This window comes from Streptomyces sp. NPDC048002, from assembly GCF_040653275.1.
Classification (GTDB): domain Bacteria; phylum Actinomycetota; class Actinomycetes; order Streptomycetales; family Streptomycetaceae; genus Streptomyces.
Genome location: NZ_JBEZNL010000003.1, coordinates 283,830 through 341,183, shown reverse-complemented (window position 1 = coordinate 341,183; position 57,354 = coordinate 283,830). Strand labels below are relative to the sequence as shown.

49 protein-coding genes, 1 tRNA gene and 1 pseudogene (2 of these 51 running past the window's edge) are annotated in these 57,354 nt (G+C 71.1%); 19 read left to right on the top strand and 32 right to left on the bottom strand.

The genetic code is table 11. The features are described 5' to 3' along the window. From tmk to bldG, 8 genes are all read right to left on the bottom strand, one after another. Positions 1–1,366: the 5' end (the start) of a dTMP kinase gene (gene tmk / locus AB0E07_RS07310; RefSeq protein ID WP_362247343.1), read on the bottom strand. It extends 2,033 nt beyond the left edge of the window; only the first 1,366 of its 3,399 coding nucleotides appear in the window; the start codon lies at positions 1,364–1,366; its stop codon lies beyond the left edge, outside the window. A gap of 364 nt (positions 1,367–1,730) precedes the next feature. Further along, a complete protein-coding gene (gene topA, locus AB0E07_RS07305; RefSeq protein WP_362247342.1) occupies positions 1,731–4,553 on the bottom strand; it encodes a type I DNA topoisomerase in 2,823 nt (940 codons plus the stop codon). A gap of 245 nt (positions 4,554–4,798) precedes the next feature. Beyond that, positions 4,799–4,996 (bottom strand): hypothetical protein, encoded by a 198-nt coding sequence (locus AB0E07_RS07300; protein ID WP_362247341.1) that lies wholly within the window; start codon positions 4,994–4,996, stop codon positions 4,799–4,801. Between the two features lie 518 nt (positions 4,997–5,514). Beyond that, entirely contained in the window at positions 5,515–7,041 is a 1,527-nt protein-coding gene (locus tag AB0E07_RS07295) for a methyltransferase (protein ID WP_362247340.1), read from the bottom strand. Positions 7,042–7,112: 71 nt separating this feature from the next. Then, on the bottom strand, positions 7,113–7,721 hold the full coding sequence (locus AB0E07_RS07290) for a small secreted protein (RefSeq protein ID WP_362247339.1): 609 nt from the start codon (positions 7,719–7,721) through the stop codon (positions 7,113–7,115). Between the two features lie 228 nt (positions 7,722–7,949). Then, positions 7,950–10,355, bottom strand: a complete 2,406-nt coding sequence (locus AB0E07_RS07285) for a sodium-translocating pyrophosphatase (protein ID WP_362247338.1) — start codon at positions 10,353–10,355, stop codon at positions 7,950–7,952. Positions 10,356–10,673: 318 nt separating this feature from the next. Beyond that, positions 10,674–11,105 (bottom strand): ATP-binding protein, encoded by a 432-nt coding sequence (locus AB0E07_RS07280; protein WP_362247337.1) that lies wholly within the window; start codon positions 11,103–11,105, stop codon positions 10,674–10,676. Between the two features lie 109 nt (positions 11,106–11,214). Then, positions 11,215–11,556, bottom strand: a complete 342-nt coding sequence (gene bldG / locus AB0E07_RS07275) for an anti-sigma factor antagonist BldG (protein ID WP_003975386.1) — start codon at positions 11,554–11,556, stop codon at positions 11,215–11,217. Between the two features lie 83 nt (positions 11,557–11,639). Here bldG and AB0E07_RS07270 point away from each other — a divergent pair, with 83 nt between their 5' ends. Continuing rightward, positions 11,640–14,345, top strand: coding sequence for a DEAD/DEAH box helicase (locus AB0E07_RS07270; protein WP_362247336.1), 2,706 nt, complete (start codon positions 11,640–11,642; stop codon positions 14,343–14,345). Here the strand turns inward: AB0E07_RS07270 and AB0E07_RS07265 are convergent. The 7 genes and pseudogenes from AB0E07_RS07265 to ssd all read right to left on the bottom strand — a co-directional run. After that, positions 14,323–14,664: pseudogene (locus AB0E07_RS07265) on the bottom strand (Rv3654c family TadE-like protein); the annotation flags it as partial. The gene AB0E07_RS07270 and the pseudogene AB0E07_RS07265 sit on opposite strands and share 23 nt — an antisense overlap. Before the next feature lie 80 nt (positions 14,665–14,744). After that, positions 14,745–15,068, bottom strand: coding sequence for a TadE family type IV pilus minor pilin (locus tag AB0E07_RS07260; protein ID WP_362247335.1), 324 nt, complete (start codon positions 15,066–15,068; stop codon positions 14,745–14,747). A 25-nt stretch (positions 15,069–15,093) separates the two neighbouring features. Then, the gene (locus AB0E07_RS07255; protein WP_362247395.1) at positions 15,094–15,279 is read right to left on the bottom strand and encodes a DUF4244 domain-containing protein; all 186 of its coding nucleotides are present in this window, start codon (positions 15,277–15,279) and stop codon (positions 15,094–15,096) included. Positions 15,280–15,371: 92 nt separating this feature from the next. Further along, positions 15,372–16,157, bottom strand: a complete 786-nt coding sequence (locus tag AB0E07_RS07250) for a type II secretion system F family protein (protein WP_362247334.1) — start codon at positions 16,155–16,157, stop codon at positions 15,372–15,374. Between the two features lie 52 nt (positions 16,158–16,209). Then, positions 16,210–17,094, bottom strand: coding sequence for a type II secretion system F family protein (locus AB0E07_RS07245; RefSeq protein WP_362247333.1), 885 nt, complete (start codon positions 17,092–17,094; stop codon positions 16,210–16,212). After that, a complete protein-coding gene (locus tag AB0E07_RS07240; protein WP_362247332.1) occupies positions 17,087–18,553 on the bottom strand; it encodes a TadA family conjugal transfer-associated ATPase in 1,467 nt (488 codons plus the stop codon). Before AB0E07_RS07240 ends, AB0E07_RS07245 begins: the two co-directional genes overlap by 8 nt. 101 nt (positions 18,554–18,654) lie before the next feature. Next, positions 18,655–19,758, bottom strand: a complete 1,104-nt coding sequence (gene ssd / locus AB0E07_RS07235) for a septum site-determining protein Ssd (RefSeq protein WP_362247331.1) — start codon at positions 19,756–19,758, stop codon at positions 18,655–18,657. Between the two features lie 578 nt (positions 19,759–20,336). On the opposite strand from ssd, the gene AB0E07_RS07230 reads away from it, so the two are divergent. Continuing rightward, positions 20,337–21,170 (top strand): HAD family hydrolase, encoded by an 834-nt coding sequence (locus tag AB0E07_RS07230; protein WP_362247330.1) that lies wholly within the window; start codon positions 20,337–20,339, stop codon positions 21,168–21,170. Between the two features lie 393 nt (positions 21,171–21,563). Here the strand turns inward: AB0E07_RS07230 and AB0E07_RS07225 are convergent, their stop codons facing one another. Beyond that, positions 21,564–22,388, bottom strand: coding sequence for an oxidoreductase (locus tag AB0E07_RS07225; RefSeq protein WP_362247329.1), 825 nt, complete (start codon positions 22,386–22,388; stop codon positions 21,564–21,566). A gap of 101 nt (positions 22,389–22,489) precedes the next feature. Between AB0E07_RS07225 and AB0E07_RS07220 the strand changes: the two genes are divergently transcribed. After that, positions 22,490–23,470: an ATP-binding protein gene (locus tag AB0E07_RS07220; RefSeq protein WP_362247328.1), complete on the top strand. Its 981-nt coding sequence runs from the start codon at positions 22,490–22,492 to the stop codon at positions 23,468–23,470. A gap of 7 nt (positions 23,471–23,477) precedes the next feature. On the opposite strand, the gene AB0E07_RS07215 is transcribed toward AB0E07_RS07220, so the two are convergent. Further along, entirely contained in the window at positions 23,478–24,752 is a 1,275-nt protein-coding gene (locus tag AB0E07_RS07215) for a hypothetical protein (RefSeq protein ID WP_362247327.1), read from the bottom strand. A 356-nt stretch (positions 24,753–25,108) separates the two neighbouring features. On the opposite strand from AB0E07_RS07215, the gene AB0E07_RS07210 reads away from it, so the two are divergent. The 6 genes from AB0E07_RS07210 (at position 25,109) to AB0E07_RS07185 (ending at position 33,198) form a co-directional block, all read left to right on the top strand. Beyond that, a complete protein-coding gene (locus AB0E07_RS07210) occupies positions 25,109–27,517 on the top strand; it encodes a SulP family inorganic anion transporter (protein ID WP_362247326.1) in 2,409 nt (802 codons plus the stop codon). A 296-nt stretch (positions 27,518–27,813) separates the two neighbouring features. Beyond that, a complete protein-coding gene (acs, locus tag AB0E07_RS07205; RefSeq protein ID WP_362247325.1) occupies positions 27,814–29,769 on the top strand; it encodes an acetate--CoA ligase in 1,956 nt (651 codons plus the stop codon). Between the two features lie 208 nt (positions 29,770–29,977). Further along, a complete protein-coding gene (gene nhaA, locus AB0E07_RS07200; protein ID WP_362247324.1) occupies positions 29,978–31,399 on the top strand; it encodes a Na+/H+ antiporter NhaA in 1,422 nt (473 codons plus the stop codon). 59 nt (positions 31,400–31,458) lie between these two features. Further along, positions 31,459–31,950, top strand: a complete 492-nt coding sequence (locus AB0E07_RS07195) for a phage holin family protein (RefSeq protein ID WP_362247323.1) — start codon at positions 31,459–31,461, stop codon at positions 31,948–31,950. After that, entirely contained in the window at positions 31,947–32,888 is a 942-nt protein-coding gene (locus AB0E07_RS07190) for an alpha/beta hydrolase (RefSeq protein ID WP_362247322.1), read from the top strand. Before AB0E07_RS07195 ends, AB0E07_RS07190 begins: the two co-directional genes overlap by 4 nt. A 127-nt stretch (positions 32,889–33,015) precedes the next feature. Beyond that, positions 33,016–33,198 carry a hypothetical protein gene (locus AB0E07_RS07185; protein ID WP_362247321.1) on the top strand — a complete coding sequence of 61 codons (183 nt, stop codon included), beginning with the start codon at positions 33,016–33,018 and terminating at the stop codon, positions 33,196–33,198. 27 nt (positions 33,199–33,225) lie between these two features. On the opposite strand, the gene AB0E07_RS07180 is transcribed toward AB0E07_RS07185, so the two are convergent. From AB0E07_RS07180 to nth, 3 genes are all read right to left on the bottom strand, one after another. Next, positions 33,226–34,425 carry a MarP family serine protease gene (locus tag AB0E07_RS07180; protein WP_362247320.1) on the bottom strand — a complete coding sequence of 400 codons (1,200 nt, stop codon included), beginning with the start codon at positions 34,423–34,425 and terminating at the stop codon, positions 33,226–33,228. Positions 34,426–34,491: 66 nt separating this feature from the next. Then, positions 34,492–35,187 carry a CoA pyrophosphatase gene (locus AB0E07_RS07175; RefSeq protein ID WP_362247319.1) on the bottom strand — a complete coding sequence of 232 codons (696 nt, stop codon included), beginning with the start codon at positions 35,185–35,187 and terminating at the stop codon, positions 34,492–34,494. A 118-nt stretch (positions 35,188–35,305) separates the two neighbouring features. Continuing rightward, a complete protein-coding gene (nth, locus tag AB0E07_RS07170; protein WP_362247394.1) occupies positions 35,306–36,226 on the bottom strand; it encodes an endonuclease III in 921 nt (306 codons plus the stop codon). 402 nt (positions 36,227–36,628) lie between these two features. Between nth and AB0E07_RS07165 the strand changes: the two genes are divergently transcribed. Both AB0E07_RS07165 and AB0E07_RS07160 read left to right on the top strand, forming a co-directional pair. Next, positions 36,629–37,303: a Crp/Fnr family transcriptional regulator gene (locus AB0E07_RS07165; RefSeq protein ID WP_069764566.1), complete on the top strand. Its 675-nt coding sequence runs from the start codon at positions 36,629–36,631 to the stop codon at positions 37,301–37,303. Positions 37,304–37,428: 125 nt separating this feature from the next. Further along, positions 37,429–38,244 (top strand): nucleotidyltransferase domain-containing protein, encoded by an 816-nt coding sequence (locus AB0E07_RS07160; RefSeq protein WP_362247318.1) that lies wholly within the window; start codon positions 37,429–37,431, stop codon positions 38,242–38,244. Positions 38,245–38,293: 49 nt separating this feature from the next. Here AB0E07_RS07160 and AB0E07_RS07155 read toward each other — a convergent pair whose 3' ends face one another. The 4 genes from AB0E07_RS07155 to AB0E07_RS07140 form a co-directional block, all read right to left on the bottom strand. Next, entirely contained in the window at positions 38,294–39,124 is an 831-nt protein-coding gene (locus AB0E07_RS07155; protein WP_362247317.1) for an MBL fold metallo-hydrolase, read from the bottom strand. After that, a complete protein-coding gene (locus AB0E07_RS07150; protein WP_362247316.1) occupies positions 39,121–40,002 on the bottom strand; it encodes an NUDIX hydrolase in 882 nt (293 codons plus the stop codon). Before AB0E07_RS07150 ends, AB0E07_RS07155 begins: the two co-directional genes overlap by 4 nt. Before the next feature lie 336 nt (positions 40,003–40,338). Then, on the bottom strand, positions 40,339–40,806 hold the full coding sequence (locus AB0E07_RS07145; protein WP_362247315.1) for a RidA family protein: 468 nt from the start codon (positions 40,804–40,806) through the stop codon (positions 40,339–40,341). Next, positions 40,803–40,961, bottom strand: coding sequence for a DUF4177 domain-containing protein (locus AB0E07_RS07140; protein ID WP_020129281.1), 159 nt, complete (start codon positions 40,959–40,961; stop codon positions 40,803–40,805). Before AB0E07_RS07140 ends, AB0E07_RS07145 begins: the two co-directional genes overlap by 4 nt. Before the next feature lie 95 nt (positions 40,962–41,056). Here AB0E07_RS07140 and AB0E07_RS07135 point away from each other — a divergent pair, with 95 nt between their 5' ends. Next, positions 41,057–42,034 (top strand): ArsA-related P-loop ATPase, encoded by a 978-nt coding sequence (locus AB0E07_RS07135; protein ID WP_362247314.1) that lies wholly within the window; start codon positions 41,057–41,059, stop codon positions 42,032–42,034. After that, positions 42,031–43,446, top strand: a complete 1,416-nt coding sequence (locus AB0E07_RS07130; protein ID WP_362247313.1) for an ArsA family ATPase — start codon at positions 42,031–42,033, stop codon at positions 43,444–43,446. Before AB0E07_RS07135 ends, AB0E07_RS07130 begins: the two co-directional genes overlap by 4 nt. A 32-nt stretch (positions 43,447–43,478) precedes the next feature. Here the strand turns inward: AB0E07_RS07130 and wblA are convergent, their stop codons facing one another. Further along, positions 43,479–43,817, bottom strand: coding sequence for a transcriptional regulator WblA (gene wblA, locus AB0E07_RS07125; RefSeq protein WP_063608098.1), 339 nt, complete (start codon positions 43,815–43,817; stop codon positions 43,479–43,481). A gap of 407 nt (positions 43,818–44,224) precedes the next feature. Between wblA and AB0E07_RS07120 the strand changes: the two genes are divergently transcribed. From AB0E07_RS07120 to AB0E07_RS07110, 3 genes are all read left to right on the top strand, one after another. Beyond that, positions 44,225–46,480, top strand: a complete 2,256-nt coding sequence (locus AB0E07_RS07120) for a transglycosylase domain-containing protein (RefSeq protein WP_362247312.1) — start codon at positions 44,225–44,227, stop codon at positions 46,478–46,480. Positions 46,481–46,742: 262 nt separating this feature from the next. After that, positions 46,743–47,249, top strand: coding sequence for a hypothetical protein (locus tag AB0E07_RS07115; RefSeq protein ID WP_362247311.1), 507 nt, complete (start codon positions 46,743–46,745; stop codon positions 47,247–47,249). A 157-nt stretch (positions 47,250–47,406) separates the two neighbouring features. Next, on the top strand, positions 47,407–47,706 hold the full coding sequence (locus tag AB0E07_RS07110) for a LuxR C-terminal-related transcriptional regulator (protein ID WP_362247310.1): 300 nt from the start codon (positions 47,407–47,409) through the stop codon (positions 47,704–47,706). Here the strand turns inward: AB0E07_RS07110 and AB0E07_RS07105 are convergent. From AB0E07_RS07105 to AB0E07_RS07090, 4 genes are all read right to left on the bottom strand, one after another. Continuing rightward, entirely contained in the window at positions 47,697–48,410 is a 714-nt protein-coding gene (locus AB0E07_RS07105) for a hypothetical protein (RefSeq protein WP_362247309.1), read from the bottom strand. The genes AB0E07_RS07110 and AB0E07_RS07105 overlap by 10 nt on opposite strands. 40 nt (positions 48,411–48,450) lie before the next feature. Continuing rightward, positions 48,451–48,945, bottom strand: coding sequence for a hypothetical protein (locus AB0E07_RS07100; protein WP_362247308.1), 495 nt, complete (start codon positions 48,943–48,945; stop codon positions 48,451–48,453). Between the two features lie 8 nt (positions 48,946–48,953). Then, positions 48,954–51,194 (bottom strand): glycoside hydrolase domain-containing protein, encoded by a 2,241-nt coding sequence (locus tag AB0E07_RS07095; protein WP_362247307.1) that lies wholly within the window; start codon positions 51,192–51,194, stop codon positions 48,954–48,956. 725 nt (positions 51,195–51,919) lie between these two features. Then, positions 51,920–52,384: a GatB/YqeY domain-containing protein gene (locus tag AB0E07_RS07090; protein WP_362247306.1), complete on the bottom strand. Its 465-nt coding sequence runs from the start codon at positions 52,382–52,384 to the stop codon at positions 51,920–51,922. A 109-nt stretch (positions 52,385–52,493) separates the two neighbouring features. Here AB0E07_RS07090 and AB0E07_RS07085 point away from each other — a divergent pair, with 109 nt between their 5' ends. The 3 genes from AB0E07_RS07085 to AB0E07_RS07075 all read left to right on the top strand — a co-directional run bounded on the left by AB0E07_RS07085 (position 52,494) and on the right by AB0E07_RS07075 (position 54,443). Continuing rightward, a complete protein-coding gene (locus AB0E07_RS07085) occupies positions 52,494–53,423 on the top strand; it encodes a metallophosphoesterase (protein ID WP_362247305.1) in 930 nt (309 codons plus the stop codon). A gap of 129 nt (positions 53,424–53,552) precedes the next feature. Further along, positions 53,553–54,335, top strand: a complete 783-nt coding sequence (locus tag AB0E07_RS07080; protein ID WP_362247304.1) for a Pr6Pr family membrane protein — start codon at positions 53,553–53,555, stop codon at positions 54,333–54,335. A gap of 34 nt (positions 54,336–54,369) precedes the next feature. Then, positions 54,370–54,443: transfer RNA gene (locus AB0E07_RS07075), tRNA-Pro, on the top strand. A gap of 112 nt (positions 54,444–54,555) precedes the next feature. Here AB0E07_RS07075 and AB0E07_RS07070 read toward each other — a convergent pair. The 3 genes in view from AB0E07_RS07070 to AB0E07_RS07060 are tightly spaced (at most 2 nt apart) and all read right to left on the bottom strand, a layout consistent with a single transcriptional unit that may run on beyond the window. Continuing rightward, positions 54,556–55,473, bottom strand: coding sequence for a hypothetical protein (locus AB0E07_RS07070; RefSeq protein WP_362247303.1), 918 nt, complete (start codon positions 55,471–55,473; stop codon positions 54,556–54,558). Between the two features lie 2 nt (positions 55,474–55,475). Further along, the gene (locus AB0E07_RS07065; RefSeq protein ID WP_362247302.1) at positions 55,476–57,239 is read right to left on the bottom strand and encodes a sulfite reductase subunit alpha; all 1,764 of its coding nucleotides are present in this window, start codon (positions 57,237–57,239) and stop codon (positions 55,476–55,478) included. Then, positions 57,236–57,354, bottom strand: partial view of a glutamate synthase-related protein gene (locus AB0E07_RS07060; protein WP_362247301.1) — the end only. The gene runs 5,608 nt beyond the window's last position; only the last 119 of its 5,727 coding nucleotides appear in the window; the start codon falls outside the window, past its right edge; the stop codon is at positions 57,236–57,238. The genes AB0E07_RS07065 and AB0E07_RS07060 overlap by 4 nt, the downstream gene beginning before the upstream one ends.

Genomic DNA, 57,354 nt, shown 5'->3' with positions numbered 1-57,354 from the left:
CGCCGTGCGCGAAGACGAACCGGCCGCTCTCCAGCCGGTGCGGGCCGATCGCGGCGGCCACCAGGGGCGCGACGACCGCGCCGAGCGCCACGAACACCCGTACGACGGCGTGCAGGTGCTCGGTGGTGCGGGGGCGCCGGAATTCCTCGGTCTCCTGGTCGAGCAGGGTGTGGCCGGTGTTGGCCGCCACACCCGCGGCCACGCCGGCCAGCGCCGCGACCAGCAGGACGGTGGTGACGTCCGGGACGAGCCCGGCGGCCAGCAGCGCCAGGCCGGTGAGCGCGATGGCGAGCGCCAGCAGGCGCCGCCGCGACAGGGACACCAGCACCTTGGGCGCCGTACGGACACCGACCACGACTCCGCCGGTCAGCGCGAGCACCAGCAGGCCGTAGAGCACCGGGCCGCCGCCGAGGTCCTTGGCGTGCAGCACCGACACGGCGACCGCGGCCGACACCGCGCCCGCGACGGACGCGCAGGCCGGGACCAGCAGCGGGATCGCGCCGGTGCGGCCCTTGTCCACGCCGGTGCCCGTCTTGGGCCGGCGCAGCCCCTCCAGCGGCGAACGCGCGCGTGGGGTGCGGGTGCCGGGCAGCTCCAGGAAGGTCACCACGGACAGGGAGGCCGCGAACAGCCCGGCCGCGACGTACGACGGGAGCGCGGCCTGGTGCTGGCCGAACCAGTCGATCCCGGCGCCCAGCAGGTTGTTGAAGAGGGCGGCGGTGACGAGCACGGCGCCCGCGAGCGGCACCGCGAGGAATCCGGTGCGCAGCGACAGGCGACGCAGCGCGTCCATGTGGTCCGGCAACGGCCGTACGGTGGCGCCCTCCAGGGGCGGGGCGGGCAGCAGCGCGGGCGCCGCGCTCTCCCGGCACACGGCCCAGAAGCGCTCGGCGACCCCGGTGACGAAGACCGTCACCAGCAGCAGGGCGAGCGCGTTGTCCGGCGTCCAGTCGATCCACAGGGGCGCGACGATGAGCAGGGCGGCGCGCAGTCCGTCCGCGCCGACCATGGTCCAGCGCCGGTCGAGCGGCCCCTCCTGCGAGGTCAGCGCGGTGAGGGGGCCCAGCAGGACGGCGCCGAAGAGCAGGGTCGCGAAGATCCGCACCCCGAAGACGGTCGCCACTGCGAACGCCGCCCCGCGGTAGCCGTCACCGAACGACCCCTCGGCGACGGCCGCCTGAAGGGCGAGCAGGACCAGCACCAGCAGGGCGAGAACGTCGCCGACACCGCCCACCAGCTGTGCGCTCCACAACCGCCGCAACTGCGGTCGGCGCAGCAGGGCGCGGACGGCACGTTCGCGGGAGTCCGCCGCCAGGGCTTCGTCGGGGGCCGTGTGGGGGGCCGTTGGCTGCTCGGCACGCGTCATGCATTCAGCCTATCGGCAGCCACCGACAGCTCGTGGGGGGCGCCCGAACGTACGCCCGCCCCGACACCAAAGAGTGATGCCGGGGCGTTCGTTTCGCGAAGCGAAGGCGCCGGAGCGGATCCGAAACCGGTCCGGATCCGAAACCGGCCCGGATCCGAAACCGGCCCGGAACCGAGCCGCCGCCGAACCCCCGCCGAGCCGGTCCGGGGCCGGGCCGAGCCGGTCCGGGGCCGGGCCGAGCCGGTCCGGAGCCGAGCCGAGCCGGTCCGGAGCCGAGCCGGTCCGGAGCCGGGCCGAGCCGGTCCGGAGCCGAGCCGGTCCGGTCCGGAGCCGAGCCGGTCCGGTCCGGAGCCGAGCCGGAGGCTCAGTCCTCCGTGGCCGGCTTGGCCGCCGTCGCCTTCTTCGCGGCCGTCTTCTTGGCCGTCGCGGTCGTCTTCTTCGCCGCGGTCTTCTTGGCGGCCGTCGCCTTCTTGGCCGGGGCCTTCTTGGCGGCGGTCTTCTTCGCCGGGGCCTTCTTCGCCGTCTTCTTGGCGGGCCCCTTGGCGCGCTTCTCGGCGAGCAGCTCGTAGCCGCGCTCGGGGGTGATGTCCTCGACGCTGTCGCCGGAGCGCAGGGTCGCGTTGGTCTCCCCGTCGGTGACGTACGGTCCGAAGCGGCCGTCCTTCACCACGACCGGACGCTCGCTGACCGGGTCGGTGCCCAGCTCCTTCAGCGGCGGCTTGGCCGCGGCCCGGCCCCGCTGCTTGGGCTGGGAGTAGATCTCCAGCGCCTCTTCGAGGGTGATCGTGAAGAGCTGCTCCTCGGCCTGGAGCGACCGGGAGTCCGTGCCCTTCTTCAGGTACGGCCCGTAGCGGCCGTTCTGCGCGGTGATCTCCACGCCCTCGGCGTCGGCGCCGACGACCCGGGGCAGCGACATCAGCTTGAGGGCGTCGTCGAGGGTCACCGTGTCCAGCGCCATCGACTTGAACAGCGAGGCCGTCCGCGGCTTCACGGCGTTCTTGCCGGTCTTCGGCGTGCCCTCGGGCAGGATCTCGGTCACGTACGGGCCGTAACGGCCGTCCTTGGCGACGATCTGGTTGCCGCTCACCGGGTCGGTGCCCAGCTCGAAGTCGCCGCTGGGCTTGGCGAGGAGTTCCTCGGCCAGCTCCACGGAGAGCTCGTCGGGCGCCAGGTCGTCGGGGATGTCGGCCCGCTGGTGCTGCTCGGTGTCCTTCTCGCCGCGCTCGATGTACGGGCCGTAGCGGCCGACACGGAGCACGATGTCGTTGCCGACCGGGAACGAGGAGACCTCGCGCGCGTCAATCGCGCCCAGGTCGGTCACCAGCTCCTTGAGGCCGCCGAGGTGGTCCCCGTCGCCGTTGCCGGCGTCGGCCGCGCCACCCGCGCCCGTGCCCTCCCCGAAGTAGAAGCGCTTCAGCCACGGCACGGACTGGGCCTCACCGCGGGCGATGCGGTCGAGGTCGTCCTCCATCTTGGCGGTGAAGTCGTAGTCGACGAGCCGCCCGAAGTGCTTCTCCAGCAGGTTGACCACGGCGAAGGAGAGGAAGGACGGCACCAGGGCCGTGCCCTTCTTGAACACGTAGCCGCGGTCGAGGATCGTGCCGATGATCGACGCGTACGTCGACGGGCGGCCGATCTCGCGCTCTTCCAGCTCCTTGACCAGGCTGGCCTCGGTGTAGCGGGCCGGCGGCTTGGTCGCGTGGCCGTCGACGGTGATCTCCTCGGCCGAGAGGGCGTCGCCCTCGGCGACCTGCGGCAGCCTGCGCTCGCGGTCGTCCAGCTCGGCGTTCGGGTCGTCCGCGCCCTCGACGTAGGCCTTCAGGAAGCCGTGGAATGTGATCGTCTTGCCGGAGGCGCTGAACTCGACGTCCCGGCCGTCGGCGGCGGTGCCGGCGATCTTCACGGTGACGCTGTTGCCGGTCGCATCCTTCATCTGGGAGGCGACGGTCCGCTTCCAGATCAGCTCGTAGAGCTTGAACTGGTCACCGGTCAGACCGGTCTCGGCGGGCGTGCGGAAACGATCACCCGAAGGACGGATCGCCTCGTGCGCCTCCTGCGCGTTCTTGACCTTCCCGGCGTAGGTGCGCGGGGCGGAGGGCAGGTAGTCGGCCCCGTAGAGCTGCGTGACCTGCGCACGAGCCGCGGCAACGGCCGTGTCGCTCAGGGTCGTGGAGTCCGTACGCATGTAGGTGATGAAGCCGTTCTCGTACAGCTTCTGCGCCACCTGCATGGTGGCCTTCGCGCCGAAGCCGAGCTTGCGGCTGGCCTCCTGCTGGAGGGTCGTCGTACGGAAGGGCGCGTAGGGCGAGCGGCGGTAGGGCTTGGACTCGACCGAGCGGACCGCGAACCGGGTCTGCTCCAGGGCGGCGGCCAGGGCGCGGGCGTTCGCCTCGTCGAGGTGGAGGGTGTTGGCGCCCTTGAGCTGACCGAGCGAGTCGAAGTCGCGGCCCTGGGCGACACGCCGGCCGTCGACGGTCTGAAGGCGCGCGACCAGCGAGGACGGGTCGGAGGAGTCCCCCGCACGACCGGTCGCGAAGGTGCCCGTCAGGTCCCAGTACTCGGCCGAACGGAACGCGATGCGCTCGCGCTCCCGCTCCACCACGAGCCGGGTGGCGACGGACTGGACACGGCCGGCCGACAGGCGCGGCATGACCTTCTTCCACAGGACCGGCGAGACCTCGTAGCCGTAGAGGCGGTCGAGGATGCGGCGGGTCTCCTGGGCGTCGACGAGCTTCTGGTTCAGCTCGCGCGGGTTGGCCACGGCGGCCTGGATCGCGGCCTTGGTGATCTCGTGGAAGACCATCCGCTTGACCGGGACCTTGGGCTTGAGGACCTCCTGGAGATGCCAGGCGATGGCCTCGCCCTCGCGGTCCTCATCGGTGGCGAGGAAGAGCTCGTCCGACTCCTTCAGGAGGTCCTTGAGCTTCTTGACCTGGGCCTTCTTGTCCGCGTTGACCACATAGATCGGCTCGAAGTCATGTTCTACGTCCACACCGAGGCGGCGGACCTCGCCGGTGTACTTCTCGGGCACCTCCGCGGCACCGCTGGGGAGGTCGCGAATGTGCCCGACGCTCGCCTCGACCACGTATCCGGGGCCGAGATAGCCCTTGATCGTCTTAGCCTTGGCAGGCGACTCGACGATGACGAGTCGGCGGCCGCCCTTCGCGGTCTCGCTGGTCGGGGACAACTTCGCTCTTCTCTCCGGTCGACGCTGGGGCCTCCCCAGGCCTTGCTCCCGGGGTCGGGTCATGGTGACGCTGCGGAGTGTGACGGTACATCCCGCCCCCGTGTCAAACGGGAAAAGCCCGCAACGGCCACTCGAACGGTAACCCGACTACCGCCATTCCTGCCGCCCGGAGTGCCCACCGGCCTTTTCGAGCCTTTCCGGAGGAGCCCCTACCGATTAACGGAGTCCCAGCTCCGAAGCGGTTCTCACAGACGGGTGAAGCACCATGCGGCGAGGACGAGCGCGATCATTCCGGCGAGGCTCGTGACGGTCGCCGATGCGACGGGGTTCACACCGTGGACCACCGGTTCGCGGTGCCGCACCCGGGCCGCCGTCCACACCAGGAGCCCTGCTCCGAACAGGGCGAACACCAGCCCCGCGAAGATCGCCGGTCCGCTCTCCATGGTGGTTGTGCCCCTTTTCTCCGCCCCCTGCGTGCCCCAGCCCCGCGAGGCTGACACGCGCGGGCGGCGTCCGGGCGAACCCGAGGTGAACGTACGGCCGACGCCGCCGTGCGCTCCGCCCGGCCGCCCGGAGCGGTCCGCGCGCGCCGTTCCCGGCGCGCGCCGGGGCGGCCCGGCACGGCTCGTTTCCGGTCGACTTCCGCTCCGCTTCCGGGGGCGGCCGCTTCTGGGCGGCCCCGGTCGTGTCCCGGAGCCATTTCCTGCCGCACAGCATGATCGCGTTCTCGGGGGACTTCTCGAAGCCCATTTCTCCGAGTGTCCGAACGTTCCGCCGGCGCGACCGCCGCCGTATCCGGCACTCCGTCCAGGGCTCAGTCCGGCACTCCGTCCGGCACTCCGTCCAGGGCTCAGTCCGGCGCTCCGTCCGGTGCAATCGGAGAAGGGCGCCGTATACGACGCCCTTCTCCCGTCCGACCCGATACCGACCCGGTATCGAGCCGCTTCGGGCCCGCCCGGGGTCAGGCCGGGTCCAGGAACCCCTGCTCCACCAGCAGCCGGATCTGCGCGGGCGTGCGGTCACGGAGCAACACGGGGTCCTCGCCCACCAGTTGGGCGATGGCGTCGAGGATGCGGCCGGCGCTGAGCGAGCCGTCGCACACGCCCGCGAACCCGGCGCCGACGGTGTCCACCTTGGTGGCCCGGCGCATCCCGCGGTTCTGGCGCAGCACGACGTGCTCGGGGTCCTCGGCGCCCGGCAGCCCGACCTGTTCCTGGACGATCTCGGCGGCGAGCCGGAAATGGCCTTCGAGGAGGGCCGCGTCGTCATTGGCGCGCAGGTAGTCGAGGCGGGCGAAGTGCGCCCGGACCGTGTCGCCGAGGGGCTGTTCGACCGGGTGCGGCCACTCCTCCACGGTGATCGAGGGCACGGCGGCGCCCGTCCTGCGCAGCGTGATCCAGCCGAAGCCCACGGCCTTCACCTTGCGCGCCTCGAACTCGTCCAGCCAGGCGTCGTAACGAGCCTGGTACGCGGCCGGGTCGCCGCGATGGTCCCCGGCGTCCCGCAGCCACAGCTCGGCGTACTGGTTGATGTCCTGCACCTCGCGCTGGACGATCCAGGCGTCGCAGCCGCGCGGCACCCACGACCTCAGCCGGTCCTGCCAGTCCTCCCCCGCGACGTGCTGCCAGTTGGCGAGGAACTGCGCGTACCCGCCCTCGTTCAGCCGCTCCCCCGCACCCTGAACGAGCGACCGGCACAGATCGTCCCCGCCCATCCCGCCGTCCCGGTACGTCAGCCGGGCGCCGGGCGAGATCACGAACGGCGGGTTGGAGACGATCAGGTCGTACTTCTCGTCGTCCCGGACCGGCCCGAACAGCGAGCCCTCGCGCAGGTCCGCGGCGGGCGCGCCGGACAGCGCGAGGGTCAGCGCGGTGATGTGCAGGGCGCGCGGGTTGAGGTCGGTGGCCGTCACGCGCGTGGCGTGCTGGGCGGCGTGCAGGGCCTGGATGCCGGACCCGGTGCCGAGGTCCAGGGCGGCCGAGACGGGCGTACGGACGGTGATGCCGGCCAGGGTCGTGGAGGCGCCTCCGACGCCGAGGACGACGCCCTCCTCGTCGCTGCCGATGCCTCCGGCGCCGCCGACCGCGCAGCCGAGGTCGGAGACGATGAACCAGTCCTCGCCCCCGGGTCCGCCGTACGGCCGTACGTCCACGGTCGCGGCGACCTCGTCGTCCCCGGCGGCCACCAGCCAGCCGGCCTCCAGGGCCTCGTCGACCGGGAGAACGCCGGCCACGCGCGCGTGCGGCACCGGCTGCTGGAGCAGGAAGAGCCGTACGAGCGTCTCCAGCGGCGTGTCCCCGCGCGTCGCCCGGAGGGCGGGCACGGTCTCGCTGCGGGCGAGCGCCGCGTACGCCGGGGCGCCGAGGAGGTCGAGCAGACCGTCGGCGGTGAAGGAGGCCCCGAGCAGGGCCTCGCGCAGCCGTGCGGCGACTTCGGGTCGGCCCGATGAGGGCAGGGCGGGCAGAGCGGGCAGCCTGGAGGTACTCACGCCCCCCATTGTGACCCGCGCCGCCCGCTCGCCGCGGCTGCTCGGCGTCAGCTCGCGGCGGCTGCTCGGCGTCAGCTCGCGGCGGAGGTCGCCCCGCTGCTCGACTTGCAGCTGGACTGGGCGGCCATGGCCTGGCCGACCTCGCCCTCCTCCAGCGTCTTGAGCGCGTTGCTGCCGCTGGTGCTCAGCTTGTTCAGCTCGGTGGCGATGTCCTTCAGGCCCGCGGCGAACTTCGCCTGGTCCTTCGTGTCGAGCTCGTCGACCTGCTTCTTCAGCGAGGTGTAGGACGCGGAGATGCCGTTGAGCTCCTTGACGGCGTCCTGCTGCTTCTTCGCGCCGTTCTCGACGTCGGGCGCGCCCGCCTTGTTCACGGCCGCACCGATCGCCTTGTAGGCGTCGGACATGTCCTGGAATGCCTGCGAGTCGGTCTTCTGGACCGCCTCCGGCGTGCTGTTGTCGGAGGTCTCCTTCTGGATCGCGGCGTTGGCCGCCTCGATCTTCTTCGCCTGCGGCTGCACCGCGTCGCAGACCTGCTTGGCCCAGGCATCCAGCTTGTCGTTGCCGTCGTCGCTGCTGCATCCCGACAGCGCCAGTACCAGTACCGCACCGCCGGACAGTGCGGCCGCGAGCTTCTTGTTCACCGGATTGGTCCCTTCACATGGCTCTCGGCCCCGGAACATACACGGCGGATGGCGTACAACCGCATTCCGGACGCCCGAAAGAGACCTGTTTGTCACCTTTCGCGCCAGGCGAGAGAAGGCTCACGGCCAGGGCGTGAACGGACACGGAACGGGCGGACGGCGCGCCAACACGCGCCGTCCGCCCGTCCGTTGAGCCGGAACCTGCCGGGTTCCCGCCGGGTTCCCGCCGGATTCCCGTCAGGTTCTCGCCGGGTTCCCGTCAGGGGGCTACGAAACCACCGCCGGATCCGGCGACTTGGCCGCCCGCTCGGCGTTGCCGTCGTCGCCCATCGCGATCCCGCGCCGCTTGGAGAGGTACACCGAGATCGCGATCACCAGGAACGCGAGCACCGCGATCAGCACCCTGGCCGCGATGTTCTTGTCGTCGCCGTAGGAGAAGTCGATCACCGCGGGCGCGATCAGCAGCGCCACCAGGTTCATCACCTTCAGCAGCGGGTTGATCGCGGGGCCCGCCGTGTCCTTGAAGGGGTCGCCCACCGTGTCGCCGATCACCGTGGCGGCGTGGGCCTCGCTGCCCTTGCCGCCGTAGTGACCGTCCTCGACGAGTTTCTTGGCGTTGTCCCAGGCGCCGCCGGAGTTGGCGAGGAACACCGCCATCAGCGTGCCCGCGCCGATCGCGCCGGCGAGGAAGGCGCCGAGGGGTCCGACACCGAGCGTGAACCCGATGAAGATCGGCGCCATCACGGCCAGCAGTCCGGGGGTCGCGAGTTCCCGGAGCGCGTCCCTGGTGCAGATGTCGACGACCTTGCCGTACTCCGGTTTCTCGGTGTAGTCCATGATCCCGGGCTTCTCGCGGAACTGCCGCCGCACCTCGTAGACCACCGAACCGGCCGACCGGGAGACGGCGTTGACGGCGAGTCCGGAGAAGAGGAAGACGACCGCCGCGCCGGCGATGAGACCGACGAGGTTGTTGGGCTGCGAGATGTCCATCATCAGGCTCAGCGGGGCGCCGTCGCCGGAGAGCTTCTCGCCCACGTCCGCCGCGCCGGTGGTGATGGCGTCGCGGTACGAGCCGAAGAGCGCCGCCGCCGCGAGGACCGCGGTGGCGATGGCGATGCCCTTGGTGATGGCCTTGGTGGTGTTGCCGACGGCGTCCAGGTTGGTGAGCACCTGGGCGCCGGCGCCCTCCACGTCGCCGGACATCTCGGCGATGCCCTGGGCGTTGTCGGAGACCGGCCCGAAGGTGTCCATCGCGACGATCACGCCGACCGTGGTGAGCAGACCGGTGCCGGCCAGCGCCACCGCGAACAGCGCGAGCATGATCGAGGTGCCGCCGAGCAGGAAGGCCCCGTAGACGCCGAGGCCGATCAGCAGGGCGGTGTAGACGGCCGACTCCAGGCCGACCGAGACACCGGCGAGGACGACGGTGGCCGGGCCGGTGAGCGAGCTCTTGCCGATGTCCTTGACGGGCCGGCGGGTGGTCTCGGTGAAGTAGCCGGTCAGCTGCTGGATCACGGCGGCGAGCAGGATGCCGATCGCCACGGCGACGAGCGCGAGGATCCGCGGGTCGCCGCTCTTGCCCTGGACGGCGGCGTCGGTGACACCTTCCAGGTCGGCGTAGGACGACGGCAGGTAGACGTAGACCGCCACGGCCACCAGCACCAGTGAGATCACCGCGGAGACGAAGAAGCCGCGGTTGATCGCCGTCATGCCGCTGCGGTCGCTGCGGCGCGGGGCCACGGCGAAGATGCCGATCATGGCCGTGACAACGCCGATCGCGGGCACCAGCAGCGGGAAGGCGAGGCCCGCGTCGCCGAAGGCGGCCGTACCGAGGATGAGCGCGGCCACCAGGGTCACCGCGTACGACTCGAAGAGGTCGGCCGCCATGCCCGCGCAGTCGCCGACGTTGTCGCCCACATTGTCGGCGATGGTCGCGGCATTGCGCGGATCGTCCTCCGGAATGCCCTGCTCGACCTTGCCGACCAGGTCGGCGCCGACGTCGGCGGCCTTGGTGAAGATGCCGCCCCCGACACGCATGAACATGGCGATGAGGGCGGCGCCGAGGCCGAACCCCTCCAGCACCTTCGGCGCGTCGGCCGCGTACACCAGCACCACGCAGGAAGCGCCCAGCAGACCGAGCCCCACCGTGAACATGCCGACGACGCCGCCCGTGCGGAAAGCGATCTTCATTGCTTTGTGCGAGACGGCGGTGAGGTCCTTTTCCGGCTCACCCTCGGCCGGAGTGGCTTCCCTGGCCGCCGCGGCGACCCGCACATTGCTGCGCACGGCGAGCCACATGCCGATATACCCGGTGGCCGCCGAGAACGCCGCGCCGATCAAGAAGAACACCGATCGGCCGATCCGCTGATTCCAGTCGTCCGCGGGCAGCAGCAGGAGCAGGAAGAACACGACCACCGCGAATACGCCGAGTGTGCGCAACTGCCGGGCCAGATAGGCGTTCGCGCCTTCCTGGACCGCCGCGGCGATCTCCTTCATGCTGTCGGTGCCCTCGCCCGCGGCGAGCACCTGACGCACCAGCACGCCCGCGACCACCAGTGCGGCCAGCGCGATCACGCCGATGACCACGACCATGGCGCGGTTGCCGTCGGTCAGGACCGCGGCTGCGAGGGTTGTGGAGTGATCCAACTGATGAGGGGTAGAAAGCCCCGCCATTCGTCCTCCTTGACGCTTGGGCTGAGCTCAAGATGTGGACGGATTGTAGGTACCGGAACCTGATCAAAACAGTGCGCGGTTAACAGAATTGGTCTTCGTGAGCTCTTGAGCAAATGATCGCCCACGACCGCGGAGCCCGAAAGTTGTAATGACCCAAAAGCATTCACCGCGGGAATCCGCACGGCAGGGAGCTGATCCATTGCCGGACGCCCGGTCGTGAAGGAATTCACGAAATACCGAAGGGCCCTGCCTGAGGCAGGGCCCTTCGGGTGAATCATGTCTTGCGGAAGCCGCCCTCGCGCCACTGGCGCGAGGGGTTCAGGCGAGTTCGGCGACCGCCGGAGTCGTCGGCCAGGTCATACGGATCAGGCCGCCGTGCGCGCCGGCGGAGACCTCCACGTCGTCGACGAGGCCGCTGATGACCGCGAGGCCCATCTCGTCCTCCTCGGCCTCCGCGTCCTCGCCCGCGACGCCCGGCGCCCGGTCACCCGGGGCGGAACGCGGCGCCTCGTCGCCGACCTCGATGGAGAACTGCTTCTCCTCCTCGATCAGCACCACCTTCACCGGTGCCGTGACCCCACCGAGCTGGTGGAGTCCTACGGCACGGCTGCACGCCTCACCGACCGCGAGGCGCACCTCGTCGAGGACGGCCTCGTCCACTCCGGCCCTGCGCGCCACCGCTGCCGCCACCAGTCGGGCGGTCCTGACGTGCTCGGGCAGCGCGCTGAAGCGGAGTTCAACGGTGGCCATGCATCCCCCTCGGAACTACGGGCGTGCTGTCCGGAGGACCGGGCGGCCGAAGCCCCGGTCCCCCTTCTTGAACTTCTTCCGCCCCGGGGACGGCGCCCCGGGACCGGAGTCAGTCGGTGGCCGCCACCGCTTCCTCGACCGAGGTGTGGATCGGGAACACCTTGGTGAGGCCGGTGATGCGGAAGATCTTCAAAATGCGCTCCTGGTTGCAGACCAGGCGCAGCGAGCCCTCATGGGCACGCACCCGCTTCAGGCCGCCGACCAGCACGCCGAGCCCGGTGGAGTCGAGGAAGTCCACGCCCTCCATGTCGACGACGAGGTGGAAACTCCCGTCGTTCACCAGCTCGACCAGCTGCTCGCGCAACTTGGGCGCGGTATATACGTCGATTTCTCCACCGACCTCGACGACCGTACGATCGCCGACGGTACGGGTCGACAGGGACAGGTCCACGGATCCTCCAGCACCTTGCTATCGAGCGGTCGCCCCTTGGGGACACCTCGGCTTGCAGCCCCCAGGACGGTTCGCCAGCCGCGATGGCATTCAATCACTTACCGGCAGGCGTGCACGACGCCTTGGTCCCATTGTCCGTCACGCCAGTGACACACTCGGTGCCGATGGCCAAGAATCATCGATCCGACAGATCCCTGACGGGCCCCGTTTCCCGGGCGAACCCGGGCACGGTGCTGGACCGGCTCGCCTCGGGGACGAACCGGGCTTCGCGCATCACTCATACGGAGCATGTGCCCCCGCGTGCGGGTCGTCATGCCGTCTGGCCGGACCGGATCCGCTCCGAGGTGATCGCCGCCGTGCAGGCCGCCGGCGTCGACCACCCCTGGGCCCACCAGGCACGCGCCGCCGAGCACGCCCTGGACGGCGAGTCGGTGGTCGTCGCCACCGGCACCGCCTCGGGCAAGTCGCTGGCCTACCTGGTGCCGGTCCTCTCGGCCCTGCTGGACGGCTCCGAGGCCCCCAACGGCCGCGGTGCCACCGCGCTGTACCTGGCCCCGACGAAGGCGCTCGCGGCGGACCAGCGCCGTTCCGTGAAGGAACTTTCACAACCGTTGGGCAATTCCGTTCGATCGGCCGTGTACGACGGCGACACGCCCTTCGAGGAACGCGAATGGATCCGCCAGTACGCCAACTACGTCCTCACCAACCCGGACATGCTGCACCGCGGCATCCTGCCCTCCCACCCTCGCTGGTCCTCCTTCCTGAAGTCGCTGAAGTACGTCGTCATCGACGAGTGCCACACCTACCGGGGCGTCTTCGGCTCGCACGTCGCACAAGTCCTGCGCCGACTACGCCGTCTGTGTAACCGGTACGGCGCCTCCCCGGTCTTCCTGCTCGCCTCGGCGACCGCTGCGGAGCCCTCGGTGGCCGCCCGCCGCCTCACCGGCCTGCCCGTGGTGGAGGTCGCCGACGACGCCTCACCACGCGGGGAACTGGTGTTCGCCCTCTGGGAGCCCCCGCTCACCGAGATGCAGGGCGAGAAGGGCGCCCCGGTCCGCCGCACCGCCACCGCCGAGACGGCCGACCTCCTGACCGACCTCGCCGTACAGGGCGTGCGCACGGTCGCGTTCGTCCGCTCCCGGCGCGGCGCCGAGCTGATCTCGGTGATCGCGCAGGAGCGCCTCGGCGAGGTCGACCGCTCGCTCGCCCGCCGGGTGGCCGCCTACCGCGGCGGCTACCTCCCCGAGGAGCGCCGCGCCCTCGAACAGGCGCTGCACTCCGGAGAACTCCTGGGGCTCGCCGCGACCACCGCCCTGGAACTCGGCATCGACGTCTCCGGACTGGACGCCGTCCTCATCGCCGGCTACCCGGGCACCCGCGCCTCGCTCTGGCAACAGGCCGGCCGGGCCGGGCGCTCCGGCCAGGGCGCCCTGGCGGTGCTGGTGGCCCGGGACGACCCGCTGGACACCTTCCTCGTCCACCACCCCGAGGCCCTCTTCGACCAGCCCGTGGAGTCCACGGTCCTGGACCCCGACAACCCCTACGTCCTCGCCCCGCACTTGTGCGCGGCGGCGGCTGAACTCCCACTGGTGGAAGAGGACTTGCAGCTCTTCGGACCCGCCTGCGAGGAACTGCTCCCGCAGTTGGAGGCCGCGAAGCTGCTGCGCCGCCGCACGAAGGCCTGGCACTGGACGCGCCGGGAACGGGCCGCCGACCTCACCGACATCCGCGGCGGGGGCGGGCGCCCGGTCCAGATCGTCGAGTCCGGCACGGGCAGACTGCTCGGCACGGTCGACGCGGGCGCCGCCCACACCACGGTCCACGAGGGCGCCGTCCACCTGCACCAGGGGCGGACCTACCTGGTGCGCTCCCTGGACCTGGAGGACTCGGTCGCCCTGGTCCAGGAGGCGGCACCCTCGTACTCCACGGTCGCCCGCGACACCACCTCGATCTCCGTCCTGGAGACGGACACCGAGATCCCCTGGGGCGACGGGCGCCTCTGCTACGGCTCCGTCGAGGTCACCAACCAGGTCGTCTCCTACCTGCGCCGACGGGTGATCACCGGCGAGGTCCTGGGCGAGACGAAGCTCGACCTCCCGCCCCGCACCCTGCGCACCCGCGCGGTGTGGTGGACGGTCACCGAGGACCAGCTCGACGCGGCCCGGATCACCCCGGAGATCCTCGGCGGCGCCCTGCACGCCGCCGAGCACGCCTCGATCGGCCTGCTGCCCCTCTTCGCGACCTGCGACCGCTGGGACATCGGCGGCGTCTCCGTCCCCCTGCACCCGGACACCCTCCTGCCGACCGTCTTCGTGTACGACGGGCACCCCGGGGGCGCGGGTTTCGCCGAGCGCGCCTTCCACACCGCCCGCTCCTGGCTGTCCGCCACCCGTGAGGCCATCGCCTCCTGCGAGTGCGAGGCCGGCTGCCCCTCCTGCATCCAGTCCCCCAAGTGCGGCAACGGCAACGATCCGCTGCACAAGCGGGGTGCGGTACGACTGCTCACGGAACTGCTGCGCGGCGCCCCGGAGAAGCCTCCGGAGGCACAGCGGGGTGAGCAGTCCGAGATGCCTCCGGAGACGCAGCCCGGGGAACAGTCCGAGGTGCCTCCCGAGACACAGCCTGAGGAACAGTCCCAGATGCCTCCCGAGACACAACCCGGGGAACAGTCCCAGATGCCCCCCGAGACACAACCCGGGGAACAGTCCCCGAGGCAGGGGGAGACGCGGCCCGAGGAACAGTCCCAGGGGCAGGGGGAGACGCGGCCGGAGGGCCCGCCCTCGCCCTGACCTCGGCCTCGAACGGGCCCCGGCCCGCCGCCGCGGTCACGTCCGAGACGTCGCCCACCAACGCGCACCGCACCAGCCGGGTCCCCTGGGCCCGGGCCACCCCGTCCGCCCGTGCACAGGCGGCCCGGGGGCCCTCCGCCCAGTGGTCGGCCGCCGCGAGCGCGGCCAGATCGGCACCGCCGGCCGCCCGGTGCCGGGTGACCACGGCCTGCCCGAGGGCGAGCACCACTCCGAAGACCACGCAGAGTACGGCGACCGCCCCGACGGTCCAGACAGTGGCGGAACCCCGGTCGGCAGTCCGGCGTTCGGCCCCACCGATGCCGGTGCCGGTGGGGGCGATGCCGGTGCCGGTGCCGATGCCGGCCCTGGCCCGACAGCGGGCGCCGCGAGCACGGGCGCTCATGAGACCGCCACCTCCTCCGCCAGGGCCACCGCCTGCTCCCGTACCTCGAAGGGCAGTCCGCCCAGCAGCGCCGGCTTGGCCACGACCACCACCCGGACGCGGTCCCCGGCCCGGCTGAAGGTCACCTCGGCGCCCGCCGGGGCGGCCTCGCGGGTCACCGCGACGACCTCCCCGGCCGGGTCCTGGCGAGCCGCCGCGCGGGCCCCCGTGCGGGCCGCGTCCACGCACTGGATCTGGGCGGCGATCACGAGAAGCCCCCAGACCAGCGCCATCGCGAACATCACCAGGATCGGCAGCGCCACGGCGGACTCCGCCGTCACGAATCCCCGGTCGGCGCGGCGCCGCTCACATCCGCGCACCGAGCGCCCGCTTCACCACGGCCTGCAACTCCGCGCTGACCTGCCCGCTGGTCACGACCTTGTAGAGCACCACGGCGAAGGCCACGGCCGCGATGATCCCCATCGCGTACTCGGAGGTGACCATCCCCGAGTCCCGCCGCCCCGCCCCACGAGCGCGCAACCGCGCCCACATCAACTGAACTGCCGTCACTGCCTTGTTCATCGCAAACCCCCGTGAGGTTCGGTTCCGTCGACTTCCTGCGCTTGATCAGTGCCGCACGTCCGTCATCCACCACCCCCTCCCAGCGCCCCTTCGGCCAGTCCGATGACCACGGGCAGCACGCCCACCGCGATGAACGCGGGCAGGAAGCACAGCCCCACCGGCGCGGTCACCAGGACCGCCGCCCTGCGTGCCCTGGCCGTGGCGGCACGCGCCCAGGTGGCGCGGGCGTCCGCGGCGAGCCGCGCGACCGGTCCGGCGGCCGGAAGTCCGGACACATCCGCCCGCTCCAGCAGCCGGGCGAGATCCCCGGCGCCGGGCAGCCCGGCCAACCTCTGCCAGGCGTCAGCCGGTTCACCGCCGAGCCGCACCTCCGCCGCACCCCGTGCCAGCCCCTCCCCCACGGGGCCGCCCAGCGCCTCGCCCACCGCCTGCGCGGCGATCACCGGACCGGCCCCGGCGGCGATACAGGCGGCCAGGAGATCCGCGGCCAGGGGAAGTTGCCGGGCCGCCTCGGCGGCGTCGCCCTCCGCGCCGGCGGAGACCAAGTGCCGAGCACGCCACCGGTCCACGGCGACCGCACCGACCAGGCCCACCACCACCCCGGCGACTCCGCCGACCAGCACCCACCCGGCGCATCCCACCGCCCCCACGGGCAGCCAACGCCGCACCAGGCCCCGAACGTCCGCCCGCGCCCCCACCGGCGCCGCCTCCACCGCGGCCAGCAGTTGGCCCAGCCTCCGCCGGACCGCCCGCTCGCGCCGCGCGGCCCCCACCCCACGCACCAGCCACATCAGCCCCAGCGCCATCCCCACAACTACCCCCAGCCTGTGGACAACTTCCGCGCTCACCGCACCGCCCTCCATAGATCCGCCCGCCCCGCACGGGCCCCGGCCGTCCGCCTCACACCGCCTCGGCACCCCGCACGATCCGCAGCGCCCACCACACCCCCACCCCCTCCAGCACCCCTCCCGCGAACAGGCACCCCAGTCCGGCGCCGCTGTGGAGCAGCACCCGCAGCGGATCGGCCCCCATGACCGCACCGAGGAGCAGCCCCAGGACCGGCAGTCCGGCGAGCATCAGGGCCGTGGATCTCGCTCCCGCCAACTGCGCCCGGAGGTCGGCACGTTGATCTCGTTCGGCGCGCAGGGCCGCCTCCAGCCGGTCCAGGCCGGCCGCGAGCCCGGCGCCCTGGTCCACGGCCACCCGCCAGCACGCGGCGAGCCCCCGCAACCCGTCGGCGCCGGGCTGCCGGGCGGCGGCCGCGAGAGCGCCGGGCACGTCCCCGCCGAACCGGGCGGCCGCCAGCACCGCCGCCTGCGCCTCCCCGAGCCCGCCGGAGTCCAGCGCGGCCGGCAACAGCGCCTCACCGGGCTGCCGTCCCGCGCGCACCTCCCCGGCGAGCGCCGCGCACAGGGCGATCACCGCGTCCCCCCGCCGTTCCCGCGCCCGCCGAGCCAGCGCCGCGAGCCGCACCCGCCGCAGTAACGGCACGGCGGCCGCCCCCGCCACCAGCGGCAGCACCGAGGCCCCGAGCACGGCCAGCGCCCCGCCCGCGACCAACGCCCACCACTCGACCCGCAACCGCCCCCGAACGCGCCCCAGTCCGCCCAGCAACGCCCCCGGAACAGACGGCCCGCCCCCAGCCCCGCCCCCAGCCCCAGCCCCAGCCAGCAACGCCCGCGCCCGCCGAGCCCCGGCGTTCCGCCCGCCCCACCACCACAGAACAGCCCCGGCACACACCCCGGCCGCCCCCATGAAGGGCCCGCTCATCGCCACCTCACCCATGCCGACCACCCCGCGCCTCTCCTCGCTCCGCTCCCCCGCCGAACCCCGCACCCCGCCCCTCGGGCACGACCGGCACGTCCCCCTGTCCTCCGCCCTCCGCCAACCCCCCACCCGGATCCCGGGCCGGTAGCCCCCCACCCAGATCCCGGGCCGGTAGCCCCTCGCTCGGCTCCCGGGCCGGTCTCCACCCGCCCGTATCCCGAACCTCCGGCCCCCCGCCCAAGTCCCGCAGCAGCCCCCGCAGCCGCCCCCACCCCCGTTCCGCAACGAACGCCCCCGTCCCCCAGCGCAGTGCCGGCACCGTCCGCACCAGCCCCGACGTGTCGCGCTCCAGCACGTGCACCTCGGCGATCCGCCGCCTGCCGTCCCGCCCCCGGGCGAGATGCAGCACCACCGACAGTGCTGCCGCCACCTGGCTGTGCAGCGCCGCCCGGTCGAGCCCCGCGGCCGTCCCCAGCGCCTCCAGCCGCGCCGGGACGTCCGCCGCCGCGTTGGCGTGGACCGTGCCCGAGCCGCCTTCGTGGCCCGTGTTCAGAGCGGCCAGCAGATGGACCACCTCCGGCCCGCGGACCTCGCCCACGACCAGCCGGTCCGGCCGCATCCGCAGGGCCTGCCGGACCAGGTCCTGGAGCGTGACCAGGCCCGCGCCCTCCTGATTGGCCGGTCTGCTCTCCAGACGTACGACGTGCGGATGGTCGGGCCGCAGCTCCGCGGAGTCCTCGGCCAGCACGATCCGTTCACCGGGCCCGACCAGCCCGAGCAGGGCACTGAGCAGCGTGGTCTTCCCGCTGCCGGTGCCGCCGCTGATGAGGAACGACAGCCGCGCCTCGACCAGCGCCCTGAGAACCCGGTCCCCGCCAGGCGGCACGGTGCCCGCCGCCATCAGTTCATCGAGCGTGAACGCGCGCGGGCGGACCACGCGCAGGGACAGGCACGTACAGCCGACGGCCACCGGTGGCAGCACGGCGTGCAGCCGCGTCCCGTCGGGCAGGCGGGCGTCGGCCCAGGGTCGCGCGTCGTCCAGGCGCCGCCCGGCGACGGCCGCCAGCCGCTGCGCGAGCCGCCGTACTGCGGACGCGTCGGGGAAGCGGACGGCGGTCAGTTCGAGGCCGCCGCCGCGGTCCACCCAGACCCGGTCGGGGGCGGAGACCAGCACATCGGTCACCGAGGGATCGGCGAGCAGGGGTTCCAGCGGGCCGCTGCCGACCAGTTCGGACCGCAACCGCTCGGCGGCGCCGAGGACTTCGGCGTCCCCGAGCACCCGCCCCTGCTGGCGCAGGGCCTGCGCCACGCGCGCGGGCGTCGGCTCGGCGCCGCTCTCGGCGAGCCTGCGCCGCACCCCGTCCAGCAGAGCCGGCGTCAGGTCGGATGATCCGGCCTCAGGGCGACCCGCCCCCTCGAAGGTCTCCAGCCGGGAAAAAGCACCCCTGCCGTCCCCGCCCATACGAGCCCCACCCATGCGAGCCCCTCCCATGCCAGACCAGCCCACGCCAACCCCGCCCCTGCCAGCCCCGCTCACGCCAACCCCGCCCCTGCCGGCCCCCCTCGCACCAGCCGCACTCACACCGGCCCCGCTTCGATCAGCGCCCGCTCCCAGAACTCCCGGCAGAAGCGGGCCAGTGGGCCGCGTCCCGTCGCCGCGGGCGGCGACTTGCCCTCGTGGGGGCGGCGCAGTCCGGACTCGACCGGTACCTCGCCCGCGAGCGGCAGCCCGAGGAGCCGGGCCACCTCGCGGTCGTCGAGCCCCGGCGCGTAGGGCCCGCGCACCGCCGCGCGCAGATCCCCCAGGACCATGCCCACCGCGGAGGCCACGCGCCCGGCGGCCGCGACGGCACGCAGTTCCGCGGGGACCACGAGCAGGCCGAGGTCGAGCTGGGCGAGCACTTCCGCGACGCCGTCGTCGATCCGGCGCGGCAGGTCGACGACGACGGCGCCGCCCCGGCGCCGTGCGGCGGCCAGGACCGCCCGTACGGCCTGCGGGGGCACGGCGACGCAGTCCCCGCGGTCCCAGCTGAGCACCCGCAGCGAGTGCAGCCGGGGCAGCGACTCCTCCAGAGCACCCCCGCCGACCCGGCCGCGGGAGGCGGCGAAGGCCGGCCAGCGCAGCCCGTCCGCGGTCTCGCCGCCGAGAAGTACGTCGAGTCCGCCGCCCAGCGGATCGGCGTCCACGAGCAGGGTGCGCAGTCCCTCCCGCGCTGCGGTGACGGCGAGGGCGCAGGCGAGCGTGGACGCCCCCGCGCCGCCCCGCCCGCCGATGACGCCGACCGTGAGCGCGGGGCGGCCCACGCCCTCGGCCACGTCGGCGATCCGGTCGACCAGCCACTGCTCACCGTCGGGGAGCATCAGGACGTGGTCGGCGCCGATCTCCACGGCCCGGCGCCAGACCCCCGAGTCGTCCTGGTCCCGCCCGACCAGCACAACCCCTCGTCTGCGGGCGGCGCCCCGCACCCGGCGGGCGGCGTCGTCGCCGACCAGGACCAGCGGCGCGGCCTCCCAGCTGCCGCGCGGCTCGGGGACCCCGTGATGGACCTCCGGGGTGGCGCCCGCCGCCGCGCACAGGCGCAGCAGGTCGTCCAGCAGACCGGCGTCCTCGGTGACGATCAGCGGTGCGCCCGGCCGGCCCGAGGCTGCGGGCGGTGGTTCCTGTGTGACGGCTGCGGCCACGGTCTCCCCCTTGCGGTCTCACGCGCAGCCCCTGCGGCCCCGCGATTCCCAAACGCGTGAAGAACCGGCGTCCGGGTCTCCCTGTGAACGGCCGATACGAACCGGCCGAAGACGCCCGACTAACCGGAACCGGCCATGAAGTCGGCACCTGCGGGACGCGTCGGAATCACGGTGCTGCGATGTCGGAAATCGTGTGGATCTTGGTCGAAAACTGTGGACAACTCGGCGCCTGTGAATATCGCCGTCACCCATACCGGTGAGCGTTGTACCAACCTCCGTACGACTTCCGCAGAGCAGCGCGATGACTACACACAGTGAGGGATCGCGGGCATAACGAAGAGGCGGCCGAAGCCGCCTCGAACCGGCGTCAAAGCCGTTGAATGAGGGAGGAAATGCGTCCGGACATGCGACGACCCCCGCCGGGGGGGAGAGCGGGGGTCGTCCCCACGGCCGACTCGGGGGGGGAGGAGCCGGACCGGGTTAGCACGGTCGCGAACGATCCGTGACTTCCATGGTGTACCCGAGAGCCCTCTCAGGCAAACCCACGCGCCCCACCTTACGCCGAATGGGCTGCGCCTATGCTCAGGGTCGTGGAAAACCACTCCTTGCCCCGCACAGCGGCCTTCTTTGACCTGGACAAGACGGTCATTGCGAAGTCGAGCACGCTCACCTTCAGCAAGTCCTTCTACCAAGGCGGCCTGATCAACCGCAGGGCCGCCCTGCGGACCGCGTACGCCCAGTTCGTCTTCCGGGTGGGCGGTATGGACCATGACCAGATGGAGCGCACGCGCGAGTACCTCTCCGCGCTCGTCCGCGGCTGGAACGTCCAGCAGGTCAAGGAGATCGTCGCCGAGACCCTGCACGACCTGATCGACCCGATCATCTACGACGAGGCCGCGTCCCTCATCGAGGAGCACCACGTCGCCGGCCGCGATGTGGTGATCGTGTCCACGTCGGGCGCCGAGGTGGTCGAGCCCATCGGGGAGATGCTCGGCGCCGACCGCGTGGTGGCCACCCGCATGGTCGTGGGCGACGACGGCTGCTTCACCGGGGAGGTGGAGTACTACGCCTACGGTCCGACCAAGGCCGAGGCCATCAAGGAGCTGGCCGTGTCCGAGGGGTACGACCTCGCCCGCTGCTACGCCTACAGCGACTCGGCCACCGATGTGCCGATGCTGGAGTCCGTCGGTCATCCGCACGCCGTCAACCCGGACCGCGCGCTGCGTCGCGAGGCGCTCGCGCGCGGGTGGCCGATTCTCGATTTCCACCGCCCGGTACGGCTCAAGCAGCGGCTGCCCGCGCTCTCCGTGCCCAACCGTCCGGCCCTGGTCGCGGCGGCGGCCATAGGGGCCGCGGCGGCGACCGCCGGCCTGGTCTGGTACGCCAGCCGACGCCGCACGGCAACCGTCTGACCTGCACTGACACCCCCTTTGGGGGAGGTTCGTCAGATCAGCGACCGATTGACTCCTCTTTGGCGGCAAAGCGCCGCAAAAGTAAAGAACCGCGGCCAGGGGTTCCGCTTGCTCCGGAGCTGGAGTAGAAAGGAGTCAACGGCCCGCGAGACCAAGGACATCCGAGAGGATCACCTTCAAAACGCAATTGGCCCCACGGACCGAGCATGAACATCGGGCACCCACGCGACGTCGACCCGTCGATTACGGGCCAGCCGCACCAGGTGACGGGCAAAGTCCCCGACCTGATGGGCAACATACCGAGGACGCTTGGTAACCGGGTGAACATGCCAGCGGCGGTACGAGTTCTCGTACCGCCGCAACCCTGTGTACGGGCCCCTCGCGCCGCGCGCCTTATGCCGCGCCGCGCTGAAGCGCCTCGCAGACCGCCGTCGACTCGCGCGCGCCCATCTCGACCGCCCTGCCGCAGTGGGCGATCCATGCCGCCATGCCCTCGGGGGTGCCGGAGACGTAGCCGTCGAGCGCCCCGAGGTAGGCCGCGCGTCCCAGTTCGGCGTAGCCGACCTCGGAGGGGCACACCGACTTCGGGTCGAGGCCGCTGCCGATCAGCACGATCCGCTCGGCGGCGCGCGCGACCAGACCGTTGCGGGAGGCGAAGGGGCGCAGGGCCAGCAGTTCGCCGTGCACCACGGCGGCGGTCACCAGCGCGGGGGCCGACCCGCCCGCGATGATCAGCTGGGACAGCCCCTCCAGACGTCCGTTGACCTCCGCCGCGCCGGGCAGGGGCAGCTCGACGAGCGGCTCGTCGACCGGCTCGCCCGCCTGCCGCGGCCGTCCGACCTCCGGACCGTTGGTCGCGGCAGCCACCAGGTGCAGCCGGGCCAGGACCCGCAGCGGGGACTGCCGCCAGATGGAGAGCAGCTGCCCCGCCTCGGCGGTCAGCCGCAGCGCGGCACCGACGGTCCGCGCCTCGTCGTCACCGCTGAAGTCGGTGCGCCGGCGCACCTCCTCCAGGGCCCAGTCGGCGCCGGACAGCGCCGCCGAGCCACGGGCGCCGCGCAGCGCCGCCTCGGAGGTGACGGCGTTGCTGCGGCGGCGCATGATCCGGTGCCCGTAGACCCGGTCCACGGCCTTGCGCACGGACTCCACGGAATCGGCCACACCGGGCAGCGCGCCCAGGGCGGCGAGCGGATCGGCGGTCGCGCCTGTCGTACTCATGAGTACGACCCTACGCACCTCGGGGTCGCACCCCACGATCGAGTGGCGTTCTTCACGCCGGACCGCCACCCGGGGCCATCGCCTGACTACTCTTGGTGAACATGAAAATTGCTTTCGTCGGGAAGGGCGGCAGCGGCAAGACGACGCTGTCCTCCCTCTTCGTTCGGCATCTCGCGGCCACCGGGGCGCCGGTGGTGGCCATCGACGCCGACATCAACCAGCATCTTGGGGCCGCGCTCGGTCTCGACGAGTCCGAGGCGGCCGCCCTGCCCGCGATGGGCGACCGGCTGCCGCTGATCAAGGACTATCTGCGCGGCGCGAACCCGCGGATCGCCTCCGCCGAGACGATGATCAAGACCACCCCGCCCGGTGCGGGCTCCCGGCTGTTGCGGGTGCGGGAGGACAACCCGGTCTTCGAGGCGTGCGCCCGCCCGGTGGAACTCGACGGCGGCACCGTCCGTTTGATGGTCACCGGCCCCTTCACCGACGCCGACCTGGGGGTCGCCTGCTACCACTCCAAGACGGGGGCGGTGGAGCTGTGCCTGAACCACCTGGTGGACGGGCGCGACGAGTTCGTCGTGGTGGACATGACGGCGGGCTCGGACTCCTTCGCCTCCGGCATGTTCACCCGCTTCGACATGACGTTCCTCGTCGCCGAGCCGACCCGCAAGGGTGTCTCGGTCTACCGCCAGTACAAGGAGTACGCCCGTGACTTCGGCGTCGCGCTGAAGGTCGTCGGCAACAAGGTGCACGGCCCGGAGGACCTCGACTTCCTGCGCGCGGAGGCCGGGGACGACCTGCTCGTCACGGTCGGGCACTCGGACTGGGTGCGCTCCATGGAGAAGGGCCGACCGCCCCGGTTCGAGCTCCTGGAGGAGGCCAACCACCTCGCCCTGCACCGGCTCCGGGAGACCGCCGAAGCCGCGTACGGGAGCCGCGACTGGGCTCGCTACACCCAGCAGATGGTGCACTTCCATCTGAAGAACGCGCGGTCCTGGGGGAACGAGCGGACGGGGGCCGACCTGGCTGCCCAGGTCGACCCCGCCTTCGTGCTCGGCGAGAGCGTCGCCGCCTCCGTGTGATCGGGTGCTACCGCCCGGCCGCCGGCGCCCCGGGAACGCCCTTGGGCGCCTGCGCGGGACGGTCCGCCAGGAAGGACGCCCAGCCCTGCTTGGGGGCTTCGCCCACGGTCAGCGTGGTGAGCCGGTCCAGGGTCCTCGGGTCCTGGGCGTCCAGCCAGTCGGCCAGTTGACGGAAGGAGACGCAGCGCACCTCGGACTTGGTGCACACACCCTCGATGACCTCCTCGACGGCCCGCATGTAGGTGCCGCCGTTCCAGGACTCGAAGTGGTTGCCGATGATCAGGGGCGCGCGGTTGCCGTCGTAGGCGCGCTGGAAGCCCGCGAGCAGGCCGTCGCGCATCTGGTTGCCCCAGAACTCGTACTTGGCCGGGTCGCCCTGGCTGGTGGTGCCGGACTGGTTGACCATGAAGTTGTAGTCCATGGTCAGCTGCTCGAAGGTGCGTCCGGGGAACGGCACGAGCTGCATGGACAGGTCCCACAGGCCGGCCTTCTTCTTCGGCCAGACCTGGTTGTTGACGCCGCTGGTGTCGTAGCGGAAGCCCAGTTCACGGGCCGCCTGCATGAAGTTGTCGCGCCCCTCCAGACAGGGCGTGCGGGCGCCGATGAGTTCCTTGTCGTAGTCGAAGGGCAGCGGCGAGGCCTTCGACAGACCGGTGTTGGTCTTCCACGACTTCACGAACTGCTTCGCCTGGGCGATCTCGTCCTTCCAGTCAGCGACCGACCACTCGCCGACCCCGCGGCCCTTGCCGCAGAAGTGGCCGTTGAAGTGCGTGCCGACCTCGTTGCCCTCCAGCCACGCGCCGCGCAGCTGTTCCACGGTGTCGGCGATGCCCTGGTCGTCGTTGAAGCCGATGTCGGAGCTGCCCGGCGAGTGCTGCGGCGGCCGGTACAGGTCCCGCTTGTGCTCGGGAAGCATGTACACGCCGCTGAGGAAGTACGTCATGGTCGCGTTGTTCGCCTTGGCGACCTTGCGGAAGTGGGAGAACAGCTTCTGCCCGTCCTCGCCGGCGCCGTCCCAGGAGAACACCACGAACTGCGGCGGCTTCTGACCCGGCTTCAGCCGCTCGGGCTTGGTCAGGTGCGGCTGGGCTCCGGTGTACGCGGTCGAGCCGTCGCCGATCAGCCGGACGGCGCTCTTGGGCGGCGCCTGGACCGGCTTCGCCTTCTGGGGACCGGCGGAACCCTCGTCGGCGCCGTCGCTGCCGATTCCGCAACCGGCGAGTGACGCGGCACAGACCGCGGCGACCACGGCGCCCGCGGCGATCCTCTGGCTGGCGGCCATATTCCGCCCACCTACTTCCTTCTCTCGGGCCACGCTGATGGGGGCGTTATGAGGTGATCTGCCGGGAAAGCACCGACAGGGCCGCCAAGGTCGCACGAGACCGAGAAGGAATTAGTACGACAAGCCGAAGAAAAGGCCACTTCACTCTTCTGGGTGAGCTATAAGCCCAATTGCCCGTAATGTCTATGCTCGACCTTTACTCTGAATTACGATCCGTTTACCGAGAGTCGATCACCGAGCGTTGATTCATCCCGCCGCTGCACGCCGTGACCCACGGCCGCCGACCAGACCCCTCGCCATCCCGACGAGGGACCACCAGATCCGCGACCGCGCTGCCCCGGAGGAGACGGGAACCCATGTCAGCCTGCGTCCCCACCCGCCCCACCGACCCCACCCCCACCGAGACGGGCCACCAGTCCCACAGCCCGCCGCCCGTGCGGCCCCGCCGCTTCCGTATCGCCGGCGCCGATGTGTCGGCGTCGATCGCGGTCTTCCTGATCGCCCTGCCGCTGTCCCTCGGCATCGCGCTCGCCACGGGCGCCCCCCTTCAGGCCGGGCTCGTGGCCGCCGCCGTCGGGGGACTCGTGGTCGGCCGGCTCGGCGGCTCCCCGCTCCAGGTGAGCGGCCCGGCCGCCGGTCTCACCGTCGTCACCGCCGAACTCATCCAGCGCTACGGATGGCGGACGACCTGCGCCATCACCGTGCTCGCCGGGGTCGCCCAGATCGCCCTGGGCTGCCTGCGCGTGGCGCGCACCGCGCTGGCCGTCAGCCCCGCCATCGTGCACGGCATGCTCGCCGGCATCGGCGTCACCATCGCCGTGGCCCAGCTGCACATCGTCCTCGGCGGCACCCCGCAGAGTTCCGTCCCCGACAATCTGCGCGCCCTGCCCGCCCAACTGGCCGAGGTGCGCCCCGCCTCGCTCACGGTGAGCGTCCTCACCCTCGCCCTGCTGCTGGTCTGGCCGCGCGTCCCGGGTCGCGCCGGGCACCTGCTGCGCAAGATCCCGGCCGCCCTGGTCGCCGTCACGGGCGCGACCGCGGCCGCCGCCCTCGCCGGGCTGCGGCTGCCCAAGGTCGACCTGCCCTCCTGGAGCAGCCACGCCCTGGCCGGGCTGCCCGAGGGGCCGGTGCTCGGCATCCTGGCCGCCGTGCTGACCACCACCCTGGTGTGCAGCGTGCAGTCGCTCCTCGGCGCGGTCGCGGCCGACAAACTGGTCGCCACCCGCCCCGGACTGCCCGTGCGTGTCGGCCGCTCCAACCTGGACCGCGAACTGCTCGGGCAGGGCGCCGCCAACATCGTCTCCGGCGGCCTCGGCGGACTGCCCGTGGCGGGGGTGGCGGTACGGACCTCGGCGAATGTGCACGCGGGTGCCGTGAGCCGGAACTCCACGATGCTGCACGGCGTTCTCGTCGTAGTGGCCGCGCTCCTCCTGGTCCCCCTGCTGGAGCTGATCCCGCTCGCCTCGCTCGCCGCCCTGGTGATGGCCGTCGGCATCCAGATGGTGTCCCTCCACCACATCCGCACGGTCACCCGCCACCGGGAGGTCGCGGTCTACGCCGTCACCACCGCCGGCGTCGTCTTCTTCGGCGTCCTGGAGGGGGTGATCCTCGGGATCGCCGTCGCGGTCGGCGTCTCCCTGCACCGCCTCGCCCGCACCCGGATCACCCACGACGAGCAGGAAGGAGTCCATCACGTCCATGTGAGAGGCCAGTTGACGTTCCTCGCGGTGCCGCGGCTCAGCCGGGCCCTGCACCTCGTCCCCCAAGGCGCGCCCGTCGTGGTCGAGTTGGACGGCTCCTTCATGGATCACGCGGCGTACGAGTCGCTCCAGGACTGGCAGAACTCGCACACCGCGCGCGGAGGTTCGGTCGAGCTGACCGGCCGGCGGGCGGGCGTGCGGATCGCCGGGCCCGAGGCGCTCGCCACCGGACACGCCGACCCCGGGACCGGGGACGCGGCGGCCACCGGCTGCCGCTGCCGCCCCTGGACGCCCTGGCGCAACCACCAGTGCGAGCAACCCCTGATCGCGTCCGCGGCCGAGAACCGGCCGGACGGCACCGCCGCGACGGATCCGGCCGGATCCGCCCACCTGCCGAGCGGACACGAACTGGCCCGCGGCATCAGCGCGTTCCAGCGCCACACCGCGCCCCTGGTGCGGGGCGAGCTGGCCCGGCTGGCGCGGGAGGGGCAGCAGCCCTCCCAGCTCTTCCTCACCTGCGCCGACTCCCGCCTGGTCACCTCGATGATCACCGCCAGCGGTCCCGGTGACCTGTTCGTGGTGCGCAATGTGGGCAACCTGGTCCCGATGCCCGGCGCGGAGAGCGGGGACGACTCGGTGGCGGCCGCGATCGAGTACGCGGTGGACGTGCTGAAGGTGCGCTCGATCACCGTGTGCGGGCACTCGGGGTGCGGGGCCATGCAGGCCCTGCTCACCTCCGATCCGAGCGGCGCGCCGACCCCGCTCAAGCGGTGGCTGCGGCACGGGCTGCCCAGCCTGGAGCGCATGGCCGGGGACAGCGGGGCCTGGCCGGGGCTGGCCGGGCGGGCACCGGCGGACGCGGTCGAGCAGCTCTGCCTGACCAACGTCGTCCAGCAACTGGAGCATCTGCGGACCCACGAGTCCGTGGTCCGCGCGCTCGGGTCGGGCGAGCTGGAGCTGCACGGCATGTACTTCCACGTGGGCGAGGCGCAGGCGTATCTGCTCACCGGGGCGGAGCAAGGCCAGGTGTTCGATCACGTACGGGCGGCGGACCTGGCGGTCTGAGGCCGGCGACGGCGGTGACGGGCGGTCCGGGTCGATCACGGGCCGCCCGTCCGTGTCACGGCCCGCCCGTCCGTGCCACGGCCCGCCCCGGTCCGCGGTTGTGAAAGGCGTCACCGACCCTGAACTCCGCCTGGTCAGCGTCCGTGGGTACGGATGACGCCGACTGCCGGAGAACGGTCGCCAACAGGGCCGCCCACAGGTCTAAACCAATTTCCCGTCGGCCCTTGTCATCGGGCCCCCGGGTCTGATGAGCTGTGGCCTGGGACACAACGGACACCCTGGGAAAGGGAGATGTCGTGAGCAACGAAAGCCTGGCCAACCTCTTGAAGGAGGAGCGACGCTTCGCGCCGCCCGCTGACCTGGCCGCGAACGCCAACGTCACGGCGGAGGCGTACGAACAGGCCAAGGCTGACCGGCTCGGCTTCTGGGCCGAGCAGGCCCGCCGCCTGAGCTGGGCCAAGGAGCCGACGGAGACGCTGGACTGGTCGAACCCGCCGTTCGCCAAGTGGTTCAAGGACGGCGCGCTCAACGTCGCGTACAACTGCGTGGACCGGCATGTGGAGGCCGGGCACGGGGACCGCGTCGCCATCCACTTCGAGGGCGAGCCCGGCGACAGCCGCGCGATCACCTACGCCGAGCTGAAGGACGAGGTCTCCCGGGCCGCCAACGCGCTGCTGGAGCTCGGTGTGCGCAAGGGCGACCGGGTCGCCGTCTACATGCCGATGATCCCCGAGACGGCCGTGGCGATGCTCGCCTGCGCCCGGATCGGTGCCGCGCACTCGGTGGTCTTCGGCGGCTTCTCCGCCGACGCGCTCGCCACCCGCATCCAGGACGCCGACGCCAAGGTCGTGATCACCTCCGACGGCGGCTACCGGCGGGGCAAGCCGTCCGCGCTGAAGCCGGCCGTGGACGAGGCGGTCGCCAAGGTCGACAACGTCGAGCACGTGCTGGTGGTCCGGCGCACCGGCCAGGAGGTCGCCTGGGACGCCGACCGCGACGTGTGGTGGCACGAGATCACCGAGCGGCAGAGCGCCGAGCACACCCCGGAGGCCTTCGAGGCCGAGCACCCCCTGTTCATCCTCTACACCTCGGGCACCACCGGTAAGCCGAAGGGCATCCTGCACACCTCCGGCGGCTACCTCACCCAGGCGGCGTACACCCACCACGCGGTCTTCGACCTGAAGCCGGAGACCGACGTCTACTGGTGCACCGCCGACGTCGGCTGGGTCACCGGGCACTCGTACATCGTCTACGGCCCGCTCGCCAACGGCGCCACCCAGGTGATGTACGAGGGCACCCCCGACACCCCGCACCAGGGGCGGTTCTGGGAGATCGTGCAGAAGTACGGGGTGACGATCCTGTACACGGCGCCGACGGCGATCCGCACGTTCATGAAGTGGGGCGACGACATCCCCGCGAAGTTCGACCTCTCCAGCCTGCGGGTGCTCGGCTCGGTCGGTGAGCCGATCAACCCCGAGGCGTGGATCTGGTACCGCAAGCACATCGGCGGCGACCGGACCCCGATCGTGGACACCTGGTGGCAGACCGAGACCGGCGCGATGATGATCTCGCCGCTGCCCGGTGTCACCGAGACCAAGCCCGGCTCGGCCCAGACCCCGCTGCCCGGTATCTCCGCCACGGTCGTCGACGACGAGGCCCGCGAGGTGCCCGACGGCGGTGGCGGCTACCTGGTGCTGACCGAGCCGTGGCCGTCGATGCTGCGCACCATCTGGGGCGACGACCAGCGGTTCATCGACACGTACTGGTCGCGCTTCGAGGGCAAGTACTTCGCCGGTGACGGCGCGAAGAAGGACGACGACGGCGACATCTGGCTGCTGGGCCGGGTGGACGACGTGATGCTGGTGTCCGGGCACAACATCTCCACCACCGAGGTCGAGTCGGCGCTCGTCTCGCACCCCTCGGTGGCGGAGGCGGCCGTGGTCGGCGCGGCCGACGACACCACCGGGCAGGCGATCGTCGCCTTCGTGATCCTGCGGGGCACGGCGGCGGAGACCGAGAACCTGGTGGGCGACCTGCGCAACCACGTGGGCGCGACGCTCGGGCCCATCGCCAAGCCCAAGCGGATCCTGCCGGTGGCGGAACTGCCCAAGACCCGCTCCGGGAAGATCATGCGGCGCCTGCTGCGCGACGTGGCGGAGAACCGGCAGCTCGGCGACGTGACCACGCTGACCGACTCCACGGTGATGGACCTCATCCAGGCCAAGCTCCCGACCTCGTCGAGCGAGGACTGAGCACCCGTAGGGACGCACCACTGAGCACCCGTAAGGACGCACCACCGACGCCCGGCGCATCCCGCCGGGCGTCGCCCGTGTCCGCGGTGGGGACCCGGTGTTCCCTCCGAGCTCCCTTTAGGTAGACTAAACAACACAACAAGTACTAGAGGTGCGCCGGGAAGTCTGGTCGGCAAGAGTTTGTGCTGCCCAACCACCGGAGGTTCCCGTGTCCGCGCCCCGTACTCCCCGCAAGGTCCTCGGCCGGCTTTCCCTGCCCGAGCGGACCTTCGTGGCCGACGCGCTGCGCACCGAGACCGTCGGTGGCGTCCTGCTCCTCGTCGCCGCCGTCGCCTCCCTGATCTGGGCCAACGTAGGCGCACTGAGCGACAGCTACGAGACCGTCAGCCACTTCCACATCGGGCCCGAGTCCCTCGGCCTCGACCTGTCGATCGAGCACTGGGCGGCCGACGGACTGCTCGCCATCTTCTTCTTCGTGGCCGGCATCGAACTCAAGCGCGAGCTGGTCGCCGGAGACCTTCGCGACCCCAAGGCCGCCGCGCTGCCGGTGGTGGCCGCCCTGTGCGGCATGGCCGTACCGGCGCTCGTCTACACCCTCACCAACGTCCTGGGCGGGGGCTCCACGGACGGCTGGGCGGTGCCCACCGCCACCGACATCGCCTTCGCGCTCGCCGTGCTCGCCGTCATCGGCACCTCCCTGCCGAGCGCGCTGCGGGCCTTCCTGCTGACCCTCGCCGTCGTCGACGACCTCTTCGCGATCCTGATCATCGCGGTCTTCTTCACCGACAGCATCGACTTCGCCGCGCTCGGCGGCGCCTTCCTCGGCCTCGCCGTCTTCTGGCTGCTGCTGCGCAAGGGCGTACGCGGCTGGTACATCTACGTCCCGCTCGCGCTGGTGATCTGGGCGCTGATGTACAACAGCGGCGTCCACGCCACCATCGCCGGTGTCGCCATGGGCCTGATGCTGCGCTGCTCGCGGCGCGAGGGCGAGCAGCACTCCCCCGGCGAGCACATCGAGCACCTGGTCCGGCCGATCTCGGCGGGCCTGGCCGTGCCGCTGTTCGCGCTGTTCAGCGCCGGGGTCAGCATCTCGGGCGGCGCGCTCGGCGAGGTGTTCACCCGGCCGGAGACGCTGGGTGTGGTCCTCGGCCTGGTGGTCGGCAAGACGCTCGGCATCTTCGGCGGCACCTGGCTCACCGCCCGCTTCACCCGGGCCTCCCTCAGCGACGACCTCGCCTGGCCGGACGTGTTCGCCGTGTCCACCCTGGCCGGTATCGGCTTCACGGTGTCGCTGCTCATCGGCGAGCTGGCCTTCGAGGGCGACGCGGCCCTGACGGACGAGATCAAGGCCGCCGTGCTGATGGGCTCCCTGATCGCGGCGGTGCTGGCGACCGTGCTGCTGAAGGTACGCAACACCCGCTACCGCCGGATGATCGAGGCCGAGGAGCGCGACGACGACCTCGACGGCATCCCGGACATCTACGAGGAGGACGACCCGGAGTACCACCTGAGGATGGCCGCCATCCACGAGGCCAAGGCCGCCGAGCACCGGCGGATCGCCGAGGAGCAGCGGGCGCGGCTTGCCGAAGTGACGGGCGGGGCAGGCGAGGAGAACGACCGTCGGGCATGATCTGACGGGACGGTACAAAAGACGAGACCTTCCCACATGGTCAGAAGAGGGAGAACGCGATGAGCGCACCCGACGGCAGCCCGGTCGGCGCCGAACGCAGCATCGGCCAGCTGTTCGCCTCGGCGACGACCGAGATGTCGGCCCTGGTGCACGACGAGATCGCCCTCGCCAAGGCGCAGCTGAAGCAGGACGTCAAGCGCGGGGCGACCAGTGGCGGCGCGTTCCTGGTGGCCATCGGGGTGCTGGTGTTCTCCCTGCCGATGCTCAACTTCGCCCTGGCCTACGGCATCCACACGTGGAGCGACTGGAACCTCGCCCTGTGCTTCCTGCTCTCCTTCGCGGCCAACGTGCTCATCGCGCTCGTCCTCGCCCTCGTCGGCGTGGTCTTCGCGAAGAAGGCCAAGAAGGGCAAGGGCCCGCAGAAGGTCGCCGCCTCGGTGAAGGAGACGGCCGGCGTCCTGCAGAACGCCAAGCCGCACCCCCGCCCGGTGCCCGCCCTGGAGAACGGGTCGCCCGCGGCCCTCGAAGCTGTGGCACGCTCGACGTCATGACGGACCCGGCCCCCACCCTTTCGGCGCAACCCGCCTCGGTCGTACGCATCGACGGTCCCTGGACCCACAGGGACGTGGCGGCCAATGGTGCGCGCTTCCACATCGCCGAGATGGGTGACGGGCCCCTGGTCCTGCTCCTGCACGGCTTCCCGCAGTTCTGGTGGACCTGGCGGCACCAGCTCCCCGCGCTCGCCGAGGCCGGGTTCCGGGCGGTCGCCATGGACCTGCGCGGCGTCGGCGGCAGCGACCGCACGCCGCGCGGCTACGACCCCGCCAACCTCGCGCTCGACATCACCGGTGTGATCCGCTCCCTCGGTGAGCCGGACGCCGCCCTGGTCGGCCACGACCTCGGCGGCTATCTGGCGTGGACGGCCGCAGTGATGCGCCCGAAGCTGGTGCGCCGGCTCGCGGTCGCGTCCATGCCGCATCCGCGGCGCTGGCGTTCGGCGATGCTCTCCGACGTCCGCCAGACCTCCGCCGGCTCCTATGTGTGGGGGTTTCAGCGGCCCTGGGTCCCGGAGCGCCGGCTGACGGCGGACGACGGGGCGCTGGTGGGCCGGCTGATGCGGGACTGGTCCGGGCCCCGGCTGCCGGAGGACGAGACGGTGGACACGTACCGCCGGGCGATGTGCATCCCCTCCACGGCGCACTGCGCGATCGAGCCGTACCGCTGGATGGTGCGCTCGCTGGCCCGTCCCGACGGCATCCAGTTCAACCGCCGGATGAAGCGCCCGGTCCGGGTGCCGACGCTGCATCTGCACGGCTCGCTCGACCCGGTGATGCGCACCCGCAGCGCGGCCGGTTCCGGTGAGTACGTCGAAGCGCCGTACCGCTGGCGGCTGTTCGACGGTCTCGGACACTTCCCGCACGAGGAGGATCCGGTCGCTTTCTCCACAGAACTGGTCAATTGGCTGAAGGATCCCGAGCCCGATCGGTGACGGTTCGGGCGCGTCCGGTAGCCGAGTCTGAACACCTGTACTACGAACAGCCAATTGCCCGGCGCATAGGCCAATTGGGGGCCCTGGGGGTGGTTATCGACCTTGGGGCGGGGGCAGACGTCGGGGTATGGGCTGGACGCACGACTACAGTGACGTAGCACGCAACCGCCGCTCGGGCAGCGCCCTGAGCTCCCACGAGGGCGGCAGCGCCCCGGAGATGGCGGATGCCGATCTTCGCGTGGGTATTCCACACATCCTTCGCCGCCGGGCCCGCTGGGTCTCGGTAAAGCTGCGCCACCCCCGGGGCTGATCCCCCGGGGGCCGATTCCCCCGGGGCTCAGAGAGCGCAGCTGTCGCTGTCCACCTGCTGGTCGGCGGTACGTCCGGCGGCGATGTCCTCCTGGATCTCGTCCGCCGTCAGCGCGTACCCGGTGTCGGCGTCGTCGAGCGACTTCGCGAAGACCACGCCGTACACCTTGCCCTCGGGCGTGAGCAGCGGTCCGCCGGAGTTGCCCTGGCGGACGGTGGCGTACAGCGAGTACACATCGCGGTGCACGGTGCCGCGGTGGTAGATGTCCGGACCGTTGGCCGGGATGCGGCCGCGGACCCGGGCCGCGCGGACGTCGTACGCGCCGTTCTCCGGGAAGCCTGCGACGATCGCGTCGTCACCGCCGCGGGCGTCGGTGGAGGTGAACCGCAGCGCGGGCGCGTCCAGATCCGGTACGTCGAGCACGGCGATGTCGCGCTTCCAGTCGTACAGGACGACGCGCGCGTCGTACTTGCGGCCCTCTCCGCCGATCTGGACGGTGGGTTCGTCGACGCCGCCCACCACGTGCGCGTTGGTCATCACGCGGCGGTCGGCGAAGACGAAGCCGGTGCCCTCCAGGACCTTGCCGCAACTCTCCGCCGTGCCCACGACCTTGACGATGGAACGCTTGGCCCGGGTGGCGACGGCGCTGTTGGCGAGGGCCGGGTCGGGCGGACTGACCTCGGTGATGGGCTCGTTGGAGAACGGGCTGAAGACCTGCGGGAAGCCGTTCTGCGCGAGGACCGAGGAGAAGTCCGCGAACCAGGTGTCGGCCTGCTCGGGCAGGGCACGGGAGACGCCCAGCAGCACCTTGGAGTTGCGGACCTCCTTGCCGAGCGTCGGCAGGGTGGTTCCGGCCAGGGCCGAGCCGATCAGCCAGGCGACCAGGAGCATGGCGACGACATTGACCAGGGCGCCGCCCGTGGCGTCCAAGGCGCGGGCCGGGGACCAGGTGATGTAGCGGCGGAGCTTGTTGCCGAGGTGGGTGGTGAGCGCCTGGCCCACCGAGGCGCAGACGATCACGACGACCACGGCGACCACCGCCGCGGTCGTGCTTACCTCGGAGTTGTCGGTCAGGGCGTCCCAGATCACCGGGAGCAGATAGACGGCGACGAGACCGCCACCGAGAAAGCCGATCACCGACAGGATGCCGACGACGAAGCCCTGGCGGTAGCCGACGATCGCGAACCACACCGCGGCGACGAGCAGCAGGATGTCCAGCACGTTCACCGCTTCAAGCCTCGCCTCGTCACTTCACGGCTCCCCCGGATTGCACAACACACGGCGACCAGCCTGTCATGACCGCCAGTCCAGCGGGACCTGGTTCTCCCGGTCCCAGGGCAGCTCCCAGCCCGCGAAGTGCAGCAATCGGTCGATGATCCCCGCGGTGAAACCCCAGACCAGGGCCGATTCGACCAGGAATGCCGGACCTCGGTGGCCGCTCGGGTGGACGGTGGTCGCGCGGTTGGCGGGGTCCGTGAGATCCGCCACGGGGACGGTGAAGACCCGGGCCGTCTCGTTCGGGTCGACGACACCGACCGGGGTCGGCTCGCGCCACCAGCCGAGCACCGGCGTGACCACGAAGTGGCTCACCGGGATGTACAGCCGGGGCAGCACGCCGAACAGCTGCACCCCCGCCGGGTCGAGTCCGGTCTCCTCCTCGGCCTCCCGGAGCGCCGCGCGCAGCGGTCCGTCGGCCTGCGGGTCGCCGTCCTCGGGGTCGAGAGCCCCGCCGGGGAAGGCGGGCTGGCCCGCGTGCGAGCGCAGGGAGCCGGCCCGCTCCATCAGCAGCAGCTCGGGGCCGCGCTCCCCCTCGCCGAAGAGGACGAGCACCGCGGACTGCCGTCCCGCGCCGTCCTTGGGGGGCAGGAAACGGCTCAGCTGGAGCGGCTCGACCGTCTCGACGGCCCGCACCACCGGGCCCAGCCAGGCGGGCAGCCCTTCCTTGCTGAGCACCACCGGTCCGCCCTGCGTATCGCTCGCGCGTGTCATCGCCACCCCCGTCGTCCTGCCGTGTCCAACGCCGGGGCGCACCGAGATCGTTCCTGGACCGGCGCGGGGGCGGCGCCGATGCGCCTACGGCCCCTCATCCGGCCCCTCGTTCGGCCCCTCATCCGGCGCCCAGCGGCGGGGCCGGTCGGCCGCCCGCGTCCAGGTACGCCCGCGGGGGGTTCAGACGCTGGCCGGGGAAGCCGCCCTTCTCGTACTTGAGCAGCTTCTTCGCCTTCTCCGGGTCCGTCTCGCCCTCGCCGTACGCGGGGCAGAGCGGGGCGATGGGGCAGGCGCCGCAGGCCGGTTTGCGGGCGTGGCAGATCCGGCGGCCGTGCCAGATCACGTGGTGCGAGAGGTCGGTCCAGTCGCTCTTGGGGAACAGCCCGCCGATCTCGGCCTCGATCTTGTCGGGGTCGGTCTGCTCGGTCCACCGCCAGCGCCGCACCAGCCGCTGGAAGTGCGTGTCCACGGTGATCCCGGGCCGCCCGAAGGCGTTGCCGAGGACGACGAAGGCGGTCTTGCGGCCGACGCCGGGCAGCTTGACGAGGTCCTCCAGACGGCCCGGGACCTCGCCGCCGAACTCCTCCGACAGGGCCTTGGACAGCCCTATGACCGACCTGGTCTTCGCCCGGAAGAACCCGCACGGCCGAAGAATCTCCTCGACCTCCTCGGGGTTGGCCGCGGCCAGGTCCTCGGGGGTCGGGTACTTGGCGAAGAGCGCGGGGGTCGTCTGGTTGACGCGCAGGTCGGTGGTCTGGGCGGACAGGACCGTGGCGACCAGGAGCTGGAAGGAGTTCTCGAAGTCCAGCTCGGGGTGGGCGTAGGGGTAGACCTCGGCGAGTTCGCGGTTGATGCGGCGGGCTCGGCGGACCAGGGCGGTGCGGGTCTCCGCCTTCGGGGCGGGCTTCTTGGCGGGCGCGGACTTCGCGGGGGGCTTCTTGGCGGGCGCGGACTTCGCGGCGGGCGCGGACTTCTTCGCCGACGCGGCCATTTCCGCGGCAACGGCCTTCTTCGTGGATACGGCCTTCTTCGCGGGCATGGCCTTTTTGGCGGATACCGCCTTCTTCTCCTGCACGGATTTCCTCACCTGGGGCGCCTTCTGGACCCCGTCGCCCTTTGCCGCTTTTGCCGGGTTCACTCCGCCACCGGGGTTCCGTTCGCCCACAGCGGAATCACGACGTACAACCACCCGCCCAGCCCCCTTGGCCTGTGCTCTCACCGGCGATTTGGACACCCGGCCAGCCTAGAGCCCGGCACTGACATCCGCCCCGGGCCCTGAAGATCAGCCCCCAATTGGACCCCTGCCGCTTACCCCGGGACATGTGTGCGGCATCCTTGTGACAGATCACACTGTTTGGACCGTCCGGCAAGATGGGGAACACGGTCCCCTGGTACCAAGGGGGAGCAAGATCCCCTGAGCAGGTCGACAAGGAGAGAACTCGTGGACGACGTTCTGCGGCGCAACCCGCTCTTCGCGGCGCTCGATGACGAGCAGTCCGCGGAGCTCCGCGCCTCCATGAGTGAGGTGACCCTCGCGCGCGGCGACTCCCTCTTCCACGAGGGCGATCCCGGTGACCGGCTCTACGTGGTCACCGAGGGCAAGGTCAAGCTCCACCGCACGTCCCCCGACGGCCGCGAGAACATGCTGGCCGTGGTGGGTCCGGGTGAGCTGATCGGTGAGCTGTCGCTGTTCGACCCGGGCCCGCGCACCGCGACCGCGACCGCGCTGACCGAGGTCAAGCTGCTGGGTCTCGGCCACCCGGACCTCCAGCCCTGGCTGAACGCCCGCCCCGAGGTGGCCACCGCACTGCTGCGCGCCGTCGCCCGCCGGCTGCGCCGCACCAACGACGCCATGTCCGACCTGGTCTTCTCGGACGTCCCCGGCCGCGTGGCCCGCGCCCTGCTGGACCTCTCCCGCCGCTTCGGCGTGCAGTCGGAGGAGGGCATCCACGTGGTGCACGACCTCACGCAGGAGGAGCTGGCCCAGCTGGTCGGCGCGTCCCGCGAGACGGTCAACAAGGCCCTCGCCGACTTCGCCCAGCGCGGCTGGCTCCGCCTGGAGGCCCGCGCGGTGATCCTGCTGGACGTCGAACGTCTGGCGAAGCGCTCGCGCTGACCCGTGCAGCCACGCCAAGGGGCCCCGCCGTTCGGCGGGGCCCCTTGGCACGTTCGGGCGCACCCCGGCCCGCCGACGGCGGTAAATGACCTGCCCCGGGTGGCCGCGCCGGGCAGAGTGAGGTCATGGCCGGAACTCTTCGCCAGCGGGGCCTCGACGCCCAGGGGTACATCGAGCGCGAGGGCTCGCTCGGCAAGGTGCCCCACGACTTCCGCCCCGTCGTGGCCGCCGCGCGCGACCGGCTGCTCGACGTGTTCGGGGGCCGCATGCACAGCGCGTACCTCTACGGGTCGATTCCGCGCGGCACCGCGCGCGTGGGGCGCAGCGACCTCGACCTGCTCGTCGTGCTGCGCGCCGAGCCGGCCGACGGGGACCGGGAGGACGCGCGGCTGCTGGGCGAGGGCCTCGACAAGGAGTTCCGGCAGATCGACGGGGTGGGCACGCTGCTGTACGGCAGGGCGCGCGTCCTGAGCGAGCTGGAACGTCACGACCTGGGCTGGTTCCTCGCCTGTCTGTGCACTCCGCTGCTCGGCGAGGACCTCGCCGAGGAACTGCCGCGCTACCACCCCGACTCCCTGCTCGCCCGCGAGACCAACGGCGACCTGGCCCTGCTGCTGCCCCGCTGGCGCGAACGGACCGCGGCGGCCGACTCTCCGGAGGCCCGCAGGCCCCTCGTGCGCTTCATGTCCCGCCATCTGGTCCGTACCGGCTTCACCCTGGTCATGCCCCGCTGGAACGGCTGGACGAGCGACCTCGGGGAGATGGCGGAGGCGTTCGCGGCGTACTACCCGGAGCGGGCGGAGCAGTTGCGGGCCGCGGCGGTCCTCGGGCACGAACCGGACGGTGACGCGGCCGTGCTGCGGTCGTACACCGAGGACCTGGGTCCGTGGCTCGCCGAGGAGTACGCGCGCGTGCACGGCGTGAAGGCGCCTCGGCCCTGACCTACGCCGTGGGCGGGGACCTGGGGCTGCCCCGGTACCCAGGGCTGCCCTAGATCAGCCCGTGCTCGCCGAGGTACTCCAGCTGGGCGCGGACCGACAGTTCGGCCGCGGGCCACAGGGAGCGGTCCACGTCCGCGTACACATGGGCGACGACCTCGGCGGGCGCGCGGTAGCCGTTCTCGACCGCCGTCTCGACCTGGGCGAGCCGGTGGGCGCGGTGGGCGAGGTAGAACTCGACGGCTCCCTGGGCGTCGTCGAGGACCGGTCCGTGCCCGGGGAGCACCGTGCGGACGCCGTCGTCGACCGTCAGCGAGCGCAGCCGCCGCAGCGAGTCCAGGTAGTCGCCGAGACGGCCGTCTGGGTGCGCCACGACCGTCGTACCGCGGCCCAGGACGGTGTCACCGGTCAGCACCGCCTGATCGGCCGGGAGATGGAAGCACAGGGAGTCCGCGGTGTGTCCGGGCGTCGGGACGACCACCAGCTCCAGACCGCCCACCCGGACCACGTCCCCGGCCCCGAGCCCCTCGTCGCCGAGGCGGAGCGCCGGGTCCAGGGCCCGTACCGCGGTACGGGTCAGTTCGGCGAAGCGGGCGGCGCCCTCCGCGTGGTCGGGGTGGCCGTGCGTGAGCAGGGTGAGCGCGATCCGCTTGCCCGCCCGCTCGGCGGTGTCGACGACCTGCCGCAGATGCCCCTCGTCGAGCGGGCCGGGGTCGACCACGACCGCCAGTTCGGAGCCGGGCTCGGACAGGATCCAGGTGTTCGTGCCGTCCAGGGTCATCGCGGAGGCGTTGGGCGCGAGGACGTTGACGGCGCGCTCGGTCGCGGGGCCCGAGAGGACCCCGCCCCTGGGCTGGCCGGGAAGGGTGCCGGCATTCGTCATGCGGGAGCTCCACCGGTCGGTGCGGTCGGGATGTGCCTGGTGAACTCGTCGTGGCCCGGCCAGGACAGCACGATCTCGCCGTCCTCCAGGTGGGCCCGCGCGAGCACGGGGGTCATGTCCCGCGCGGGGGCGGCGGCGAGGGCCTCGGCGGCCGTGGCGTGCGGGATCAGCTGCCGCAGCGTCGCGATGGTGGGCGGCATCATCAGCAGCTCGCCCCGGTCGTAGGACTCGGCCGCCTCCCGGGGCTCGATCCACACCGTGCGGTCGGCCTCCGTGGAGGCGTTCCGGGTGCGCTGGCCCTCGGGGAGGGCGGCGACGAAGAACCACGTGTCGTAGCGGCGGGACTCGAACTCGGGGGTGATCCAGCGTGTCCAGGCGCCGAGCAGGTCGGAACGGAGGACCAGGCCCCGGCGGTCCAGGAACTCGGCGAAGGAGAGGTCGCGGGCGACCAGGGCGGCCCGGTCGGCCTCCCAGTCGGCGCCGGTGGTGTCGCCGACGACGGACTCGGGGGTGGGGCCGGCGAGCAGGACGCCCGCCTCCTCGTACGTCTCCCGTACGGCCGCGCAGACGATCGCCTGGGCGCCCGCCTCGTCGACGCCGAGCCGCCCGGCCCACCACGCGCGCGTGGGGCCCGCCCAGCGGACGTGCCGGTCGTCGTCACGGGGGTCCACGCCACCGCCGGGGTACGCGTACGCGCCGCCCGCGAAGGCCATGGAGGCGCGCCTGCGCAGCATGTGGACGGCGGGGCGGCCGGAGTCGGTGTCCCGCAGCAGCATCACCGTCGCCGCCCGCTTCGGCGGCACCGGGGTGAGGGTGCCTTCCGTGAGGGCGCGGATGCGGTCGGGCCACTCCGCGGGATACCACTGACCGTTCGCCATGTGCGGAGGCTATCTCGGGGCGCGCGGATGTTCGAGGGGTGCCGGGTGGGGCGGGTGGCCGGTGGGGCGGGTGGCCGGTGGGCGGGAAGCCCCGGGGTGCCACGGGGTACGCGCTGGGACCGGGCGGGTCCACTCAGACCGGGCGGGTCCACTCGGAACGGGTGGGTCCACTCGCCGGGCGCGGCAGGGCGCCCGGCGAGTACGGAGCAGTACGCCACGGCGCCAGGCAGGTACGGAAACCACGCCGCGGCGCCAGGCGAGTCCGGAGAACCACCCCGCAGCGCCCGGCGGCCCGGAGCACCACCCCACGCCGCCCGGCCGCTACGCGTAACCGCGTCAGGCGCTGGCCAGCTCCACCTGGACCTCGACCTCGACGGGCGCGTCGAGCGGCAGCACGGCCACCCCGACCGCGCTGCGGGCGTGGACGCCCTTCTCACCGAGGACCTGGCCGAGCAGCTCGCTGGCACCGTTCACGACACCCGGCTGACCCGTGAAGTCCGAGGCGGACGCCACGAAGCCCACGACCTTCACCACCCGCACCACGCGGTCCAGGTCGCCCGCGACCGACTTGACCGCGGCGAGGGCGTTCAGCGCGCAGATCCGGGCCAGGTCCTTGGCCTCCTCCGCGGTGACCTCGGCCCCGACCTTGCCGGTGACCGGGAGTTTGCCCTCGACCATGGGGAGCTGGCCGGAGGTGTACACGTACACGCCGGACTGCACGGCCGGCTGGTACGCGGCCAGCGGCGCCGCGACCTCCGGCAGAGTCAGCCCCAGCTCGGCGAGGGCCTCCTCGACCGCGCTCACGCCTTCGCCCGCTTCAGGTAGGCCACCAGCTGCTCGGGGTTGTTCGGCCCGGGCACGACCTGGACGAGCTCCCAGCCGTCCTCGCCCCAGGTGTCCAGAATCTGCTTCGTGGCGTGGACGAGCAGCGGCACGGTTGCGTATTCCCACTTGGTCATGTGGCCGACTTTAGCCGCTGCCGCGGGGGCCCTCGCGCACACGTTGTCCACAGCCTCCGGCGTGATCCGGCGGCCGACTGGTTAGGCTCGAAGACGTGAGCAGGCTCCAGGTCGTCAGCGGCAAGGGCGGGACCGGAAAGACCACGGTCGCCGCCGCGCTCGCGCTCGCCCTCGCCACCGAGGGGAAGCGCACGCTTCTCGTGGAGGTAGAGGGCAGGCAGGGCATCGCACAGCTCTTCGAAACAGAGGCGCTGCCCTACGAGGAGCGGAAGATCGCCGTCGCTCCGGGGGGCGGGGAGGTGTACGCCCTCGCCATCGACCCCGAACTGGCCCTTCTGGACTACCTCCAGATGTTCTACAAGATGGGCGGTGCGGGCAGAGCCCTGAAGAAGCTCGGCGCGATCGACTTCGCCACCACCGTCGCCCCGGGCCTCAGGGACGTCCTGCTGACCGGCAAGGCGTGCGAGGCGGTGCGGCGCAAGGACAAGGGCGGGCGCTTCGTCTACGACCACGTCGTGATGGACGCCCCGCCCACCGGCCGCGTGACCCGCTTCCTGAACGTCAACGACGAGGTCGCCGGCCTCGCCAGGATCGGCCCGATACACAATCAGGCGCAGGCCGTGATGCGGGTGCTGAAGTCGCCCCAGACGGCGGTGCACCTGGTGACGCTGCTGGAGGAGATGCCGGTCCAGGAGACCGCGGACGGTATCGCCGAACTGCGCGCGGCGCGGCTCCCGGTGGGCCGGGTCATCGTGAACATGGTGCGCCCCCAGGTGTTGGACGCGGAGGAAGTGGAACTCGTACGCGGCACACCCCGTACGGCCTTCGCGCAGTCCCTGTCGGCGGCCGGCCTCGGTGGGGCGCGGCGCGGCGGGCACGCGGAGCGGCTGGTCGACCCGCTGCTGGCGCAGGCCGAGGAGTACGCGGAGCGGTACGCGCTGGAGGAGGAACAGCGGGCCGCGCTCGGCGAGTTGGACCTGCCGTTGCACGAACTGCCCCTGTTCGCCGAGGGAATGGACCTGGCGGGGCTGTACGAACTGGCCACCGAGCTGCGAGAGCAGGGGATGACATGAGCCCGGACGCCGACCGGTCCCAGACCCAGGCACCCCACCACCTCTCCCCCACGCGCGCGCTGGACGTCGATCCGCTGCTGGACGATCCGCAGACCCGCATCATCGTGTGCTGCGGCTCCGGCGGTGTCGGCAAGACGACCACCGCGGCGGCGCTCGGGCTGCGGGCCGCCGAGCGCGGCCGGAAGGTCGTGGTGCTCACCATCGACCCGGCGCGCCGGCTCGCCCAGTCCATGGGCATCGACTCCCTCGACAACACCCCGCGCCGGGTGAAGGGCATCGACGACTCCGCGAGCGGCGAGCTGCACGCGATGATGCTCGACATGAAGCGCACCTTCGACGAGATCGTCGAGGCGCACGCGGACCCCGAGCGGGCAGCCGCGATCCTGGGCAACCCGTTCTACCAGTCGCTCTCCGCGGGCTTCGCCGGCACGCAGGAGTACATGGCGATGGAGAAGCTGGGCCAGCTGCGGGCCAGGGACGAGTGGGACCTCATCGTCGTGGACACGCCCCCGTCGCGCTCGGCGCTGGACTTCCTGGACGCGCCCAAGCGGCTCGGGTCGTTCCTCGACGGCAAGCTGATCCGGGTGCTGCTGGCGCCCGCGAAGGTCGGCGGCCGGGCCGGGATGAAGTTCCTGAACGTCGGCATGTCGATGATGACCGGCGCGCTCGGCAAGCTGCTCGGCGGCCAACTGCTCAAGGACGTGCAGACGTTCGTGGCCGCGATGGACTCCATGTTCGGCGGCTTCCGCACCCGCGCGGACGCGACGTACAAGCTCCTCCAGGCGCCCGGGACGGCGTTCCTGGTGGTCGCCGCGCCGGAGCGGGACGCGCTGCGCGAGGCGGCGTACTTCGTGGAGCGGCTGGCCGCCGAGGACATGCCGCTCGCGGGTCTGGTCCTCAACCGTGTCCACGGCAGCGACGCCGTCCGGCTGTCGGCCGAGCGGGCACTCGCCGCCGCGGAAAATCTTGAGGAGTCCCGCATTGTCGATCAGGAGGGCGGGAAAGCTGGACTTCGTAACTCCCCCGACACGTCCGGCAGTTCAGAATCTCCCGCATCCGAGGCCGCCGAGGAAGGCTCCCCCGCCACCCAGGACACGGACACGGCTGCGGACGTGAAGACGGACACAGCCGCGGAGACGGACACGGCCGCGGCGAACCGCACCGACCAGCACACCGTCGGCCAGCACACCGTCGGCCAGCTCACCGCCGGCCTGTTGAGGCTGCACGCGGACCGTATGCACCTGCTCTCCCGCGAGCAGCGCACGCGTGACCGCTTCGCCACGCTCCACCCGGAGGTGGCGGTCGCCGAGGTGGCCGCGCTCCCCGGCGATGTGCACGACATCGCCGGTCTGCGGGACATCGGAGACCGGCTGGCGGCCGGCCGACCGGAGCTGCCCAGCTCCGGGGCCTGACCGCCCGCGGGACCCTGACCGGCCCGGAGCCGTCAGCTCACCGCCGCGTAGTTCTCGTACACCTGGTCGTCGTCAAGGGGCACCAGGCCCGCCCCACGCTCGTACTCCGTACGAGCCGTCTCCAGCAGCCGGCGCCACGAGGTGACGGTGGGCCGCCTGCGCAGCAGTGCGCGGCGTTCCCGCTCCGTCATGCCTCCCCATACGCCGAACTCGACGCGATTGTCGAGCGCATCAGCCAGACATTCCGTGCGCACCGGACATCCGGTGCACACCGCCTTGGCCCTGTTCTGCGCTGCTCCCTGCACGAACAGTTCATCCGGATCGGTAGTGCGGCAGGCCGCCTGCGCACTCCAGTCGGTTACCCAGCCCATACCGGCGCCGTCCTCTCCCGAATCGAGGCTCCCCCACGGCGGCAGCGGCATATTCACCGCCGCCAGTTGAGGACGTTACGGAAGGCGGGCACGGCGCAACACCCCCAGCGGGCCCAATCTTGAATGGTCCGAACGGACTATGGGTAAGCGGCAGATCACCCGGGGGAGTGAGCTGGTGACATGCGTGATCATCCCGGCAAAGCGGGACAGTTCCATTGAGTCACAACGGGCGCCAGGTGACACACAAGGCGGATTCGGACACGCCTCCATCAAAAAGTTGATGGCCGACCGGAACGATTCGGGGTCGCCGGACGTATTGATACGTAGCCCTACTGCTGTGACAGTTGAGAGCAGCTTAGGCCAAGGCATATACGCGTGTCCGGCGAATGAGAACGTAGGCTGCCCTCATGCCAAAGAAGCGCTCGGGCGGTGGTCTGTCCTCCACGCAGCAGGCCGCCAAGTTCCTCGGTGTCAGTGTCCTCGCGGGGGCGGTCATGGCCGGCATCGCGCTGCCCGCCGTGGGCGCGCTGGGTCTGGCGGCGAAGGGGACGGTCGAGAGCTTCGACGAACTCCCGGCCAACCTGAAGACGCCGCCGCTGAGCCAGCGCACCACCATCCTCGACGCCGACGGCGGTCAGATCGCCACCGTCTACTCGCGGGACCGCACCGTGGTCGCCCTCAAGGACATCTCGCCGCACATGCAAAAGGCGATCGTCGCGATCGAGGACGCCCGCTTCTACCAGCACGGCGCGGTCGACCTGAAGGGCGTCCTGCGCGCCCTGAACCGCAACGCGCAGAGCGGCGGGGTCGCCGAGGGAGCGTCCACCCTCACCCAGCAGTACGTGAAGAACGTCTTCGTCGAGGAGGCCGGCGACGACCCGACCAAGGTCGCGCAGGCCACCCAGCAGACCCTCGGCCGCAAGATCGCCGAATTGAAGTACGCGATCCAGGTCGAGGAGGAACTGGGCAAGAAGAAGATCCTCGAGAACTACCTGAACATCACGTTCTTCGGCCAGCAGGCCTACGGCGTCGAGGCCGCGGCCCAGCGGTACTTCTCCAAGTCCGCCAAGAAGCTCAACCTCCAGGAGTCCGCCCTCCTCGCCGGGATCGTCCAGTCGCCAAGCCGCTACGACCCCGTCAACGACGAGGCGGAGGCCAAGCAGCGGCGCAACACCGTGCTCCAGCGGATGGCCCAGGTCGGTGACATCTCCAAGGAACAGGCCGCCAAGGCCGCGGAGTCCCCGCTGGGACTGAAGGTCAGCAAGCCGAAGAACGGCTGCATCACCGCGGTCAAGGACGCCGCGTTCTTCTGCGACTACGTGCGGAACGTCTTCCTGAACGACAGAACGTTCGGCAAGACCAAGGAGGACCGGGCCAAGGTCTGGAACCAGGGCGGTCTTACGATCCGTACGACGCTCGACCCGCAGGCCCAGGCGTCCGTCCAGCAATCGTTGAAGGACCACGTCAACGCAAGCGACAAGGTCGCCTCGGCAGCCACCCTCGTGGAACCGGGCACCGGCAAGATCGTGGCGATGGGGCAGTCGAAGCCGTACGGCACCAACGCCAAGCAGAACGAGACCGTGATCAACTACTCGGTGGGTCAGGAGATGGGAACCAGCAACGGCTTCCCGACCGGCTCCACGTTCAAGCCGTTCGTGGCGGCTGCCGCCCTCGAAGCGGGCCGCCCGGCGACCCAGGAGTACCCCTCCCCCTACGAACTGACGGTTCCGAGCCCCATTCAGACGTGTGACAAGCCCTACACGAATGAAGACGGCACCAAGATTCCCAACGAGAACGAGTCGGAGAAGGGCCCCTACGCGCTGAAGAAGGCGATGGCCCTGTCGGTCAACACCTACTTCATCGAGATGGTCGCGGACATCGGTCTCTGCCCGGTCACCGAGATGGCCGAGAAGCTGCAGGTCCGACAGGGCAGCGGCAAGAAGCTGCCGCAGGTCCCGTCGATCGCCCTCGGCACCGAGTCCGTCTCCCCGCTGACCATGGCATCCGCCTACGCCGCCTTCGCCAACCGTGGCATGTACTGCACGCCCGTCGCCATCGAGGCGGTCACGCAGCGGGTGGGCAACTCCACGAAGAGTCTCCCGGTACCCAAGTCCACCTGCTCGCGGGCGATGTCGGAAAGCACGGCCGACACCATCAACGCCCTGCTCAAGGGTGTGGTCGACTCCGGCACGGGCCAGCAGGCCGGCCTCGCGGACCGGGACAACGCCGGCAAGACCGGTACTACCGACGAGCGCCGCAACGCCTGGTTCGTGGGCTACACGCCGAACCTCTCGGGCGCAGTCTGGGTCGGCAGCGCCAGCCAGCAGGTCAAGATGCGGAACATCACGATCGGTGGCGTCTACCACGACCTCGTATACGGCTCCGACACTCCGGGCCCCATCTGGAAGGACGCCATGACCGGCGCTCTCGCGGGCAAGGCGGCCGAGTCCTTCGTCCCTGTCAACATCCCCGACCCGGAGGACAAGCAGAAGGACGAGGACGAGGAGGACCGTGACCGAGGCGACGACAACGACGACAACAACAATGGGGACGAGGGCTTCCTCGGAGGCCTGACCGGCGGCGGCGACACTGGCGGCGTCACGGAGCCGACCCTCCCCGAGGGCTTCATCCAGGGCAACGGGAACGGCGGACGAAACAGGTGACGACCGCGTCGTGCCCGGTGTTCGTGCTGCACCGCCGGACGCTCGGATAAACGTCGAGGAATCAGGCCAAAGCCGCCCCTTGGAAAAAGGGGCGGCTTATCATTTTCTTCCCGTTTTCACCCGACTACTGCCTCAAACCTAATCGGCGCAATTACGCCACCAATAAGAAAACCCGGTATTTCTTCAGCACGGCCATGCCATAGTCACATGCGGCACCGATCATCGGGTGCTTATTTTTCGTGATTTGCCCCATGGAGGAGAAATGACACTCCGGTCGCGGATCGGTGTGACGCTCAGCGCCCTGTTCAGCGCCCTCGCCCTGGCCCTCATGGTTCCGAGTTCCGCTTCGGCCGCCGCCCTCGCCTGCGACAACTTCGGTTGCGACGGCCACGACCCGAACATCCAGAGTTGGCAGTCCGGACCGGTCTCCCCGTACGGCCCCTACCAGCTCGGCGGCTCGTTCCTGTACGAGCTGCGGTGGGGCCAGACCGACGGCGACCAGTACAGCTGGGCCCGACTGCACTACATCAGCGGTTCAGGCGCGTCGGACTGGGATGTGTACGTACAACGGTGCACCAAGGATCAGTCCACCTGTTACTGGCGGCTCGGCCTGACGAAGGGTGGCGCCGCCGGCTGGACCGCGAAGATCCCGAGCGGGACGAACTACTACTGGACGCGGACTCCGATGTACTACAACCCCTCGTCGCACATGATGCGGGCCTGCGTCGAGGACCCGTCGGGCGAGCAGAGCTGTACGCCCTGGTACTAGCCGCACCCGGGACGTCGTCACGGCGACCCCGTCGGACAAAGGTGGGAGGCGCCTGGCGCCTCCCACCTTTGTCCGCTCGTTTATTAACTTCCCCATGCAACGAAGTCGCAATTAAACTACTGGAAAACAAGCGACCGCGAGCCGCATCGGGGATGTCTTGACCATCAGGCCGAACCCTTGTACCACCCCGCTTTTCGACACCAATGACCGAAAAATATTGAACCTCTTGTATGCGGGACGCAGTGACGCATCAATCGCCCGGCAACTCGACATGGGTCACCGCACCGTGCAGCGCAGGATCCAACGGCTCATGGAACAGTTGCAGGCCAACGGGCGAGTGGCCCTCGGGGCCCGTGCCCAGGAACTGGGCCTGCTACAGCCGCGTCGACGCGAACGGCCCGTGGTCAACAGCGACGCCGCTGACCACGGGGCCGGGAATTCTTCCTCTCAGCGGTAACCGGCGGCTCGGCGGCGCCGGGTCGGCTCGGTCACGTCAGGCACCACTCCGGCTCCTGCCCCCGGCACCTCGCTCCAGGTTCGGATCTTGGCCGCGACCCGGGCCAGGTCTGCGTCCCCCGGCGACACGGTGAGGTAGAACAGCCCCTCGTAGGGGCGGCGGTCGTCCCCGCCCCAGCGGACCACCCCCTCGGTATCGGCGAGGATGTCGCGGACCACCAGCCGCTGCCCCTCGGTGAAACCGTCCCGTACGCCCGGCGGGTAGGAGCCCGGCCGGATGACCACGGCGGTACCGGACGCCTGGTTCGCCTCAGGACGCCGGCTGTCGCGCACTGCCGACGGAGCCACCCAGCCCTCCAGTGGATTCGGTTCTCCGCCCACTCCCAGGGCGTCAACCTCGTAGTGGAAGCGGCGAATCACATGGGTCAGTACCGTCTCCGTGTCGCCCGTGCGGAGCTGAACGGTGAGGCCGGTGCCCGCCACCGACGTGGTGACGATGTCACCGTCGGCGTCGGCCGCCTTCTGCATGTCCCATCCGTTCGCCGACGGCCGACCCGTGCGCAGACGCCGGTGACGGGCCTGCGCACGGCGCAGCGCCTCCTTCAGTTCGTCGTTCCTGAAGGGGTCCGGAGCCGCGGCGGCGGGCGTCGCGACGAGGCCGGTGGTGGTGAGGCTCACGGCGGCGGTCACACCAACGGCGGCCATGAGAGTGACTCTGCGGGTGATGCCGGAGTTGATCGACAACTCAGCCTTCCTTCCGGGTTGACGTGTGCTGCTTGTGGTGCTTGCGGCGCTTGTGGTGCAGAAGTACGGAAGCCGCGGCGGCAATCAGCGCGAGCAGCAGCAGAACCACGAGCGACGGGTTGATGTAACCGGGGACGACGACGGAGTAGTCGTGGCCGTCCGACGCCTCGCAGACGAGCCGCAGCGGAACGAAGTCCCCCCTGCGGCCGACGAGGGCGGGGATCCCGTCAGGCCGCCGGCGCTCGCACTCCTGGGCCTGCGCCCGGTCGTCCGTGAACAGGATGTGGAGAAGCCCCCACAGGTAGAGGGCGAGTCCAAGAGCGATCGCCGCAAGGGAGACGTCCCGCCAGGTACGGACCGGAGTGCGGCGGCGGCGCGCCGACGGGGTCATCCGCGAGCACAGGTACGTCGTGAGACCTATGAGCGTCGGCGTCACCGTGAGCACAAGCGTGAACAGCGCCGTGCTGTTGTGCCCCTGCCATGGATCGGAAGCCACCACCGTGGTCAGATCCCGCGAATGGCAAGGTTGTACTTCTCGAAGATGGCGTAGAGAGGCATACGCTCCGTCGCGTGGGCCACCGCCTCGTCACCGAAGCCCTGGTACCGGCGCAGGACCTCGAAGATCTCCGTTTCGTCGTAGTCGAGCGCGGGGCGGCGAATCGGGGTCTCCGCGTGGTCCCCGGCCTTCCCGTCGGCGCCCCAGATGTGCATGTGCGGCACGGTGCTGAGGTTGAAGACGTTGTCCTGGTTGACCTTCTGCCACATGGCCCAGCGGTCTGCGTCGGAGGTCGAGTCGAGGATGGTGCCCTCCAGCAGCCCTGAGCGGATCGAGTTGTTGCGCGCCAGGATGCAGGTGCGGCCGGAGATCTTGGCGATACCGGTGCTGCTGTCGACCAATCGCTCGACAACGGGCAAGTCCTTGGCCCAGTCCGGGATGATGCCGGTGTGGTAGAGCACGACGCTGGCGTCCTCGGTGTAGTCCACGAGGCTGTAATGGGCGAACTCCCAGAAGGCCGACGTCTGGATGAGCGCCTTGCGCATGCGGTGTCTCCGGGCTCCCGAAGTGATCGCGGCGTCGTAGTTCATGATCCCCTCAAGGCACTCCTGCAAGGTGTATATGCGCTCGCCGCCCGGTTTGCCGATCGACGCCATGTACTCCTGGACCTCCTGGAGCAAGGACGGCCACAGGGCCAGGTCGAAGCCGATGTCCAACTTCTGGGAGGAGGTGGGGTAGAAGTCGCCCTGTCCGGTGTCCCGGCCGGAGGCGATGTTGTTGTCGATTTCGATCTGCCCGTCACCCGAGCCGATCGTCTTGGTGACTATCTGGTCGAAGGACCAGTTCTCGGGCATCGGGTAGCCGAGGTTGCCGGAAAATCCCGACGACATGTCGGACACGAAGCTGGCATCCGCGTAACCTGCCTCGGAGATGCGGGAGCACGCGTTGCGCGGACCGTAGACCCCGATCTTGAAGGGGCTGCCGAGCTGGTCCATCTGCTCTCTGATCTTCTGGAAGTACGGCAGGATGAACGACGTGACCTCCTCGTCCACCGCGTCGTAGTCGACGGCGAAGTAGATCCGCGCACCCGGCTTGAACCCGTGCTCCTCCGCCTTGTAGGCAGCATTGAGACAGTCAGCGACCCCCTGCTCGGGCAGGTAGTAATCGACCGAGCGCGCCCACGTCTGGTAAATGGGGAAGCAACGCAGCCCGTACTCCTTGATGGTCGCCAGTTCGCCCGGCTGGATCTCCTTCTCCGGAAGGGACGTGCTGGACGGGTTGTAGAGGTACCGTCCGATGTACTTGTAGCCGGCGGCCTTGAGAGCCTGGGCCCGCGCCGGGGTGACTTTCGTGACGCCGTCGCACGCCTCACCCTGGCGGCTCTGGTCCCCGTACGAGACGAGCAAGGAAGCCCATGTCTCGAAGTTGCCCTGTCCGTTGACGGCAAGTTTCATGAACGACTGATACGTCCTGACGCTGTCGGCCAGTGACGAGGTGAAAGAGCTGGAGAAGGAGACCGGCCGCTTGTTGAGGACCATGGCTCCGGTGAAGAGCTGCACCCACACCCCGGACGAACCGGTCGAGACGGTGTGACTCTTCAGGCCGGACTGAGTGCCGGGGCCGAAAACGCCGTTCGCCACACCGTCGGCCATGCCCAGCTCGTACTGGATGGCGAAGAGCATCGACTTGGCGACGTCACGGGAGTGGTGACCGTCGCAGGGGATGACGTAGAAGTCCTTGCGCAGGACGTAACGCCCGTTCAGCCACTGCTGGATGGATCGGATGGTTTCCGAGCCGTTGTTCACGGTGACGTAGGCGTCCATGTTCAGCAGGCCCTTGACCACCTTCGGCCAGAGCGAGCTGCCGGGGTAGGTGCCACCGACGCCCATGTTCGCGTTGAGCTGCGCCACTGCGGACTTGACGCGGTCGTTGTAGGTCCCGTCGATCTCGCCGCCGTCGTAGCCCTTGCAGTACAGGGCCGACTGGATGATCCGGCAGAAGTTGGCCGACGGGATCGTCGTCTCGTCGAGCTTGCCGTACTTCTCCTGAAGGGCGGCGAGCGTGGCGGGGCCGAAGTTGTTCGAGAGCGAGGAGATGCCCATCTCGTACTGCAACGCCCGAGTTAGTGCGTACATGACAATCCAACCGGTGCGGCCGTTCTCCTCAAGCTTGGATATGCCGAGGGTGGCACCGTCCCCATAGGTGGTGTTGATGAACCTCTGAGCGCGCAGCACCATCTCGTCAGCCATTGAGTTCCTTCCATGAGCAGGGAGGGCAGGGCGGGTGAACAGGTCGACGCAACTCACGACGCCTCGCGCACCAGGGAGCTCGGCACAGAAGCGATTCGCCTCCGTCAGGGCGACGACTTACGCGGATGTTGTTCGCGAGCGGAGGAGTGCCGCCGTCCTCAACCGGACACGGAACGCCGTGGCATGTGACGCCGCGCCGTGGCATGTGATGCCGGGCGGCCATCGCACAGACCTGGCGTCGTCCGACCGCATGGCGGACGGGGCGTCCGACAGCGGACGCAGGACCGAAGCGATCGCATCGTGCGAGGCACCTTCCGCGGAACACGACGCGGGAACCGAATCCGCACGCGTCGCCGTCGGCCCCCACTGATCCACACCACTGGTCTTCCCCCGGTGAATGATCGACTCGCACCCCTGCGAACGACCCGAAGGTCTCTCGCGATCAGTTAAAACTTAGATCATCTGAACGAATGGGAGAAGATCGCCGGGCCTAGCCCGGACACAAAGGCCGAATACGATCGACGATCAGAGCGGTATACCCGCCCACAAGGGGCGGAGTAGCCGAAACGGCACACAAAACGATCTGGCAGGGATCGGTTCCGGTCCTTCTACCCTGGCCCGGTTTCACGAGTACTCGGAGATCACCGGGAAGGCCCTGTCCGCACCGCACGGAAACGCGCCCCACACCGCCGAGGGCATGGAGCGCGTTGCGTAGCCGAGCGGGCTCAGCCCGCGAGGAGCCGCTTGACGATGGCCGCCACCCGGCCGCCCTCGGCCAGACCCGCGACCTTCGGGTTCACGATCTTCATGACGGCGCCCATGGCCCGCGGCCCCTCGGCACCGGCCGCCCTGGCCTCGGCCACGGCCTCGGTGACGATCCGCTCCAGCTCCTCGTCGCCGAGCTGCTTGGGCAGGTACTCGGCGAGCACCTCGCCCTCCGCCTTCTCCCGCTCGGCGGACTCCAGGCGACCACCCTGGGTGAAGGCGTCCGCGGCCTCCCGGCGCTTCTTCGCCTCCTTGGTGATCACCTTCTGCACCTCGTCATCGGAGAGCTCGCGCTTCTCCTTGCCCGCGACCTCCTCCTTGGTGATCGCGGCGAGGGTGAGCCGGAGCGTCGAGGAGCGGAGCTCGTCGCGTTCCTTGATCGCGGCGTTGAGGTCGTCGTGCAGCTTCGACTTGAGCGTGGTCATGCCGTCGATTGTCGCAGGTGCGCGGGAGCGGACGCCCCTCGATTTCCCCGTACGGCGCTTGAGGGACGGCCGGGCACGGGAGTTGGGACGGGTCTGACACGATGGAGGTATGCGCGCGCGATACGGAGTACCTCTGGGGATCGCGGCGGCTGGTGCCGCCGGTCTGGTGTATTCGGCGGGGTTCGAGGCCCGCTCCTTCCGCCTGCGGCGGGTGACCGTGCCGGCCCTGCCGGCCGGGATGCGCCCGCTGCGCGTCCTTCAGGTCTCCGACATCCACATGGTGAGCGGACAGCGCAAGAAGCAGCGCTGGCTGCGCTCGCTGGCGGGCCTGCGCCCCGACTTCGTGATCAACACGGGGGACAACCTCTCCGACCCCGAGGGCGTACCGGAAGTCCTGGACGCGCTCGGCCCGCTGATGGAGTTCCCCGGCGCGTACGTCTTCGGCTCCAACGACTACTACGGGCCCAAGCTGCGCAACCCGGCGCGCTATCTGATCGAGAAGGCGCAGGGCAAGTACGGGCTGAACGGCAACCCTCCCGCGGTCGGCGTCATCCACAACCCGTGGGAGGGCATGCGGGACAGCTTCGACGCGGCGGGCTGGCTGAACCTCACCAACACCCGCGGCACGCTCAAGGTCGACGGGGTCTCGGTGGAGCTGACCGGCCTGGACGACCCGCACATCAAGCGCGACCGGTACGCCGAGGTCGCGGGGGGCCCGTCGGGTACGGCGGACTTCTCGATGGGCGTCGTGCACGCGCCGTACCTCCGCGTCCTCGACTCCTTCACCGCGGACGGCTACCCCCTGATCCTCGCCGGGCACACCCACGGCGGACAGCTGTGCATCCCCTTCTACGGGGCGCTCGTCACCAACTGCGACCTGGACACGGACCGGGTGAAGGGCCTGTCGACGCACACGGCGGACGGCCGTACGGCCCATCTCCACGTCTCGGCGGGCTGCGGCGCGAACCGCTACACGCCGTTCCGGTTCGCCTGCCCGCCTGAGGTGACGCTGCTGACGCTGGTGCCGCGCGCGGAGTAGTCCCGACGGGTGACGGGGCGACGGGGCGACGGGCCACCGGGGCCCTGGTAATCAGTGCCCCGGTGGCCCGGTAACCCGCACGGTCCACCCCTATAGCCCCTATTGCCCCTTCTGCTTAGCGTGAGGGGCATGACCGCCCCCATACCCAGGGACATGCCGGACCTGCCCGCGATACCGGGCATCCCCGGACTGCTGCCCGCGCCCGTCCCCGCCACAGCGGTGGTGGCACCCTCGCGCCGCCGCCTGACCGCCACGTTCCGCGTACTGACCGCCCTGATGGCGGTCGGGGCGGTCACGATCGAGTGCGTCGGCGGGAGCCCCGGGCGGGTGCTCAGCTATTTCACCGTCCAGAGCAACCTCCTGCTGGCGGCGGTCATGCTCCTCGCCGCCCGCCGCGCCTGGACCGCCCGCAGACCCCTCCCAGCGTCCCTGACGGGCGCGGCCCTGTTCTACGTGGCGATCACCGGCCTGGTCTACCACCTGGTCCTGGCGAACGCGTCCAGCCCCTTCTCCCTGACCGGGGACACCGCGCCGACGGGCTGGCACGCGGTGGCGAACCAGGTCCTCCACACCGTCACACCGCTCGCGGCGGCCCTGGACTGGCTCCTGCTCACGACGCCGGGCGCCCTGCGCCTGCGCCACGCGGCGATCTGGCTCGCCTACCCCCTGGCCTACCTGGGCTTCTGCCTCATCCGCGCGGAACTGCTCTCCGCCGGCACACCGGCGCGCCACCTCTACCCGTTCCTCGACGTGGACCTGCACGGCTACAAGTCCGTCCTGGGCAACGCCCTGCTGCTGGGCCTGACCATCTACGCCTTCGCGGTCCTGCTGGTGGCCCTGGACCACACCCGCCCCGACCTGGTACGCCGCCGCGGCAAAACCGGATTTCGTCTCCAGCCACCGGTGGGCTAAAGTAAACGACGTCACCGCGACGAGCGGGGATGATCGGGGTGTAGCGCAGCTTGGCAGCGCGCTTCGTTCGGGACGAAGAGGTCGTGGGTTCAAATCCCGCCACCCCGACAGCCGTAACACCAGGTGAGGCGCCTACCGGATTCGGTAGGCGCCTCACCTGTTTCTGTGTGCGTGTCCGGGACCGCCGGGACCGCCGGGCCCCCGGGCCGGGTGCGGCGGGTCAGGTGGTGTCGGGGGTCGGGAGGGATGTCGTCAGGGATTCCCAGGCTCTGTGGGTTTCTTCGCCCACCGGGCCGAACTGGGTGAGGAGGGCCGCGCAGTGGCCCTGGGCGTCGTCCAGTTCCAGGGACGTCGTCAGGCCGTGGGTCGCTGTGGAGCGGACCAGGTGGCAGGCGGCGACCCGGGTGAGGTCGAGTTCCAGCGTGCTGTCGCCGATCGCCGCGAAGACGCGGCCGCCGGTCGTGCGGTCGGTGATGTGGACGTGGCCCGCACTGGCCTGGAGGGCGGAGGGGGCGAACACCGCCACGCCGAGTGGGAGTCCTACCGAGCAGGCGTGTTCGAGGACCGCGGGGACCGCCTCGGGGTCGACCGGGCGGTGGTCGCCGCCGTAGTGGGCGAACCGCGCGCGTCGGGCGGCGCCGCCGTCCGTGAGGATCTCGTCCAGTTGGGCGAGTTGGTCGCCGTCCTGCCACGGAGGGAGGTCGGGGGCGGCACGGTGAGCGGCCGGCGTCGAGCCGGGGGTCACCGTGCGGATCAGGTCGGCCAGCAGGCGGTCGCCGTCGGAGAGGAGGCGGCCCTGGTGGGCGGTCCTGCCCTCCGTGTCGAGGAGGTGCAGGGTGGCCGAGCCCGTGCGCTCGTCCCTGATCACCAGGGCCGAGGCGATGCCCTCGGGGTCCAGGCGCAGGGTGATCGCGGCCGGCCGGACGGCGAACGCCTCGCCGCGCAGGCTCGGGGGCGCGTAGCCCCCGGCCTGGTCGAGGTGGGCGACGGGGCCTCCGGTGACCGCCTGGACGTACTGGAACAGCGACAGGGAGCGGGTCAGCTCCGGCATCCGCGCGTCGATCAGGCGTACGGTGCTGCTCCGCCGAGGGCAGCAGCCCTCGAAGGGGCAGCCGCCGTCGGGGTCCTCGTGACTCATCGTCAGTACACGTCCCGTACGTAGCGCTTGGCGCGACGCAGGTGGGCGAGGTACTCGGCCGCGTCGTCGTCGCCGCGTCCGCGCTGCTCGGCGACGACGCCGAGCAGGGCCGCCTCGACGTCCTTCGCCATGCGGGAGGCGTCGCCGCACACGTAGACGTGCGCGCCCTCCTCCAGCCACGCGTACAGCTCGCGCGAGCGTTCCCGCATCCGGGTCTGGACGTAGACCTTCTCGGCCTGGTCGCGGGAGAAGGCGAGGTCGAGTTCGGTGAGGACGCCGGCGCGGCGCAGCTCGGTCAGCTCGTCCTCGTAGACGAAGTCCGTCTCGCGGTGCTGGTCGCCGAAGAACAGCCAGTTGCGGCCCGTGGCGCCCCGGGCGGCCCGCTCGTGGAGGAAGCCGCGGAACGGGGCGATGCCGGTGCCGGGGCCGATCATGACCATCGGGGCGTCGTCGTCGGCCGGGACGCCGAAGGAGGCGTTCGGCTGGACGTACATCCCCACCGTGCCGTTCTCGGCGACGCGGTCGGCGAGGTGGGTCGAGGCCACGCCCTCGTACGTCCGGCGGCCCAGGGCGTAGCGGACGGACGCGATCGTGAGGTGGACGCTGCCGGGGTGGGCGAGCGGGCTGGACGAGATCGAGTACTGGCGGGCCTGCAACGGGCGCAGGAGGGCCAGGAGTTCGGCCGTGTCGGGGGCAGCCCGGCCCGCGTCGCGGAGGAGGTCCAGTACGTCCCTCCCCCACAGCCAGGAGTCCAGGTCGGAGCGGTCCCCGTGGGCGACCACCGAGGCCAGCTCGCTCTCCGGGGCGCGTTCGGCGAGGTCGGCGACGAGTTCCCTGGACGGGATGCGGATCTCGCGGCCGGTGCGCAGGACCTCGGTGAGCGGCAGGCCGTCGACGTCCTCCTCGCCGCTCGCGCCGAGCTGTTCGAGGAGGGCGCCGACCACGGCGTCGTCGTTGACCGGTACGACGGCCAGCGCGTCGCCCGCCTCGTAGGTGATGCCGCTGTCGCCGAGGTCGAACTCGTAGTGCCGGATCTCCTTCGCGCTGCTCGGCGAGGAGAGCAGGCGGTTGGTGGTGAGCCGGGAGGGGTAGGGGGTGCGCTTGTTCCACGGGGAGCGGGCCTTGGCGGGCGCGGCGGGGTCCGCGGCCGGGCCGGCGGTGCCGGTGCCGCCCGTCGCGCCGGTCTCGGCGGCCAGGCGTTCCAGGACCGTGGCCGTCCACGCGGCGGCCGGTTCCTCGAAGTCGACGTCGCAGTCGACGCGTTCGTGCAGCCGGGTCGCCCCGAGCTGCTCCAGGCGGGTGTCGATGAGCTTCGCCGCCTGGCAGAAGTCGTCGTAGCCGCGGTCGCCGAGGCCGAGGACGGCGTAGCGGACGCCTTCGAGCCGCGGGGCGGTGTCGGACTGGAGCGCCTCCCAGAACAGCCCGGCGTTGTCGGGCATCTCGCCCTCGCCGTAGGTGGAGGTGACGACGAGGACGTGGGACATCGCGGCGAGCGCCTCGGGGGTGACGTCGTCGAGGGCGGTGGTGCGGGCGCCCAGGCCGTGGGCACGGGCGCCGGACGCCACCTCGTCGGCGACGAGTTCGGCGTTGCCCGTCTGGGTGCCGATCAGCACGTCGATCGTCGCCGCGGGGGTGCCGGCGGCGGCCTCGGCGCGGCGGCCGGCGGCCGCGATGCCCGCGATGAACCCGGCCAGCCACGACTCCTGTTGGGCGGAGAAGGGCGCGTCGGCGGGGATCAGGGTGCCGGTAGGGGGCATGACGGTCATGCGGTCACCGCCTCGGTCGGGGGCTGCGGGGAACGGCGGGTGGCGATGGCGGCCAGTTCGTCGAGTGCCGCGTTGGCGAGCAGTTCGTCGAAGCGGGCGGCGCGGGCGCGGCCGG

Excerpts from the sequence above, each read along its gene's own strand:
- AB0E07_RS07300 (WP_362247341.1), bottom strand. The coding sequence starts at position 4,996 with ATGGAGAGCGGACCGGCGATCTTCGCGGGGCTGGTGTTCGCCCTGTTC.
- AB0E07_RS07290 (WP_362247339.1), bottom strand. The coding sequence starts at position 7,721 with ATGTTCCGGGGCCGAGAGCCATGTGAAGGGACCAATCCGGTGAACAAG.
- AB0E07_RS07285 (WP_362247338.1), bottom strand. The coding sequence starts at position 10,355 with ATGGCGGGGCTTTCTACCCCTCATCAGTTGGATCACTCCACAACCCTC.
- AB0E07_RS07280 (WP_362247337.1), bottom strand. The coding sequence starts at position 11,105 with ATGGCCACCGTTGAACTCCGCTTCAGCGCGCTGCCCGAGCACGTCAGG.
- AB0E07_RS07270 (WP_362247336.1), top strand. The coding sequence starts at position 11,640 with ATGGCATTCAATCACTTACCGGCAGGCGTGCACGACGCCTTGGTCCCA.
- AB0E07_RS07255 (WP_362247395.1), bottom strand. The coding sequence starts at position 15,279 with ATGTGGGCGCGGTTGCGCGCTCGTGGGGCGGGGCGGCGGGACTCGGGG.
- AB0E07_RS07245 (WP_362247333.1), bottom strand. The coding sequence starts at position 17,094 with ATGGGTGAGGTGGCGATGAGCGGGCCCTTCATGGGGGCGGCCGGGGTG.
- AB0E07_RS07240 (WP_362247332.1), bottom strand. The coding sequence starts at position 18,553 with ATGGGTGGGGCTCGTATGGGCGGGGACGGCAGGGGTGCTTTTTCCCGG.
- AB0E07_RS07230 (WP_362247330.1), top strand. The coding sequence starts at position 20,337 with ATGCTCAGGGTCGTGGAAAACCACTCCTTGCCCCGCACAGCGGCCTTC.
- AB0E07_RS07225 (WP_362247329.1), bottom strand. The coding sequence starts at position 22,388 with ATGAGTACGACAGGCGCGACCGCCGATCCGCTCGCCGCCCTGGGCGCG.
- AB0E07_RS07220 (WP_362247328.1), top strand. The coding sequence starts at position 22,490 with ATGAAAATTGCTTTCGTCGGGAAGGGCGGCAGCGGCAAGACGACGCTG.
- AB0E07_RS07215 (WP_362247327.1), bottom strand. The coding sequence starts at position 24,752 with ATGGCCGCCAGCCAGAGGATCGCCGCGGGCGCCGTGGTCGCCGCGGTC.
- AB0E07_RS07210 (WP_362247326.1), top strand. The coding sequence starts at position 25,109 with ATGTCAGCCTGCGTCCCCACCCGCCCCACCGACCCCACCCCCACCGAG.
- AB0E07_RS07195 (WP_362247323.1), top strand. The coding sequence starts at position 31,459 with ATGAGCGCACCCGACGGCAGCCCGGTCGGCGCCGAACGCAGCATCGGC.
- AB0E07_RS07190 (WP_362247322.1), top strand. The coding sequence starts at position 31,947 with ATGACGGACCCGGCCCCCACCCTTTCGGCGCAACCCGCCTCGGTCGTA.
- AB0E07_RS07185 (WP_362247321.1), top strand. The coding sequence starts at position 33,016 with ATGGGCTGGACGCACGACTACAGTGACGTAGCACGCAACCGCCGCTCG.
- AB0E07_RS07175 (WP_362247319.1), bottom strand. The coding sequence starts at position 35,187 with ATGACACGCGCGAGCGATACGCAGGGCGGACCGGTGGTGCTCAGCAAG.
- nth (WP_362247394.1), bottom strand. The coding sequence starts at position 36,226 with ATGCCCGCGAAGAAGGCCGTATCCACGAAGAAGGCCGTTGCCGCGGAA.
- AB0E07_RS07160 (WP_362247318.1), top strand. The coding sequence starts at position 37,429 with ATGGCCGGAACTCTTCGCCAGCGGGGCCTCGACGCCCAGGGGTACATC.
- AB0E07_RS07155 (WP_362247317.1), bottom strand. The coding sequence starts at position 39,124 with ATGACGAATGCCGGCACCCTTCCCGGCCAGCCCAGGGGCGGGGTCCTC.
- AB0E07_RS07150 (WP_362247316.1), bottom strand. The coding sequence starts at position 40,002 with ATGGCGAACGGTCAGTGGTATCCCGCGGAGTGGCCCGACCGCATCCGC.
- AB0E07_RS07140 (WP_020129281.1), bottom strand. The coding sequence starts at position 40,961 with ATGACCAAGTGGGAATACGCAACCGTGCCGCTGCTCGTCCACGCCACG.
- AB0E07_RS07130 (WP_362247313.1), top strand. The coding sequence starts at position 42,031 with ATGAGCCCGGACGCCGACCGGTCCCAGACCCAGGCACCCCACCACCTC.
- wblA (WP_063608098.1), bottom strand. The coding sequence starts at position 43,817 with ATGGGCTGGGTAACCGACTGGAGTGCGCAGGCGGCCTGCCGCACTACC.
- AB0E07_RS07120 (WP_362247312.1), top strand. The coding sequence starts at position 44,225 with ATGCCAAAGAAGCGCTCGGGCGGTGGTCTGTCCTCCACGCAGCAGGCC.
- AB0E07_RS07115 (WP_362247311.1), top strand. The coding sequence starts at position 46,743 with ATGACACTCCGGTCGCGGATCGGTGTGACGCTCAGCGCCCTGTTCAGC.
- AB0E07_RS07105 (WP_362247309.1), bottom strand. The coding sequence starts at position 48,410 with ATGGCCGCCGTTGGTGTGACCGCCGCCGTGAGCCTCACCACCACCGGC.
- AB0E07_RS07095 (WP_362247307.1), bottom strand. The coding sequence starts at position 51,194 with ATGGCTGACGAGATGGTGCTGCGCGCTCAGAGGTTCATCAACACCACC.
- AB0E07_RS07090 (WP_362247306.1), bottom strand. The coding sequence starts at position 52,384 with ATGACCACGCTCAAGTCGAAGCTGCACGACGACCTCAACGCCGCGATC.
- AB0E07_RS07085 (WP_362247305.1), top strand. The coding sequence starts at position 52,494 with ATGCGCGCGCGATACGGAGTACCTCTGGGGATCGCGGCGGCTGGTGCC.
- AB0E07_RS07080 (WP_362247304.1), top strand. The coding sequence starts at position 53,553 with ATGACCGCCCCCATACCCAGGGACATGCCGGACCTGCCCGCGATACCG.
- AB0E07_RS07070 (WP_362247303.1), bottom strand. The coding sequence starts at position 55,473 with ATGAGTCACGAGGACCCCGACGGCGGCTGCCCCTTCGAGGGCTGCTGC.
- AB0E07_RS07065 (WP_362247302.1), bottom strand. The coding sequence starts at position 57,239 with ATGACCGTCATGCCCCCTACCGGCACCCTGATCCCCGCCGACGCGCCC.